The following is a 56712-nucleotide window of genomic DNA, read 5'->3' as shown; positions in this document are numbered from 1 at the left end:
GGTATGCCCCGTGTCTTGCACTCCGTGAGAAGGCTTGCTGCAATGCCGGAGATGCTCCCCATCGGGAGGATGATCGTCTCTTCCTCAATACGCTGGAGAACCTCCCGGCTGGTTGCAACCCCAAAGACCCTCTTTTCAGGTTCGTTCGTGATGATCCCGGCAATCGTGGCGATCTCCCGGACGTTAAACTGGGTGAGCCAGTCCAGGATGCCGTTTGCCACCTCGTAGCAGATCATCGGGTGGATGGGGACATCGGAGATGACTGCGGCGAGACTATCCTTCTCGTAGAGGCGCACGGGCGCATTGATCACGCCTTTTGTCATGAGAGCGACCGGCGGGAAATATTTGCTGGTAATCGTCCCGATCTGCTCGAATTCCATCTGTTCGACGAGGTATTGCAGAGCAATACTTCCGACGAGTCCGCTGCCAGGGAACCCTATCAGCACCGTTTTATCGGCGCCGTTAAGCGCTCTGGCTATAACCTTTATATCATCCATGGGGATCAACCACGTATTCTCGGTTAGTTTAACATAGATGGCTGTCCCTTAAAAATATTATGCAAGAATACCAGATCAAGCGTGGATACACAAAAAATCTTGCAGAATCCATGGTACAGGGTCTCCGCGATCAGTTCGAGACTGAACCCACGACCTCGAGGGACGGCCATTACACCATCGCCTACGGAGCGCTCCTGCGCCTTGAGGTCCGGCTGGGTGCGGGAGGCAAGACGTTGATCGTCGATACCGAGGCGGACAAAGCCGCCACCGACGAGACGATCATCGACACCAACCGCCGGTTCCGGAACTACCTCCAGCAGGTGACCGGGTATACGGCAAAAGAGCGGGCGAAGAAGGCCCAGCAGGCCCTTAAGGGAAGCACATAATCGGGTCGTCCTCCGGGGGTATTCCTTCCGTTTTGCGGACCCGGTGGATGGATGCGCGAACGATCTATGGGCGGACGCATAGGTGAGGCACGAAGCAGATATCTTCTGCTGCTTCAGGCCGGATCTCCTATTTTCTACCTTTTTTCTTAGGTTTCGGCACCGGAAGTGCGGCACAGGTTATCCGTGTGAGTTCTTTCAAGAATTCCGTATCGTCCAGATCGTCGATCAGGAAGTACGGTCTCGCGCCTTCGTAAGGCAGTGCGGTCTCGCCGTCCGGCATGAACTCCTTTCCCGGTTCGGTGATCTTCACGAAGAACTGGTTGTCGCAGACACAGGCGAAGAACGTTCCGTCGCAGTATATCCCGTATTCGCCGAACATCTTCCTGTACGTGATATCCCCCGCCCCGGCGAGTTGTTCGGCTACAAACTCAACGAATTCCTGGCTCGACGCCATACATACGCCTCCTTACTCTCTACGCCACGCTTCGCAGAGGGTTTTCAGCGGTCAACCGTCGCCCCGGAACGGCCTGCTGATTGCCGTGCACCCATTGCAACCCGTCTGTTGGGGGGCGGCAGCATACCCACGGTCATCCGGTTGAGGAGGGCCCCGGCTGAAAAAGGGGGGTATCCTACTCGATCACAATCGCCGGTTTGAAGGGCAGGGCCGCCGTCGCCTTCGGGTGGGTGCTCTCCCCGGCGTTCTGGACCGTCACCGGCACGCCGAACTCGCGCTCCAGGAACTGCCGCGCGCCCTCAAGGACCGCCTGCTCGTCGAGCGACGATTCCTGCAGTTGCTTCACGAGGTCGGGCGGCAGTTTCAGCACAAGTTTCGTGATCTGCTTTGCAGCATCCGTCGCCTCGCGGCCGCGCTTCCGCATCTCCTCGTTCTGCATGATCTCCCGCACCACCCTCGTCTTGTCGGCCGAGGCGGCGATGATCCGGAACGCCTCGTGCTTCCAGGCCGGGGCGACGAAGAGGCTGATGGATTTCGGCTCTATCGGGATGAGTTTTCGGATAGACTCGATGTCCTCGACCGTCCGCGCCAGGAACTCCTCGGCGAGTTCGACCTCCTGGCTGACCCGGGCCTCGTCCACCTCCGGCCAGGGGGCGAAGGAGACCAGACCCTTCCCGCCGATCTCGGCCCAGAGCGCCTCGCAGGTGAAGGGGATGAAGGGGGCAAGCAGCCGCACCCAGGTACGGCAGAGGTCCTGCATCACGGCCCCGCCGCTCACGTCCCCGGGCAGGCGGCGGCGGTACCACTTCAGATCGGCCTCCACGCCGAAGAACGCCTCCTGCAACGCCTGCCGGGTCTGGAACGAATCGAGCGCTCTCGTGGTATTCTCGATGCGACGCTGGAGCCTGCTTTCGAGCCAGACATCGATGGATGAGGCGCCGTCCGCCTGCTTTGCCTCCGCGACGGTGTTCCAGAACCGCTCGATCTGCTTTTTAGTCGACGAAACAAGTTCATTGCGCCAGTCGAAGTCCTGCCAGGGCTCCGCACTCCCGACAAGGAACATCCGGACGGTATCGGCACCGAACTCCTCCAGAGCATCTTCGAGCAGGAAGACGTTCCCCTTGCTCGACGACATCTTCGCCCCGTTCAAGAGGCCCATGCCGAAGACCACCATGCCCTTCGGCTGCAGGTCCTGCGGGAAGATGGCACGGTGGTGATAGAGTTGGAACGTGAGGTGGTTTGATATGAGGTCTTTTGCCGAAAACCGGTAGTCGTAGGGATACCAGTAGAGGAACTCGCTCCGGATACGGTCGAGGGTCTCCCGGTCGATGGTATCGGGATTCCCCTCGCCTTTGAAGATGTACTCGAAGACCTCCGGCGTCAGTTTCTCCGGAGGAATGGCCTTCAGATGGTGGGCAATCGTATAGTAGGCCATGTAGATCGTCGAGTCGGAGAGCGGCTCGATGATCCAGGTTGGGTCCCAGGGGAGCTTCGTGCCGAGCCCCACCCGCCGGGTGCAGGCCCAGTCCTTCAGCCAGTCGACCGTTCGGTTGAACTCGGCCCGGACCTCGGCCGGGACAAGCGTCATCCGCTCAAGCTGGGTCTTCACCTGCTCCTTCCAGCACGGATCGCTGTACTCCAGGAACCACTGGTCGTGGAGGATCTTCACAAAGACCCTGCTGCCGCACCGGCAGATCACCTGGCGGTTGTCGAACTCGTACATCGGGATGGAGCCGTAACGCTCCATCATCAGGGCTGCAACGTCGTCCCGGGCTTCTTTCACCGGCTTTCCGCCGTATTTCTCGAAGACCTTCCCGCGAGAGAACTCGGCGCTGTAGATCTCCTGGGTGAGCGCTTCCATCCCGGGGTCGTTCTGGTCGCGGATGCCTGCCCGCTCGACCGCGTCCTTTGCCGGGATCTCCCCGTAACCGTCGACGGAGATAAGCGGGACCGGCCGGATGGCCGTATACTTCCCCTGCTGCTGCAGGTCGCGGAGGGCGATGTAATCAAACGGTGCGTGAGCGGGAACGCTCATGACGATTCCGGTCCCCATGTCCGGGTCGACAAACGTTGCCGGAAGGATGGGAATCTCGCCGCAGAGCGGGTGAGAGACCGCCCGGTCGATGAGCTCGGTCCCGGGGACCTCCTCCGTCGTCAGGACCTCGTGGTCCTGCAGGGCGAGCTTCCCTGCCGCCTCCTTGCTTACGATCCACTCCTCTCCGTCGATCATCGCCCGCACGTAGGTGACGGTCGGGTTCACCCAGAGATTCGTTACGCCGTAGACGGTCTCGGGACGGAGCGTTGCGCACGGAATTCTGGCATTCCCCAGGTGGAAGACCACCAGGGTGAACCTGATGATCTCGGCCTTCTCGCCTTCGAGCAGGTCGTGGTCCCCGACCGGGTTCTCGCACTGGGGACAGTACTTGACCGGGTGAGCCCCCTTGACGACGTGCCCCTCCTCCTGCAGGTGCGCGTATTGCCACTCAATGAACTTGCTGTACTGGGGATCGACGGTGATGAACCGCCGGCGCCAGTCGATCGAGAGACCGCACTTCTGCATCACGCGCCGGTATTCCTCCGAGAAGTACCGGACGATCTCCATCGGGTTGATGAACCGGTCCAGGATATCCTGCGGCACCCGGTAAAGGTCGCGGTACAGCCCGATCGTCTTTTTGTCGCCGTTTGAGATCCTCTTGGAGATCCCGATGACCGGGGTTCCGGTGACGTGGAACGCCATCGGGAAGAGGACCTGTTTTCCTCTCATCCGTTGGTATCGGGCGACGACGTCCGGAACGATGTAAGTCCGCCCGTGCCCGACATGCATCGCCCCGCTCGGATACGGGAATGCCACGGTCTGGTAATACTTCTCCTTCCCTTCTGCCGGGTCCGCCTCGAACGCGTGCTCCCACCGGGCGCCCCACTCCCGCTCGTTGCTTCGCATATCCAGCCCGCTCACTCTATGCCTCCAGATTTTGTTTCCGTCATCATCCCTCGCCTCATACCGGCCGTAGCCGGATCGTCTCGCCCTCGTTGTAGCGTTTGATCATCTCCTGGGCAATCGTGCTGCTCTTGGCAAGGAGGATATCCCCCTCTTCGTTCACCGTGGCCGTGAAGAGGTACTCCTTTCCCGCAAAGACATCGACGATCTTTCCTTTGTTCTCCGGGGAAACGATGGTTAATTGCTTCCGATCGAGGCGGATCTTGATACCGCCGGCAAGCTGCATCTCCTCCTCGACGGGTCTTCTCGTCTCGAGTTCGCTCCTCGGCCTGATGTCGATCCCGATACCCAGTTTGTTCACGATCGCCGAGACGTTCTTTCCGCCTTTACCGATCGCCGCAGGAACGTCTTTGTCCTCAATGTAGACGACGGCCTTGTTGTCGCTGATGATGCGGACCTCGACCGGGCCGGTCGTGTACCGCCCGATCTCCCGCTGGACTTCTTTCTCGGCAACCTTCCAGGAGACGTTCTCCTCAGGCTCCGCCGCCATTGCAACGGCCGGCGTCTCCGTAGCGGCGCGCGGTTCGGTAACGTCCTTCTGGACGAGCGGTATCACCAGGAGTTCGCCCTCATGGCGGAAGATCTCGATCTCGGGCACCTGTTGCGTGTGCTCGCGGACAACGACGACCGGCCGGATGTATGCATCGCCGCTCATGCCTTCGGGCGCTTTGATCGTCAGTTCGAGGTCGTAGATCTTCGTGATCATGCCCTGGGCGACACTGATGATGGTGTCGATGATCTGCGGCAGGACGCTGTAGCCCACGCGGTCGCAGAATCGCCGGAGGCAGTCGTGCACCTCCATGGCATGCACCACCCCGACCATACCCATTCCGGCAAGGCGCATATCGGCGTAGACGCCGAAGTCCTCACCCTTCCGGATCTCGTCGAAGATGACGTAGTCGGGCCGGACAAGCAGGAGGGCCTCGGCGGTGTTTGCCATGCTACCCTCGAGCGCCGTGTACTGGGTGATGTGGTCGGGAACCTGCAGGTCTCGCGGTGCCTCCATCGTCTTGACGATGAATTCGTGGTCGGCGAGGAACGTTGCAAGGCTCTGGGCGAGCGTCGTCTTTCCCGCCCCGGGGGGTCCCGCTATCAGGACGCCGCGGCGGCTTCCGAGGACCCGCTTCTTGATCTCCGGCGCCATGTCGTAATCGTCGAGCGAGAGGTCCACGAGCGGCCGCACCACCGTGATCTCCATCCCGTCCGAGAACGGCCGCCGGGCGATCGATATCCGGAGCGAACCGATCTGGAGGACCGTGATCCCCCGCTTCTCGAGTTCGATAAAGCCGTCGGGGTCGCGTTTTGCCCTCTCAAGGAGTTCCTGGGCCATGGACTTGAGTTCGTACTCGGTCATCGGTGTATCCCGGAGGGTGACCAGACGGGTATCGCGGAATTTCCCGATCTTTGCCATCGGCGGGACCCGCTCTTTGAGGGTGATCGCGGTCGTCTCCTCGTCAAGGAACTGATCGATCGTGAGCGGTGAAAAATCGCCTATCTGCGGTCGAAGATAGGTAACATCGAGCCCTTTCGCCTTTGCCACCTCGGCCTGCACAAGGTCGCTCGTGACGAACCGGGCGTCATGGTCGATGGCGACGTTCCTGATCAGGGCGTCGATCTCGCCCCCGCTGGAGAGTTTCACCTGGTCGAGGCTCGGGCGGTCTCCGGAAAACTGGAGTTCGATGACGTTATCCTCCGACATCCGAAAGAGTTCCTGGAGTTCCGTCAGACCGGAAAACCCTATCTCACGTCCCTGGTTCGCCTGCGCTTCCAGTTCGGCGACCACGGCTTCCGGTATGATTATTGTTGCGCCCTTATATTCTCCGGTTTTTATCAGCGAAGTTATGCGTCCGTCTATCACGACGCTGGTATCGGGTACAATTTTCATTAAAAATCACCATAGTAATGAGGTCATTCACCCTTATTAGCGTATACCTTCTCCGGATCAACGACGATTCCGGCGATCTCCTCCCCTTCGATCGTGCGGTAAAAACACGAGGCGTGGCCGGTATGGCAGGCAACGCCTTCCTGCTTCACCTCATAAAGGACCGCATCCGCGTCGCAGTCGACAAGCACCCGGCAGACTCGCTGGAAGTGCCCGCTCTCTTCTCCTTTCTTCCAGAGTTTCCGCCTGCTTCTGCTGTAATAATGTGCATATCCGGTGGTCCGGGTGAGGTCCAGTGCCTCGGCGTTTGCGTAGGCGAGCATCAGGACCTCACGTGTTCGCTTCTCCTGTACGATGACAGGCACCAATCCGTTCTCGAATTGTATCTTCATATTGGTTCACATTCCTGCCAGAGTCTTCATGATGATAAAGAGGATATCTCCCATGAATAGCGCAATCAGGAATCCTGCCGTGATCGGTATGATGAAGGGAATGCCGTAGGATATCCAGACTCTGCCGGCCTTCCGGTAGAGGGCAAGTTCCTCTCGGTAGTCTTCGGGGTGCAGCCTGAGGTCTTTCGTGTACAGCCGCCGTTCTCCCCGCAAAATACGCCCTAACGACTCGGTAAATCCGACGAACCGCCTCATCAGCCTGCCGTCCCGTTCCTCGATATCTTCCATGACAAAGCCGAATTCATTCTGGATTTTTTTCCCGTCGACGGGAAAGCCGAGGAAGAGACAGGGTAGCGGGGCCCGGTTACCCTGGAGCAGGTTCTTTGCGAGTATTGCAATCGGGGTCGCGATGTTGATGAGCACGGCGTTCGTGAGCACGGTGAACGGGAAGAACCCGAGGGGCGGGGAACCGAAGTATGGCTCAATCGGGAAGAACGGGATGCATGCGGTGATGATGATGAGGGCGTACGCATCAGCTCCCCCGAAGAGGTTTACGGCCTGGAAGAGGTAAAAAAATCCACAAAAAACCGCAACCAGAATGAGGTAGCCTGCTGCGATGCGCCAGTCTGCGAGGATGGTCAGTCCGTATACCCAGACGGCCGCCGGGATCGCGACCGCGAGCGCGGGGCGCCAGGTTCGATGGGGCACCCGCCGCTCCTTTGCGTCCAGAATCGACGCATATATGAGTGTGATACCTATCACAACAGCCGCAATCAGGAGCGGGACACCTATCGCCGGTGGAAGAATCATGGGCACGTACTTTATTCACCTTTTATCTCTTAGTTCTGGCGATCTCTCTTTGAGAATTTTCCGGGAGTACAAAACCCTTCTCGGCTTGTTCTGTGCCTCATGAGGGAGCAGGCGCCACGATCTGCCGGCGGAGGTCTCAGCAGTTCGCTCATTTTAGTTCCCACAGAGTCCCCTCAACTCCCCGGCCGTCACCAGAGAGGTGACAGTCGAGCACGAGATGTCGCGGCCCGGGTTTCGTCCCCTGTGTTCCCATGCAGTGGACCGGGGAGGGCACCCGTACGCCCTTCCCGGAAGCCCCCATTCGAAGACCTCCGGTCTTCTCAAACTCCTGCCCTTCGGCCAGTTGTTCCCCGCCTCCGAGCTACGATCCTCCAGAACCAGTATTTCGCTCATGTCAGCGTCCGGCAGCGATACATTCTCCCGCGACAGCACCTGAAATCCGGCAGTTCGACCTATGGAGGTTTCCTCAGAACGTTACTTTAGCGAAGTTCCGGGCCTCTTCATGTTTCTTCTACTTCCGGGAGCTCACTGTCGATAATCGGTCTCCTGGAGGTCAGGAATACGCCGCTTTCAACAGTATCTTTGTCTGAATTGAGATCGATTAACACAAGATATTAATAATAGTATACTGATGTGGTATATTGTGATTGGGGGCGAAAAACCCCCTCTCCAGCATAAAAAAATACCATACCTGAAGATGTGCATGGAAATAAACGACCTTATGGACGAGATCCTTCTACAGTCGGCGTATGAAGGGCGTTTTACTCTTGATGAGTTATTGCATCACAGTAGTGTTCATCCCCCGACCGGAATTGCGGTCTCGAAAGAAAAGACGCATGCGTTTTTCCTGCTTCTTCTTGGGGGCGAACCGGATGGCGCCATATTTGTCGATGAGAGGGGTACGCTCTTTGGCGACGCGGCGGCCCTGCACCTCTCCGGGAATGAAGAGTTCGAACTCTTCCAGGTGATGCCGCAGATCGTCGATGCGCTGGTATCCCGTTGCAGAGTCTTCGAGAAGAGCCACCTGAAGAAGAACGGCCGCCTCGACATTCCGACCATCGGTGCTCCTACCCGACAGCGGATAGGGGTGCTCTGCCTGACCGTGCGCGATAACTCGGGGACACCCCTTGCCGGAGCCCAGGTCTCGATCAGAAAAGGAAAGGTTGTCATGACGAGCGATGTGACCGATTCCGGGGGCAAAGTCTGTTTTCGGCTGCTTAACGGGCGTTATATGTGCGTGGTCTCTGATCGAACAGGAGAGCGGACACGGTGCATCATTGAATTCCATGAACCTCAGGTAGAATCGTGCGTTGATATTGGGGGCATAGAGGATGAGAGCGAATGAGGATGAAGAACGTGAATTGATAACAGCAGTCAGGAATCTTCTCGCGCAATCCGGGAAACCGGTGACCGGCAATGAGGACACTGTGACGGGGATTGACAGCGGAAAACTCGCGACGGGGGCGGACGAATCTGTACCGCCGTCTCCACCCAACGGGGAGACGGCACAGGAGGAGGCGGTTCCGGTGAGTGCCGGATCTGCTCCCGGCGAAACGGAGGAGCGACCGACCCCTTCCTCCGGGGGCTGGCGTACGGGCGGCGGCGAAAATCTGGTCCGATCGCTCCTGGAGAGAATTGAGCGGCAAAAGTCGGGTGTTGCAAAAGAGGCCGCAGTTTCTCCGTCCCGGGCGGCAGGAGATGCCGGGACCCGGGCGGGAGCGCCGCTCTCTTCCGCCGGGCGCAATGCTCGCTCCGGCATATTCGACCGAATGAGGGGGCTTAAGGATGCCGATGCGCCCGACCCCTCCGACAGGGAGGACTCCGGTGCGGCGACCGTCGATGAGCCCGGACCTGACGAAGACCTTTCTATCGGGGTGGTGTCGGTCGACGACCTCGGGAACCTGGCAGACCTGATCCTTCCGAAGAGTGCCACGTTTACGGTCGAGGAACTGAACCTCACTCGCAACGAGCACCATTTTGATTTCGTCGATAACGCCCGGGTCGTATCGGAGTTCGACGACCTCTTCTCCCGAGCCCTTTCCACCGCCACGCTTGCTGCGGCTGCGGCACAGGCGGCTCCGGCCGACGAGGCTCCGCAGTCCCGACTCGGGTTCCTCACGAAACTCCATCTTCCGAAGGCCACGGAGACGATCGAGGAATACGACCCGGCGCTCCACGGTCCGCTCGTCGATCTCGCGATGCGACCTTCGCCGGGACTGGAGGAGATTGAACTCTACCCGGTGAACGAGCCGTATGCCTATGTCCGGGTAACCTACGACGGCACGACGCGCGAATACACCTACAGTGTCATCGAGCCGGTGCTCACGCCCGGTGAACTGGAACTCTTCGAGGAGATCAAGGAACGCCTCTTTGAAACGCTCGACGTCACCACCCGGAATCTCACTCGCGACGAAGCCCTGAAGGCGCTTCGTGATGCAGCGAACGCAATCATTGCCGATTACGGGATCCACATCACGCCGCCCGGGCGGGAGAAGGTGCTCTACCATGTGGAGAAGGAGTTCCTCGGCGACGGGCTTATCGACCCGATCATGCACGACAAGTATATCGAGGATATCTCCTGCGACGGTGTGAACAGCCCGATCTTCGTCTATCACACGACCTATGAATCGATGAAGACGAGTCTCATTTACCAGAGTGCAACGGACCTCGATTCGTTCGTCACGAAACTCGCGCAGCGGGCCGGGAAATATATCTCAATCGCCGAGCCGATGCTGGACGCAACGATGAGCGACGGGTCGCGTATCCAGATGACGCTCGGGTCCGAGGTGACCGCTCACGGCTCGACGTTCACGATCCGGAAGTTCCGGGAAGAACCGATCACGCCGACGGACCTTATCGAATGGCACACCTTCTCGCCGCTCGGGATCGCGTTCATCTGGCTCGCGGTCGAGAACGCCAAGTCCTGCATATTTGCCGGCGGTACGGCGTCGGGGAAGACGACGACCCTGAACGCCATATCACTCTTCATCCCCCCGCTCGCAAAGATCGTCACGCTCGAGGATACCCGTGAGTTAAAACTCCCCCACCCGAACTGGATCCCGAGCATCACGCGAGACTCGTTCTCGCAGGACGGGCGGGGCGAGATCGACATGTACGAACTTCTGCGTGCCGCCCTCCGGCAGCGCCCCGAGTACATCCTGGTCGGCGAGGTTCGCGGCCGTGAAGCCCTGACCCTCTTCCAGGCGATGAGCACCGGGCACGTCACCTATGCGACGATGCACGCCGACTCAGTGGCAAGCGCCGTTCACCGTCTGGAGAACCCGCCGATCGACGTGCCGAGGAACATGCTCTCTGCGCTTTCTCTGATGTCCATCCAGGTGCAGGCCCGGATAGGCGGCCAGCGGATCCGGCGCAACAAGCAGCTCATTGAGATCCTGGATATCGATCCCCGGACGAACGAGTTGATCACGAACGAGGTCTTCCGGTGGTACCCGGCGACCGATGAGATCCGGTACTCCGGCAAGTCCTACATTCTTGAGCAGATCATGGAGGACCGTGGATGGAGTGAGGAACGGATGCAGGAAGAACTGAAACGACGGCAGGAGGTGCTTGAATGGATGCGCATCAAGAAGATCCGCTACTTCCGCGACGTCAGCAAGATCCTGGTCTCCTACTTCCGGGACCCTGAGGCGGTCGTCGAGCGTGTGCGTGCCGACCTCTACGGTGAGGGGGGAGCGGCATGAACAGTTATGAGCGGTTCTGTTTCAACCTGATCGGCCGTAACTTAAAGAAGAAGCGGGGAGACTTCGTCCAGCTCAGGAACGACCTGACGGGGGCCCGGATGAATACGCCGTTTGAGGCCTACCTTGCGACCGCTTATGTATCCTCAATCGTCGTTGGGCTGGTCGCCGCCGCGTTCATCGGGCTCCTGACCTATCTCCTGCGGGTCCCCGAGATGATCACCTACAAAGGCGCGGTCCCCGCGTTCCTTTACGCGTTAAACGACTATAAACTCTTGCTCGGCACCATCGTCATCACGATCCTCTCTCTCCTGATCTTCGGGGGCATAACTTACCTGATCTTCCTCCTCTATCCCGGCATCCAGGCCGGGGAGCGCCGCCGGAATATCGAGGCGACCCTCCCGTACGCCGTCAACTACGTCACCGCCATGTCTTCGGCGGGGATCACCCCGGACGAAGTCTTCCGGCTGCTTGGCCAGAGCAAGATCTACGGCGAGAGTGCCGTCGAGGCACGTTACGTCTCCCGTGAGACCGACTTCTTCGGGAAGGACCTCCTTGACGCCCTGCGGGTCGTCTCGCAGGCGACGCCGAGCGACCGGATGCGTGAGTTCATGCAGGGCGCCGTTGCAAGCATCTCCAGCGGGAGCAACCTTACGGAGTATTTCCGCTCCAAGGCTCACCAGTATGCGCTCGAGAACAACCAGCAGCAGAAGTCGTTCCTTGAGACGCTCGGGCTGATCGCGGAGTCTTACGTTACGGCAATGGTCGCAGGCATGCTCTTTTTAATCATCCTGCAGTCGATCATGACGCTCATCTCCGGTGATTCGAGCCCGCTCTTCCTCTATATTATCATCTACCTGCTCGTGCCGTTCGGGAGCGTCATGTTCGTCCTCCTGATCAGCTCCATGACCCCGGAGGTGTGATTATGGGATTTAAAGACATTTTAAACGATTTCCTGAACCGATCCCCGGATAAGACTCCGCGTCCGGATAGTGCGGCTGCAGAGAGCGTTCCGACGCCCGACACATTCGATGAGCAGGACCAGGAGATCTTCTCGAAAATTGAGAGCCGGCGGAAGTACCAGGAAGGGTTTTACCGGTTCGTCAAGCACCCGCTCCGGGCGATGATCGAGGAGCCCGCCACCGTCCTCTTCGTCTCCATCCCGATAGCGCTCCTTTTCCTCATCGGCGGGTCCTTGAGCCTGATCCTCTCCTATGGCGTCGGCGTCCTCTTCACGACGACGATGATCGACGACATCTTTGTCTTCTCGCTCCTTATCGCCATCGTGCCACTTGCAATCCTCGACCTCAAAGAGGGGTTGCGGGTGGATAGTATCGAGGCGTCCCTCCCGAACTTCTTCCGGGACGTAGCCGGAATGAACGACTCGGGCATGACGCTTCCGCACGCCATCCATATCGTCTCGGAGGGCGAGTACGGGGCGCTGACTCCGCACGTCCGCAAACTCGATACCGAGATATCCTGGGGTGTCCCGTTCGTGGAGGCCATCCGCCGGTTCGGGAAGGCCGTGAACACCCATCTTGCCGAGCGGAGCGTCGACCTGATCGCCCACGCAAGTTCCGCCGGCGGCGATGTGAGCGAGGTATTGCGGGCGGCGGCCCACGACGCTTACGAGTTCTTCAACCTGAAGACCGAGCGGAAGAACGGTATGAGGATCTATGTGGTCATCGTCATCATGTCGTTCTTCGTCTTCCTCTTTGTCATAGGGGTGCTCTCGAGCACCTTCCTCACCACGATGGCGGAGGCGGGAGAAGCGGTCGCGGCGTCGGGGTCGAGTCAAAAGTTCATCGGTACCGTGGACCTCTTCCTCTACAACCGGCTCTTCTGCCACTCGGGAATGATCCAGGGATTCTTCTCGGGGCTTGCGGCGGGGGTTATGGGCGAAGGCCGGGTGCTTGCAGGGCTGAAATACGCCGCCGTCATGGTGCTGGTCGCCTGGGTTGCGTTCAGGTTCTTCATCTGAATAATCCGGACGAGTTTCTTTTTTTTGAGATGCCCCAATCCTGTCGACCGGAGCCCGGGGCGCACCGGTGCATGCCGCCGTCCTCCCGCATGAATGTCTCCGAGCCTCAGAAATGCGGAGTTCCGCCCTCCCGGCGGCTATGGAGATCGGCACAGTTATAGGACGGCCACGCGAACCTGAACTCAGGATATTCATTTTTTTCGGAGAGTTCCATGACCAATAGTCAATCTCCCGCGACATGCCTCGCCGCCCCGAACCCCAACCGTATCCCGGGCGGAGGAGCATGACCGTCGGCCCGGAACTGATCGCCGTCGTCGTCTTCATCGTAACCTACGCGCTCATCGTCGACGAGCGGATACACCGTGCGGCGGCGGCGATGCTCGGCGCCGCGGTCATTGTTTTTCTCCACATCGTCCCGTGGGAGAAGATCCCCGAGTACGTCGACCTCGGCACCATCTTCCTCCTGATGGGGATGATGATCATCGTCAACATATCTCGCGAAAGCGGCCTCTTTGAGTATATCGCCATAAAAACGGCGAAACTTGCAAAAGGGAGCCCGATGCGGGTGCTGCTGCTCTTCTCAATAGTAACCGGCCTCACCAGCGCGTTCCTCGACAACGTCACCACGGTCCTCCTCATCACCCCGATGCTGCTCTACGTCGCGAGCGTCATGAACGTCTCTCCCGTCCCCTACCTCATCGCCGAGATCTTCGCCTCCAACATCGGCGGGGCGGCGACGCTCATCGGCGACCCGCCGAACATCATGATCGGCTCGGCCGCCGGCCTGACATTCAACGAGTTCATCGTCAACATGGCGCCGATCATGGCGGTCGACCTCATCGTCGTTCTGGGGATGCTCGCCCTCATCTACAGAGAGGATCTCCATCTCTCACCCGGCGAACGGGCGGGGATCGAGAAGACGTTTGCGGACCTGAAGGAGCGGGAGGCGATCCGCGACCGGCCGCTCTTCGGAAAGTCGGTCGCCGTCATCCTGCTCGTCATCGGGATGTTCTTCTTTCAGACCGGCTCGGCCTGGAACCCGCCCTCGTCGCCCTGATCGGCGCCGCGATCCTCCTCGTCTGGAGCAGGCAGTCCCCGGAGGCGATCTTTGAAAAGATCGAGTGGCCGGCCCTCTTCTTCTTCGGCGGGCTCTTCGTCGTCGTCGGCGCCCTCGTCGAGACCGGCGTCATCGCAAGCATCGCCGGGCTTGTGGTCGAGAACGTCCATTCGGAGGGTGAGGCCATGCTGATCATCATCTGGTTCTCGGCACTCGCCTCCGCGATCGTGGACAACATTCCCCTGACCGCCACCCTGATCCCGCTGATCCAGGACATGGGCGTGTCGATGGATACCTACCCGCTCTGGTGGGCGCTCTCGCTCGGCGCCTGCCTCGGCGGCAACGGCACGGCCATCGGTGCGTCGGCAAATGTCGTCGTGCTCGGGATTGCCGAACGGAACGGTCACGTCGTCTCGTTCGTCGAGTTCCTGAAGGTGGGTATGCTCGTGCTCTTCGTCACGGTCGGGATCGGAACGGCGATGCTCTGGCTCAGGTTCGCCGTCTGAGCAGCGTCTACCAGGTCGGCGGGGGCTGCCCGGGTTCCCGGGCGGCCTCGACCTCCTCAATCCGGCCGACCACCCACTTATACGCGGTCGCGGCCGCCTCCCGGGTTGAAGCGCTCGGGTCCTCTCTTCTCATCCGGTCGAGCGGCTCTCGCGCCTTCGGGTCGGCGATCATCCCGAGGGAGAGGGCCGCCTGAGTCCTGACAAACTCGTCGGCATCTCCGAGGGCCCGGATCAGCCCGTCGACGTCACGGTTGTTGCGCAGGGTATCGATATCGTCGAGTGTCGTCATACACACGCGAGATGCACGTCCCGGTGGTATATACCCTTTTCGGATGGGCAGCCGGGCATCGGTCGAGCAGGCACCTCTTCAAGGATACGCCCAAAACAGTACTTTGAATCAACCGGCGCTCGATCTCTTCGAAAAATTCGTTCGCCCTATCGGGCACAAAAAAGTCAGACGCCTTCCGCTTCCCTTTTCGCCGCGATCCTCGCCGCGACCTGAGCCTGTGCAATCGAGGCCGCACGTCGGATACCCACGTCCGGGTCCGTGAACTTCAGCCGCTCCAGCGGTTCGAGCGCACGTTCGTCCCCGGCGAGGCCGAGGGCTTCAGCCGCCGCCAGCCGCACGGTATCCGCCGGGTCTAAAAGCGCCCGGATCAGTCCGTCGATATTCCGTGCCCTTCGCATCATGTCGATATCGTTCTCTCGCATACAAAACCTTCCGTATTGATCGATAATACATTTATATTGTGTTTGTTATATAATCAACGTTTGAGGCGGAGATTCCGCCGCATATAAAAAAAAGGCTAATAGGTTGCAAGGTAGCGGTCGAGTTCCCAGGGGTGGACCGCCGTCCGGTAGGCGTCCCACTCGGCGTTCGTGGCGTTTGTGAGCGCCTCGACAACATGGGGACCGAGCGCCCGGCAGATGAGGTCGTCGGCGATCAGGGCCTGGTGGGCCTCATAGAGGTCTCCGGGCAGCGTCTCGATCCCGGCGCGGTCTCGCTCGACGGAGGTCATGTGATAGATGTTATTGCCGGCGCCGACCGGCGGCTCGATCTCCTCCCGGACGCCCTCCATCCCGGCGGTGAGCATCGCGGCGAAGGCGAGGTAGGGGTTGCAGGTCGGGTCGGGGCTGCGGAACTCGACGCGGGTGCTGTTGCCGCGGGGAGCCGGAACACGGATGAGGGTTGACCGGTTGCTCGCGCTCCAGCTGATGTAGCAGGGCGCTTCATATCCGGGAACGAGCCTTTTATAGGAGTTGATCGTCGGGTTCGCGACGCGGGTGATGGCCTTTGCGTGCCTGAGCAGCCCGCCGATGAAGTGCATGCAGGTCTTCGAGAGCTGGAGCGGCGCATCGGGGTCGTAGAAGGCGTTCGCCCCGTCTTTTGCAAGCGAACAGTTGGTGTGCATCCCGCTCCCGTTGATCCCGTAGATCGGTTTTGCCATGAAGGACGCATGCAGACCGCGCATCAGCGCCATCGTCTTCACCGCGAATTTGAAGGTAATGACGTTATCCGCCGTATGGAGAGCGTCGCTGTACTTGAAGTCGATCTCGTGCTGACTCTCGGCGACTTCATGGTGCGAAGCCTCGATCTCGAATCCCATCTCAGTGAGGGCGAGAACGGCCTCACGCCGGAGATCTTCCGCAAGGTCGGTCGGGGCAAGGTCGAAGTAGCCGCCGCCGTCCTGGAACTGCGTGGTCGGTCTGCCGTCGAGCACCTTAAAGAGGAAGAACTCGAGTTCCGGCCCGGTGTTGAAGACATACCCGTCCTTTGCCGCGTCCTCCATCGCCCTCTGGAGCACGTAGCGCGGGTCGCCCTCAAAGGAGTGCCCGTCCGGCTTGCAGACATCACAGATAAACCGGGCAACCCTGTTTTCCCGGGGCCGCCAGGGCAGGAGGGTGTAGGTCGAGAGGTCGGGTTTGAGCACCATGTCGGACTCTTCTATCCGGACGAAACCCTCGATCGACGACCCGTCGAACCCGATACCGCCGGTCAGCGCCTTTTCGGCCTGCTTCACCGGGATAGCAACGTTCTTCGGCAGCCCCAGGAGGTCGGTGAACTGCAACCGGAGAAATTTGACGTTATCCTGCTCGATACGCTCAAGCATTGCTGAGATGGTCTCGGGGGACATATGGAAGGAAGATTCCTTCCAATAGTATTTATATCTAGCGAGATCATATCTACCTGAGCGTTCCCCAACCACCCCGGACCCCGGGAGACGTGAAGGGGGGCGGATCGACCGTGATGGCAATGTGTGGCATAATTGGCGTAATGGACAGAAAACGCCGGACCATGGACGGTTCCGGCATCCGACAGGCCCTCTCCATGATGAACGAGCGCGGCAGCGGCGAGGGGGCAGGGTACGTCGCTTACGGCGTCTACCCCGACTACCGGGACTGCTACGCCCTCCATGTCTTCTTCGACAACATCCGCGAGAGTAAACCGCTCCTCGATGCGACGCTCGCGCAGTGGGGGACGATCGAGCATGACGAGGCGATCCCGACCTACGACCAGCAAAACCTCCGGGTGCCCTGCACCCCTTGGCGCTACTTCTTCAAGCCGGACGCATCCCTCGCGGTGCCGGGGAGCGCGACGCCGGAGGAGGACGTCGCCAGCGCCCTCGTGATGCAGGTCAACGCCGCCCACCGGGGTGCTCTCATATTCTCGTCCGGAAAAGACCTCGGCGTCTTCAAGGCCGGCGGGTGGCCGGAGGACGTGGCGGACTTCTACCGGATCGAGGACTACGAAGGGTATCTCTGGCTTGCGCACAACCGTTACCCGACCAACACCCCGGGCTGGTGGGGCGGCGCGCACCCCTTCAACCTCCTTGACTGGAGCGTCGTGCACAACGGCGAGATCACCTCCTACGGGACCAACCGGCGCTACATCGAGAGTTTCGGCTACACCTGCACGATGTTCACCGACACCGAGGTCGTCGCCTACTTAATCGACCTCCTGGTACGGCGGCACGGGCTCGACGTCGACCTTGCGGTCCGGGCGCTCGCCCCTCCATTCTGGGAGGATATCGACCGGATGCCCGAAGCCGAGCGGGAGTGGAACAGCGCCCTCCGGCTTACGTACGCCCCCGCAATGATGAACGGGCCGTTCGCCATCGTGGCTGCAAACGCCGATACGATGGTCGGGTTCACCGACCGGAGCAAACTCCGGCCGATGATCGTCGGTGAGTGCGGAGACCGCCTCTATATTTCAAGCGAGGAGGCGGCGATCCGGGCCATGGAGCCGAAAATCGAGTCGATCACGATGCCGGCCGCAGGAGAGCCGGTGATCGGGAGGGTTGCCCCGTGATCGGGAGCCTGCCTTCCCGGTACCGGATCGAGGTCGACCCCGTCCGGTGCATGGAGTGCGGACGGTGCATCGAAAACTGTTCCTACGGTGTTTTTTCCCGGGACGGCGACCGGATATGCATCAATTCCCGGAACTGCACCGCCTGCCACCGCTGCATCGCCTGCTGCCCCCGGGACGCCATCATGCTCGAGGAGCACCCCTGCGACTACCGGAGCCATCCCCTCTGGACCCGGGAGGCCCGGGAAGCGATCTACAACCAGGCCAGGACGGGGAAGATCATCCTTGCCGGGATGGGAAACGCGCTCAACTACCCGGTCATCTTCGACCGTCTGGTGCTGGACGCCTGTCAGGTCACGAACCCGAGCCTCGACCCGCTCCGCGAACCGATAGAACTCCGCACCCATATCGGGAAGAAACCGGCGCGACTGGACCTCCGGCGGCGGGAGACGGGCGACATCGAACTCCGGACACGGCTCACCCCGAACCTCCGGGTCGAGACCCCGATCATGATCGGGCATATGAGTTATGGTGCAATCAGCCTCAACGCCCAGGTGGCAATAGCCCGGGCGGCAAAAGAAGTCGGGACGTTCATGGGCACCGGAGAGGGCGGCCTCCACTCCGCTCTCTACCCCTACCAGGATCGGATGATCGTCCAGGTCGCCTCCGGGCGGTTCGGCGTGAACATCGACTACCTGGAACGCGGCGCCGCCGTCGAGATCAAGATCGGTCAGGGAGCAAAGCCGGGAATCGGCGGGCACCTTCCCGGGGAGAAGGTCTGCGACGAGATCTCCCGGACGCGGATGATCCCGACGGGGAGCGATGCGATCAGCCCTGCACCGCACCACGACATCTACAGCATCGAAGACCTCGCCCAACTCGTCCGCGGCATAAAAGAAGCGACAGAGTGGAAGAAACCGGTCTTCGTCAAGATCGCCGCCGTCCATAATGCGGCCGCGATAGCCGCCGGCGTCGCCCGGTCTCCCGCCGACGCCATCGTCGTCGATGGGTTCCGGGGCGGGACGGGCGCGGCGCCGCAGGTCTTCCGCGACCACGTCGGCATCCCGATCGAGGCGGCGGTCGCGAGCGTGGATAGAAAACTCCGTGACCAGGGGATCCGAAACGAAATCTCGGTCATTGCAAGCGGCGGCATCAGAGGAAGCGCCGACGTCGCGAAGGCGATTGCCCTTGGAGCGGACGCGGTCTACATCGGCACCGCGGCGCTCGTGGCGATGGGATGCCGGGTCTGCGGGAACTGTTACCGCGGTCTCTGTCCCTGGGGCATCGCCACCCAGCGCCAGGATCTCGTCGAACGCTTAAACCCCGACACGGCGTCGAAGCAGGTGGCGAACCTGATCCATGCCTGGACGCTCGAACTTGCCGAACTCCTGGGCGCGGCCGGGATCAACAGCATCGAGAGCCTGCGGGGCAACCGCGACCGGCTCCGGGGCTATATGCTCGACGAGAGCCTGATGCAGGTTCTCGACGTCAGGTCGGTGGGGGCATGAGAACCCTCCCCGGCTCTCACGACGTCGCAACCTCGACACACTCTCTTCTCGTCCCGATCCGGGCGAACGCCCCGCACATCCCCGGGACGTAGGCGAGGGCTTTCCCGGAATCCACCATAATCGAGTGAAACTCGTCCATCCGCGGCGAGACGACCATGCAGGTGTCCGGGATCACCCGGGCGCCGCTCCTCTCGATGGCGGCGACGAGGTCGGGGTTACCCTGTGCGACCCCCCGGGCGGCGAAGACGTAGAATGGCTTTGTCGTTGTCTTTCCTTTGAGGAGGTCCGCGAGGTCGCGAAGCTCGGCGGCGGAGCAGTGCGGGCACCCGACCGCGACCGCCTCGACCTCGGTCTCCGCAAAGAGGTCTTCGACCTCGCTTTCGGTCACCGTCACCCGGTCGAGGCCGTCGGTTGCAAACGAAAAGATCCGGGCCTCAGGGGTGATCTTATCGACGTGGAAGAGGGCGACCGCACCCGTCGCCGCCATTGCGGCGCCGAGGGCCTTCAACTGGTCGCGACCCGGCCGGATACCGGAAAAGATCGGGACCCGGTTCCCCACCTTCTTCCCGGCGATGTAGCCGACGGCGCCCCAGTGGTCGGCCCGCGGACCCGTGCCGCCCTCAACCTCGACGACGACCTGCGGCCGCCGGTTCTCGACGATGTGCAACCCGTAATAGGGGGTCTTCCCGATAATCGCCGCCGCAAGGGCACTCGGCCCGCCTTCCCGGTTGGTCCGGGCGCCGAGGACCGAGTTGGCGTAGGCCACCGCCGACGACTCCGACCAGGCCAGGTGCTCCCCGTACTCCGTGATGCGAAGGTAGTAGGGCGTGCAGGTGCACTCGATCTTTATGCCGAGCCGCCGGTAAGCCCGGACGACCTCCTCCTGGTTGCGGGCGAACTCTTCGGCGATCCCGAACTCCTGCCACCCCTCCTGCGGCATCCCGATGGGGTTTAAGACCGTCGGAACCGCAACCCGGGCGTTGAGGCTCTGCAGCCAGGCAAGCCCCCACTTCCCGATGGTCTTGTAGGACGCGCCGCTCACCTGGGCGCTCGCAATCGGGATGAGCTTCTCGGCCCCGTAGACTCCCCCGAGCGCGACCAGGATCTCCATCATTTTCTGGCGTGTTTCGCCGAATTCCCCGGCAAGCACCCTTTCATCATCGTTATCGAGGTACATAGACTACGGCCACCCCGCCCTCTTAAATTCGTCCTCTCTCCCCATAACCATCGTGGCATCGACCCCGACCTTCACGTTCGTCCCGTCGGCAAGGCGCGTCGGGTCGAGCGACGAGCCCCGCACCCCGGTGACGACCATGATATCGGTATCTCCCCGCACCCTTGTAGCGATCGCGTACTCGACATCGTAGGGGTCGCGGATATCGATGTCCTCGTCCACCACCACGACGTGCTTTAAGGACGTATGGGCGGCGAACGCCGCCATGATGGCGTTTTTCGCGTCTCCCTGCGTATTTTTCCGGATCTGCACCACCGCATGGAGGTAGCCGGCGCCGCCTTTCGTGAGGAGGACGTCACGCACCGTCGTCACCTCGCTGACCGCGCGATAGATCTTCGGTTCATACGGCGCTCCCATCAGGAGTTTGTGCTCGTCGCCTGCGGGGAGGATGCCGTGGTAGATGGGGTCCTCCTTGCAGTACATCCGGGTGAACTCGATCACCGGCTGAAGGCGCACGGGGTCGTAGGTGCCGGTGATATCGACGAACGGCCCTTCCGGGGCCGTCTCCGCCCCGATGAAACCTTCGAGCACGATCTCGGCGTCGGGAACGCGGACGCCGTTCCCGCACTCGCGGACGGCGAGTTCCCCGCCCATCAACTCCGCGGCATAGGCGAATTCCTTTCCTTCCGGTACACGGGTGCAGGCGGCAAACGTCACGAGCGGGTGGGTGCCGACGGTGACCGCGACCGGGAGCCTCTCCCCCCGGGCAAGAGCCGCCGAAAGCAGGGTGTGGGTGTGCCTCCCCTCCACCAGGCGGGCGGCCACCCTTCGGTCGTCGAGGACCATCAGCCGGTGGATGGAGGCGTTCTCCACACCGTCAAAGCGCGAGAAGACGATCCCGGACGTGAAGTAGCGCCCGGCGTCCCCGGGGAAGTGTTTCATGACCGGAAGGCGGGAGAGGTCGGCGGGGGTGCCGCCCTCGCATCGTCCGGCGTCCGTCACGCGGCCGCTGTAGGTCGCGGCCGCAAGGTGTTTGACGAGGCCGCGTTCATCCACGCCGAGCGCCGCTGCAAGCGACCGGCGGTCGGAAAGAAGGTTCATCACCGCCCGGTGACCGTCGAGGTCGTGGAAGAAGAGGATCTTATCGGTCCTGCTCGCCATACGGGGAGCCTCGTAGACGGTCGAGCAGGGCCGCTCGATATCCTCGACCCTGCCCTGCCTGCGCATCATTGCTATGAAATCACGCATCTGTTATCCACTCCATCGGGTCCCGAGACGGTGCTCGACACCAAGGTGGTCGAGCACCCGGGCCACCACCATATCGACGAGGTCGTCGATGGTCTTCGGGTGCTGGTAGAAGGGGGGGCTTGCGACCATCACGGTCGCGCCGGCCTCGTCGGCGGCAAGCATATTCTTTAAATGGACCCGGGAGAGCGGCATCTCCCGGAGGAGGAGGAGGAGGGGCCGCCTTTCCTTGAGGCAGACATCCGCCGCCCGGGCGATCAGGTTGTCCGCGAGGCCGTTGCTGACCGCGGCAAGCGTCTTCATGCTGCAGGGGACGATCGCCATCCCGTCGTAACGAAACGAGCCGCTCGCGATATCGGCCGCGAAGTCGCTGTTATCGGCGTAGATGGCGTCGAACCCGGAGAGGTCCACGCGCTCGATCGCGGCTATCTGCCGGGCGACGTCGGAGACGACGATATGCACCGTTGCGCGGTCGCAGAGCACCTCGAGCAGGCGATGGGCGTAGATGACCCCGCTTGCCCCCGTGACCCCGACGACGAATTCTTTCTTCATGTGCTCCTCATGCGTTATGCAACTACAAGTTTATCCTGCTTTGTCGCCCGCTTCACCCGGAGCACCTCCATCGCCGCCTGCTCCACCGCGTGGCGGTGCTCCTCCGTCGTGTAGACGCCAAGACGCCATTGCTGCCGCCGGGTATCGTTTAAGGTGTTGATGAGGGGGGAGACTTCCTCGATATCCACCATGGCGTGGCTGTTCCTGACCCGGACCTCCATCGAGAGAGGGCCCGGGAGGCGGGGGATGTCCACAAGCACCTCGTCCTCCGGGACCCCCGCGGTCCCGGCGATTGCCCGGGCAAGGTCCCGTTCCCGGGCCGCCCCGAGGTTCTGCTGGAGGGCAGCGGCGTTCACCCGGTCTTCGCCGACGTAGAGCGCCCGCTTATAGAGGTCACGGGCGTAGACCCGGCAGGCAAGGTCGCGGGTGATCGCATGCGGGGAGTGCTTCAGCCGCTCCATGCAGGCGGCATCGTCCATCCGCACGAGTTCGCAGGCGTCGACACCCGGAACGTTCTGCACCTCCTCGCGGAGGGCATGGACGAACATGCTCGTCGCGATCCGGCTGACGTGGTGGAAGTAGACCGCCGGGCGCATGAGGGTCCGGGCGATGAGGAGCGACTCGGCGGCGTTGATCCCGCCTTCAGAGAGGCCAATGCCGGATTCGGCTAAAACGGTGCACCGGATCAGCCGGTGAGCGTCGACCGTCCCGTAGGGCACGCCGGTATAGTGAGCGTCCCGCATCAGGTAATCCATCCGGTCGACGTCCAGGCTCCCGTGGATGATGCTCGCGAGGCGGTGCTCCCCCGAGACGACGGCACATACCTCGGCGGGGTCGATCCCCTCCGCTTCGAGGACCCCGGCGATCGTCCCCTCCCTGACGAGGCGGTCGATCTGGTGGTGGCTCCTCCCGGTAAACTCCTCCATCACCGGTTCGGTGACGTGGGAGAAGGGGCCGTGGCCGATGTCGTGGAGGAGGGCGGCCGTGGTGACGAGCCGCGTCTCGCCGTCGTCAAGCCCGAGGTTCCCGCACATGAGACCCGCAAGGTGCATCGTCCCGAGCGAGTGCTCGAACCGGGTGTGGTTTGCGCCGGGGTAGACGAGGTTTGCAAACCCGAGCTGGGTGACGTGACGGAGACGCTGGACCGGCATCGAGTCCAGCAGACGGAGTGTCAGCGCATCGGCCTCGACGTAGCCGTGAACCGGGTCCTTGATGATCTTCATCAGTTCCGTTAAGAATCTTGGGAGATAAACGATAAAGGTATTCAGCCATGATCACCTTCCTTTCGGCCGGGCCCGGAGTGCCTGCACTCATACAGGGCGTCCGGCAGATCCTCTACGACAGCGAGATCGCCGTGGTCGCGAGCACCGCCGGGGACTGCTGGGTCTCGGGGGGCCACTGTGCGTCCGAGATCGATACCGCCGTCTTCCTCTTTGCGGGCATCCTCGATACCGGCCGATGGTGGGGAATAAAAGGGGATACCTGCATCACCCACGGTTACCTCCCGAGGGTTGCGGGCGGCGAACCCTTCCCGGTCGGTGACCGCGCCCGCGCCGTCCAGATCGCCCGTGCGGGGCTTCTCAACGAGGGCAGGACCCTGACGGAGGCGGTGCAGGCGCAGTGCCGTGCGCTCAACATCGGGGCGACCGTCCTCCCGACAACCGACACGGAGGCCCCCCTGTTCGTCGATACCGGCACCGAACGTCTGCCGCTCCTCACCTACCGGATGACCGCCGGGGCCGATACCGAGGTGCGGGAGCTCGTCCGCACCGCACCCGGGTCACCCGCGGTCACGGACGAGGTGCGTGCGGTGATCGAGGCAAGCGACGCCGTGGTGATCGGCCCTGCGAACCCGGCGGCGAGCGTTCTCCCCCTCCTCGACTGCACCGGGATGCGTCGCCTTCTCCGCGACCGGTTCGTCATCGCGGTCTCGCCGTTCCAGGGGGGTGTTGCGCCGGACCCAAAGGACACCGCGCTCATGTACGCCGTCGGCGAGACGCCGACCTCTCCCGGGGTTTTCCGGCTTTACCAGGATGTTGTCGACGTTTTTGTCCAGGACCTCCACGACCCCGACGAGGTCGCCGGCTCGCTCCGCCTGGAGACCCATCTTCTGCACGAGCGCCAGGCGGAGTCGCTCGCCTGGGACATCATGGCGGTCATTCGGCACGCGGTTTCGTGAAACGAGGGATATTCATCGCCCATTGCGATTGGAAACGCTCATATACGGATAGGCCCGATACGCTATTTGTTCAATGATAACCTTCCTCTCGGGCGGGACCGGGACCCCGAAGCTCCTCCGAGGCATGCTGGAGCTGCTGGAGGAGCGGGAGATTGCAGTCATCGTCAACACAGCCGAGGATATGTGGCTCTCCGGCAATCACCTCTCGCCTGATACCGATACGGTCATGTACCTCTTTGCGGGCATCCTCGATACCGGCCAGTGGTGGGGAATCCGCAACGACACCTCCATCACGCACGGCCTCCTCGCGAGACTCGGCATCGAGGAGTTCATCGCCGTCGGGGACCAGGACCGGGCGGTGCACATCGCGAGAGGAGAGATGCTCAGAAGCGGCATGCGCCTCACCGAGGCGACCTCGGTGCTCTGCCGGAAATTCGGCGTTCGGGCCACCGTCCTTCCGATGACCGACTCCGCCGTGACGACCTACGTCCACACGCCCCGGGGCGAGATGCATTTCCAGGAGTACTGGGTGAAACACCGGGGGAACGTAACGATCGACGGCGTGGTCCGCCGGTTCCGTCAGCCGCCGGTTGCGACAGAGGAGGCTATCCGGGCAATCGAGGCGAGCGATGCCGTGGTGATCGGCCCGAGCAACCCGGTAACGAGCATATCGCCCATTCTCGAGTGTGCGGGGGTGCGGGAGGCACTCCGCCGTCACCGGTGCGTCGTCGCAATCAGCCCCTTCATCGGGGACGCGCCGATCAGCGGCCCGGCGGCGGCCCTGATGCAGGCTTTTGGAAAGGAGCCCTCATCGGCCGGGACCTACGGACTGTATGAGGACCTCATCGACGTCTTCATCCAGGACATCCGGGACCCCGTCCGGATAAAGGGAGCGCTCCGGCGGGATACCCTCATGGCCTACCAGGGAAAGAGCCTGGACCTTGCAAAAAGCATCATGACGCTGGTCTACCGGTGCTGAAAAACCCACATCTACTTCTTCTGCTTCTCCCGGTAGTCCTGTATCGCCGCGTGGAGTGCGTCCGCTGCGAGATTGGAGCAGTGCATTTTCCGGGGCGGCAGCCCCTCAAGTTCGGTCGCCACATCGTCGCGGGTGATCTGCATCGCTTCGTCGAGCGTCTTTCCCCTGGCGAGGTCGGTAACCATGCTGCTCGTGGCTATGGCCGACCCGCACCCGAACGTCCGGAACTTGATATCCTCAATGACATCATCCTTGACTTTGATGAAGATCTCCATGATGTCCCCGCAGACCGGGTTGCCGACCTTGCCGTAACCGTCCGCGTTCTCGATCACCCCGACGTTGTGCGGGTTCATGAAGTGCTCCATCACCTTCTGGCTGTATCCGATCTGGTCTGCCAAATTCTTCACCCCTATAGCGGAGTAATGGCCCGCAGGCGTTTAACTGTTTCTCTGACGGCGTCTACAACCCGGGGCGCCTCGTCCGCGCGGTTCTCGCGCCCGAGCGTTGCGACCATCGACCCGTGCGCCTCCTCGTGGGCGAGCCCGATGGCAAGGAGGACGTGGGAGGCTTCGAGCGTCCGTGAGGTGCACGCCGACCCGGTGGCGACGGCGATCCCGAGCATGTTCATGGCAAGCTGGATGCTCTCCCCCTCGATCCGGGAGAAGCGAAAACTCGCGTGGTGCGGGAGCCGCTCCGTTGGGTGGCCGGTCAGGTAGGCCTCCTCGATATCCGTGATCCCGGCGATAAGCCGGTCCCGGATCGCGGCAAGGCGCCTGCTCTCCTCCAGCATCTCTTTTGCCGCAAGCCGGGCCGCCTCTCCCATACAGGCGATCCCGAAGACGTCCTCGGTCCCGGGCCGGAGACCGCGTTCCTGCCCGCCCCCGACAAGGACCGGCTGGACCCGGACGCCGGGGCGGATGTAGAGCGCTCCCATCCCCTGAGGTCCCCCGAGCTGGTTCGAGGAGAGGGTGGCGAGGTCGATGCCGGCGCGCTCCACGTTTATCGGTACCCGTCCGGCGGCGTCGGTGGCGTCCACGTGGAGAAAACCGCCGCGCGCGTGGACGATCTCCGCCACCTCGCGGATCGGTTCGATCGTCCCGATCTCGTTGTTTGCGTAGTGGACCGACGTGACGACGGTCTCCGGCGTGACCGCCTCTTCGAGGGCGCCGAGGTCGATCGTGCCGTAACGGTCGACCGGGACCTCTGTAACGGCAAAACCCTTCTTCAGAAGAACTTTTGCCGGGTTCAGGACCGAGATGTGCTCGATGGTGCTCGTAACGACCCGCTTGCCCCGTTTCATGTTCCGGAGCGCGGTCCCCCTGACGGCGATGTTGTTCGATTCGGTCGCCCCGCTGGTGAAGATGACCGAAGCCGGGTCGCTCGCGCCGATGAGCGCTGCCACCTCCTCCCGCGCGCGGGAAACAGCCTCCTCTGCCGCAAGCCCTTCCCGATAGATCGTGGAGGGGTTGCCGGCGAAACCGGCAAGAAACCGGTTCCCGAACCGGAGGACCTCAGGGTGGATCGGCATCGCCGCTGCGTGGTCGAGATAGATCCGCTCCTCCATACCCGGCCGCTCCTAGAACGTTATGACCGCATCGGCGTCGAGTGCGAGGTCGTTTAAAGTGAGTGCACCCACGACCCGGCCTTCCTCGATGAAGTCGCCCCGCGCCATACCGAAGAGCTGGGTGCTCTGCTCGCAGATGTAGATTGTCGCCCCCGCGGAGATCGCCTGGTCGCGGATCTCCGAGAGTTTCGGGAAACTTCCAACCTTGATCTTCTCCGCTGCGCCTTTCTTGACGACCGTCACCCCTTTGATCATGAAGAAGATGTCGGCGTCGATGTCTGTCGCGCGCGCCGTCATCGCGAGCATGAACGGGGCATACAATCGCTCCGGGGTGTCGGTGCCGCTGGTCTGGATGTAAAGTATCCGCGCCATGCCGGTTTACACTCCTTTTCGGGCGGATAACGGTGCCTTCTCCTCGTTCACGGGCTCCTGGTTCCCGCCCTCCCGGGTCGGGAGGTTGTCCGCATAGCCGCCGGTGTTCATCACGTCGCCTCTGTCGTCACCGTCGCTCCTTTGCGCACGAGGAGGGTCGTCACGCCCGATGCGAAGTGTTCTTCCTCGAGCGCGTGCCCGCTCTGACCGGCCCAGGACCTGACCTCCTCGACAAGGTCCGGCTTGTCGGTCGTCACCTGCAGGACCTGTCCCGCGTTGAGCGTCTCCATCCCCGCCTCGATCGAGAGCAGGGGCGATTGGCAGATACCAATGCAACTGACCGTCTTATCCGCATACACCATTTTCCTCACCTACTTCATCTTCCTGATGCAGAACCTCATGACCCTGTCATTCTTCTCGAACTTCACGATCTTGTGCCCTACGCGGCCTGCCCAGCGCCGGATATCCTCTTCCGCGGCAGGGTCATCCGCCTCGACCTGGAGCGTCTCCCCGACGTCGAGGTTCTCGATTGCTTCCCGGGTCATCATGATCGGCATGGGGCAGTAGAGCCCGATAGCGTCCACGACCGCCGTGGGTTTATTCTCCGGTCCCATATCCTTACCTTCCGTTGCGGGAGAGCATGAGAGAATCCCGGGTGCCGCGACGCGTCAGCGACAACCCCGGCTGCACCGGATGCAGCACCATCACTTATAAGCGTTCCTCCGGGTGCGTCCGGAACGCGGGAGAGACGCAGATGCCGTTCCCCGGCAGACTTGAGGAATGTTTTTCGATATGGGCGGTTCCCGTAACGATTTCGGTTCAAGCGGTCTCCAGAGAGAGATCGACCGGCATTGAGAGCGGTTGCGGCCACCCCGGGCATACCCGGATAAGTCGTATTTCCCGGCAGTTTCCGGGTTTATCCGCATATTACTGCACTGATGTCAAAAAGAGACGAAAATGAGCGTAATTTTCCATTCGTGGCGGATATAACCGAAAATATTAAAAATCTCTAGCGATAAGAAGATCTTCAATGTTCGTTCCGACCAAGTGTTTCTTTACAAAGGGTGTGGGCATCCACAAAGACAAACTGGCGTCATTTGAACTGGCTCTCAGGCAGGCGGGCATCGAGAAGTACAACCTCGTCTACGTTTCAAGCATCTTCCCCCCGAACTGCCGGCTGGTCTCGAAGGAGGAGGGGCTGCAGCACCTCTCTCCGGGGACCATCGTCTACGTCGTCATGGCCCGGAACGAGACCAACGAACCAAGCAGGCTCATCTCCGCCGCCATCGGACATGCGATGCCGAAAGAGAGCAACGCCTACGGCTACCTCTCCGAGCACCACGCTTTCGGAGAGACCGCAGAGGTCTCGGGAGAATACGCGGAAGACCTTGCGGCAACCATGCTTGCGACAACGCTCGGGATCGAGTTCGACCCCGACAAAGCGTGGCAGGAACGCGAACAGATCTACAAGGCAAGCGGGCGGATTATCAACACAACCCACACCTGTCAGTCGGCAAAAGGAGATATGAACGGGCGCTGGACGACGGTCCTCTCCGCCGCGGTCTTCCTCTGATTATCTCAGTCCCGGAGTATTCCGCGAAGCGTTCTCCCGGCGGGGGAGCGCAAGACAAAATACCTTCCGGGGCCCACACTATATCCAGGTTTTTCATATGCGTCTACCAATACGGGCCGTAACCCCACAGACTGAATCTGCCGAGGTCATCGGCTGGGTGCACGAGGTCCGCGATCTCGGAGGACTTACGTTTTTCCTGATCCGCGACCGGACCGGCATCGTCCAGGTGACCGTCCCGAAGAAGAAGGTCACGGCGGAGATCCTTGAAGCAGCCCGGAACGTCTCGCGAGAGTCCGTGGTCAGGGTCCGGGGCAGGGTCAAAGCAATCGAGAAGGCCCCCGGCGGGCGCGAGATCGTCCCCGAGGAGTTCGAGGTCATCAGCCCCGCGGAGAGCCCGCTCCCGCTCGACGTCGCCGAGAAAGTGCCGGCCGAACTCGACACCCGGCTTGACTCCCGGTTCCTGGACGCGAGGAAGCCGCGTGTCCGCGCCATCTTCTTCATCCGCTCGGCGGTGACCTGCGCCGCGACCGCGTTCCTCGCCTCCCGGGGCTGCATCAATATTACAACCCCGAAGATCGTCGCCGCCGCCACCGAGGGCGGCACCGAACTCTTCCCTATCGCCTACTTTGAGAAGGAGGCATTCCTGAACCAGAGCCCCCAGCTTTATAAACAGATGATGATGGCCGCCGGGTTCGAGGCGGTCTTCGAGCTCGGCCCCATCTTTCGCGCCGAGGAGCATAACACCGTCCGGCACCTCAACGAGGCCACGTCGCTTGACGTGGAGGTCTCGTTTGCGGACCATAACGATGCCATGGAACTCCTCGAAGACCTGATCGTCCACGTCTACGACTACGTCGCAGAGAACTGCGGCGAGCAACTTGCGGAACTCGGGGTTGACCTCACGGTTCCTGAGAAACCGTTCCCCCGGATACCCTATGCGGAAGCGATCGAGACCGCGAACCGCACCATCGAGGAGAAGCTCGCCTTCGGCGACGACCTCTCCCCGGCGGCCGAGCGGGCGATCGGAGATTCGGTCGGAACGCATTACTTCATTGTCGACTGGCCCACCGACATCAGACCCTACTACGCGATGCCTTACCCGGACAGACCCGAGTTCTGCAAGGCGTTCGACCTCATGCACCCCCGTATGGAACTCTCCTCCGGCGCCCAGCGTATCCACCAGTACGACCTCCTGGTAGAACGTATCCGCGCAAAGGGCCTCTCTCCCGAGAGCTTTGAGTTCTACTTAAACACGTTCCGTTACGGCATGCCCCCGCACGCCGGATGGGGGCTCGGCATCGAGCGCCTGGTGATGACGATGCTCGATCTCCAAAACATCCGTGAAGCGGCGCTCTTTCCACGCGACCGGCACAGACTGACCCCATGACCCTGACAAGCGTGCGCCTCCCGACCACGGTGGTCGGGAGTTACCCGGTGGTGAAAGGCTCGGGGATTTTAGCCCTCATGGACCCGCTCAAGCATGCGGTGGAGGTAGCGGTCGCCGGCCAGATCGACGCCGGGATCGATATCATCTCCGACGGTCAGGTCCGGGGCGACATGATTCGTGCCTTCACCTCCCACCTCCCCGGCATCCGCGGGTCTTCGGTAATCGGGAAGGTCCAGCCGGCCCGACAGCCCATCACGCTCGCCGATACGAAGTACGCCCTCTCCCGGCACCCGAAGGTGAAGGGGATCCTCACCGGCCCGAGCACGCTCGCGCACGGTCTTTCGATCGAGACGCCGTTCTACCGGAACCGGGACGAACTGGTCCTCGACCTCGCGCAGGCGCTCGCCGTCGAGGCGGGCTACCTTCAGGACGCCGGGATCACGCTCCTCCAGGTAGATGAGCCCATCTTCTCAACGGGTGCCGCAAACATCGCCGTCGGCCGCGAGGCGGTGAACGCGATCACCGCCAGGCTCCGGGTGCCCGTCTGCCTCCACGTCTGCGGAAATCTCGGGACAGTCATCGACGACATCCTCCGGGCGAACGTCACCGTCTTCGACTTTGAGTTCGCAAACAACCCCGGAAACCTGGAAGTGATCTCAAAAAAGGACTTGCGCGGCCGAATGATCGGCTACGGGTGCGTGGACTCGACCGACCCCGGTGTCGAGAGCGTTGAGACCATACGCAAGCGGATCGAGACCGGAATCGATGTCTTTTCGCCGGAAGCAATGCTCATCGACCCCGACTGCGGCCTTCGGATGCAGACACGGGACGCGGCGTTCGGGAAACTGAAGAATATGGTTGTTGCGACGGGGTTAGTCCGGGCCGAGTATACGGACTGAGCGGGTAGTCCGGTATGCTGTCTCACAAGAGGCTGCGAAGGGGGGTTGTCGCTTTTCTTACCGAATGGCGCTCAAACCCTCCTGATTTTTCCATGTAGTGAACTACCCCGCGCCTTTTGGGCGCGGCTTCCTGCTTCATTCCTCCTCCATTGAGGCAGGTCCACAGGCTCAACGGCGCGTTCCGCGCCTGATATCAGGTTGCTTGGTTCTCGCAACACAGATAGAACATTATTGGATGGATTGATAGAAGAATGTACCGTATCGAAATTGATTACAGGAAGGGCGTTCCGCTTCACGGAAGATGCTCCGCATCTTCCTGACAGGCACAACCCTTTGGGTTGTGCCGTGCCATCCTCACCCTGAAGGGTGGGGTCTTCACGCTTCACCCCCCTTCACCCCCGCAAGATAAACGGTCATGATTGCGGGGAAGCCCGGTACACTGGACCGTGGCGGCTATCGCCTTTAGGGGATCTCCCCGCACACGGCACGGCACTCCTCACGACCCCACTCGAAGATCTTCGGTCTTCTCAAGCTCCGGTTCTAGCGAACCATCGCACCCCGCCCGGCCTCCTCATTCGTACCTTTGGGGCGGGGGCAGTGCGTGGCGACAGTCATGAGGAATCTGTGCCCGGGCGTGGCCCCGGAACCCAAGAACGATGCTCCCCAATTTATCATATTGGTAATTGGGAATCGGACCACTATTGACTGCTACCCCAATCTTTCGCGTGAGAGAGCAATCCCGCATACCAGGATTGCAAAGTAAGGTGAAATGATCCACTCGCGGGTCCTGAACTTCGAAAGTGCAAAAGTTCGGCGTCCGAATAAGCCGGAGTGCGACGCCCCGAACCGTGAAGGTGCCTCCTGCAAAAGAGTATTCCGGCCTTAAACCACCCTGCTCGTCGTCGAGAGTTCAAGGCCCTTCGCGGTGATGTGATAGGGGATGACTCGTTGCGGCACGTCCGCACCTTTGAGTTTCTCGATGGCAAGCGTCCGCTCGAACTCGTTGCCGTTGACCTGACTCCTGAGGGAGATGAAGATATCGACGGCGCGCATTATCCGTGCTTCCTCAAAGGGGCCGTGGAAACCGGTGTAGAGGAGGTAGACGATGTTTGCCCCCCCTTCGATGAGTGCACGGGTATCTTCGACGACGAGCCCGACGGCGGCGTCGATTCCCCGGGCGGCGATCAGCGTTGAGAGGGAGTCCACGACGATCCTCTCTCCCCGCATGGCCCCGGCCAGCGTCGCGGCGTCCATGCCGCGTGCGTCGGTCATACCTTCCCCGGGCACGGCATCATACATCAGGTAAGCGCCTGTTCTCTTCCCGGATTCCCAGAACTGCTGCGCCAGGAGTTCAAGGCCGCTCAAAGGTGATCCGGAGATGACGATGCTGGTGCCCGGAGCGAATCCCCCGTCGAGTGCAAGGTCCAGGCCCGCGATTCCTGTCGAACGTCTGGAAGTGTCTGCCACGTCTATCTCTCGGTGAAGTTTCTAGCGGTACCTATTCGCTGTCTTTCCTTAAATCACCCCCGAAGTGCGATCCTTCACGCCGCCGACGTCCCGGCGTCGCAGTAGAGTTCCCGAAGGCGCTTCCGGAGGAGTTTCCATCCGTTCACCCGGGGAACCTCGTCGGCAAGGATGACCTGACGGGGAACCTTGTAGCCGGCGAGGCGCTCGCGGGCGAAGGCGATGATCCCGTCGGGGGTGATCTTCTCCCCGTCGGCGGGGACCACCACGGCAACCGGCACCTCGCCCCGGTGCTCGTCGGGACACCCGAAGACCGCCGCGTCACGAACGCCCGGGTGCTGAACGAGCACGTCCTCGACCTCGGTCGGGTAGATCTTCCAGCCAGACATGACGATCATGTCCTTCTTCCGGTCGGTGATGTAGAGCATTCCGCCCCTGTCCTGGTGGCCGATGTCGCCGGTCAGGAACCAGCCGTCGGGGAGGAAAGCAGCGCGGGTCTCCTCCGGCATCTGCCAGTAGCCGAGCGCCACCGCGGGCCCCCGAAGGGCGATCTCGCCGTCCTCGCCGAGCGGAAGCTCCCGGCCGGAGTCGTTCGCATCGACGATCTTCACCTCCGAGAACCCGACCGGCGTGCCGACGCTCTTAAACTCATCTGCGGTCGCGTAGTGTTCGGGGCGGATGGCGGTTCCCGTCCCGACGACGATCGTCTCGGAGAGGCCGTAGGCGTTGACGATGGGAATCCCGAACCGTTCGTGGAAGGGTTTCCAGATGCCGGGCATCAGAGGGCCGCCGCCGCTGATCAGCACCCGGGCGGTGGCGAGCGCCGTCTCGGTCCCCGGCGGGGTCTGGAGAAGAGAATGGATCACCGGCGGCATGCTTGCGACGACCGTGGCCCGATACTCACGGGCAAGGTCAAGGTAGCGGGCGAGATCGAACCGCTCCATGACGACGTAGGTCCCGCCGGCCCTGAGGGTGGCGATGCCCCAGCTCACCCCGACGTGCCCCATTGGGTAGATCCCGAGGAAGATGTCGTCGTCGGTGATCCGGAGAACGTCCCGTTCGGCGTCCATGGCCGCGATCCAGTTCCCGTGAGTGAGCATGGCGCCTTTCGGTTTGCCGGTGGTGCCGGAGGTATACTGGATCTGACAGAGGTCGTCGAACCGGCAGTTGGCGGCACGGAGGTCCGCCGGTGCACGGAGGAGATCGGTCCACGGGGTGGCGCCGTCGGTCTTTCCGCCGACGGCAACGACATGTCGGAGCGTCGGCGCCCTGTCCCGGATGCGGCCGACGAGAGCGGCTCCTTCAACGTCGGTGATGACGGCGACGGCCCCTGCATTGCGGACGGCGTAGAGAACCTCGCTCTCCCGATAGACCCGGTTCGTCGGGACCGCAACGGCGCCGATACGCCAGAGGGCGAGGTAACCGACGAGGTACTCCACCGAACTGTCCAGGTAGATGCAGACCCGCTCCCCGTGCCCGATCCCGAGGCCGCGAAGACCGCAACCGACGCGGGCGACGCGGTCCCGAAGGTCGGCATAGGTATAGGATTCTCCCCGGGAGGGGACAACGAGAGCGATTTTCCCGGGGTTGCAGGCATTTGCATCGAGGAATGTGGTACAGTTCGGCATTGGTGGGCTCCATAATACAAGGGTGAACTTCGATGTATATACTTGTCCATGGACCCGTAAATAGGTTGCGTCGGAGAGAGTTCCCGGTTCCTTGAATCGGGGTCCTCCTTCGGGCCATATTTTAGGAAATCACATTAAATTCGAAGATTTTTCGAGTGAGGTTCATTACTCCCGTATTTGTTAACAGTATACTGTAGGGAGTCATCTCCTTACAGAGCTGGAAACGAAAAGGTGAACCGATGACAGCGGCGCAAGAACTTGCGACTCATGTGAGAGCAGAACTGGAGCACGTGCATGCCGATCTGGAGCACGTGGGACGAGATCTCGAAGAACTCAATGCACATATCAAGATGCTTGATGGACATCTTCACCATCTCCTCGATGAGACGGAGGAAGGAGTTATCATCGAGTAAGCATCTTCAAAATCTCTTCGGACAGATGGATCGTAACTTTCTCTCCCGTGCTTTTGAGGCAGGAGTCATTGAGAATGTTGACGCTCCCTCCTTCTCTCAACGTCCAACAGAGTTCCTCATGGTGAAACAGGGCAGGACTATTCCTGCCCTGCTGGCAGAAACTCCCCTACACGAGATCTGCAGTTTATCCTCCCGTTCCTTCCCGAAAGACCGTTTAAGAGTTGTTTCTCATTTTTTCCGAATATCGGTCCCCATTACCTTCCGGAACCCGTGCGGGGCCCGTATCCGACATTTTTCGGGCATCGCGCCGTCCGAAGAAAATACCTATTCCGCGATCAAATCCGGATCTCTTTCGGGCCGGGAATATATCGACCAAATGAGAGAAGAGACTCATATGAATCGATTAAATTCAGCGGAACACACGGCGACAGCCCTGCCCGATGATGTCGGGCCGAGGAGCCGGTACGGCAGCGTCGGCATTCGCGCGTCCGGGAGTCCCGACGTCGGGAACCGATCCGGGGCGGTCGTGGAGGTGAAGACCGGCAGGGTCGACCGCAACGGCTGCGGGATCGAGGTCGTCGATCTTCCCGGGACCTACAGCCTGACTGTATATTTTGCGGACGAGATCGCCGCATGGGATTTCATCCTCGACGAGAAGCCCGACATCGTCGTCCAGGTCGTGGACGCGGCGAACCTGGAGCAAAGCCTCTACCTGACGACACAACTTGCCGAACGCGGGGTCCCGGTTGTTATCGTCCTGAACAGGCCCGATACGGCCGAAATGTGGGAGGACCCCATCAACCGGGAGGGGCTCCCGACGCTCCTTGATGCTCTGGTCGCGTGCATGGCCGGAACACAGGGTGACGAACCCGACGACCGTTTCGATGCGGTGAGCGAAGGCGTGGAGACCTCGCCTCATCACGGACGAATCGAAGACTACGGCGAAGGGGAAGAGGCGACAATTGCATCGCTGGTCGATGCTCTCGCGACCGCCGGGGCCCTCCCCGGACGGTATCCCCTCTGCCGGCTTGCGGTCGAACTTCTGGAGGGAGGCGATAACAGCCCGTCGGAGGTCCGGGAGAGCCCGGTCTTTGCCCGTGTACAGATCCTCCTTTCTTCCCTCAATCAGGATGATTACGAGGTTTTAATGACGGAGGGGCATTATGAGGGGGTTGCAGCCGTTTTACTGCAGGCCCGCGGCGCCAATGCCGGCGTTCCGGGCGCGGCCGACGGTGTAGACGATGAACACCCCCGACGCTTCGGATGTTCCGGCCGCTGTAGCGAGACCGAGAAGCATGGAATCGTGGAGTATGCCCTGACGGAGAGAGGAAAACAGTTTGCAGAAAGGCTTGCGAGGATAAAGGAACTCCACAGAGGTCCGGTGTCGGGCTTAATCGGTGCGAACGGGTTTGAGGGGTAGGCCGGGCCCATCTTCCACATCCCGGGCGGAGAGCAAACGATCCTCCCTTCGTACGGCAGAGCCTTGCAGACTGCCGAAGAACCGCTCCGCCGGGACGATTGCAGATCGTCCTCCAGTTCCGGGAAGCGTGCAGGTCCTGCCAGGGGCACACCGACGGAGAAGAGCCGTTTTGATCGGTCAAAGCACGCAATAGGGGGTGTTTTTCCGATGTTCCCCGGCAATTATCCGCCGGCGGCGCCGGGGCGCGGATGTCATTCGCGCCGTTTCTCTTTGATAACCGCGTTTTCCTTCCGTCACCACGGGGAACGAACATCAGCCGATATTTGGTTCCATAGGATACCCGAAAAAAGTTCGGCACCTGCGGCAAGATCCGGAATAATTTCGGCTTCGGATTATATTGACCAAAGAAAAGAAAAATTATCCATGGTAACACCAGATTCAGCGGGTCGCACGGCGATAACCACGCTTGATTGTGTCGGTCTGAAAGGTCGATGCCAGGTGGTCGGCATCCGTGCTTCCGGGGCGCTCCGAAAGCGCGTGCTTGCCATGGGCATGGTGCCGGGGGCGGTAGTGGAGGTACTCAGGTCCGCTCCCCTCGGCGACCCCACAGAATACCGGGTGAAAGGATACTGCCTCTCGCTGCGGCGTGCCGAGGCAAGTCTCATCGAAGTCGTCCTGGATGGAGGGGGGAAATGATGGGAGATCTCCGTCCGCTTTCTTTCCTTTCCGCCGGAACCGAGGCGACGATAGCCGAGGTACGGGCAGGCAAAGGGATGCGGTCCCGCCTCTCCGGGATGGGCTTCTGCCCCGAGACCCGGGTGACGGTCCAGTGCGCGGATCGGGGCTCGCTCATCGTCTCGGTCGGCGACGCCCGCTACGCCCTCTCGCGGGGCGTAGCGATGAAGGTACTTGTCAAAAATACACCGGAGGAGTCATGACCAGGGAGATCAGGATTGCGCTCACCGGCAACCCCAACGTCGGAAAGACAACGCTCTTTAACGAGCTCACCGGCTCGCGACAGCACGTCGGGAACTGGCCCGGGGTGACGGTGGAGAAGAAGACCGGCCGGATCAGCCGCAACGGCTACGAGATAGAGGTCGTCGATCTTCCGGGCACCTACAGTCTGACCGCATATTCTGCAGACGAGATCGTCGCGAGGAACTTCCTCCTCGATGAGAAACCGGATGCTGTCATCCAGGTCGTGGACGCAACGAACCTGGAGCGGAACCTCTACCTGACGACACAACTCACCGAACTCGGGGTTCCGGTCGTCATCGCCCTGAACATGGCCGATATGGCCGAAGCGCAGGGCGACACCATCGACCGGACAAGGCTTTCGGAGTTCCTTGAGGTCCCGGTCGTGCGCACGGTCGGGACCCGGGGCGAGGGGCTCGACGACCTCATCGAAGCCGCGATCCGGGAGGCAAAGACCTCCCCGCACCATGAACATACCATCGGCTACGGCGGAGACGTTGAAGCGAAGATCGCAGCACTTGTGGATGCCCTTTCGGCCGACAAGAGCCTTGCCAAGCGCTATCCTCTCCGCTGGCTCGCCGTGAAACTTCTCGAAGGCGATGAGAACGTCCTCGCGAGGGTCAGGGAGGGTCCGGCATCCGCCCGCGTGCAGAGCATCCTCTCCTCCATTGACTCCGATGAATACGAGGCCGTGATGGCGGACAAGCGCTACGAGGCGATCGCTGCCATCCTGCCGCAGGTTCACCGCACCGACATCAAGGGTGCGACGTTTTCGGACATGGTCGACCGTGTCGTCACCAACCGCTATCTCGGTATCCCTATCTTTCTTGCGCTGATGTGGGGAGCGTTCGAGCTGACGTTTACGGTCGCAGCCCCCTTTGCCACCGCAATAGAGGTGCTCTTTGCATGGCTTGCCGAGGTCTCGGTCACCTCGCTCGAGCCCGCATGGCTCGGGTCGCTCATCGGCGACGGTATCATCGGCGGTGTCGGCGCCGTTCTCGTCTTCCTGCCGAACATCTTCATACTCTTCCTGATCCTTGCGCTCCTTGAGGATTCGGGCTACCTGGCGCGTGCCGCGTTCATCATGGATCGACCATTATACGCCATCGGGCTGCCCGGGAAAGCGTTCATCCCGATGCTGATCGGGTTCGGGTGCAACGTCCCCGCGATCATGGCGACGCGGTCGATAGAGAGCGAGAAAGACCGGCTGCTCACGATTCTCGTAAATCCGTTCATGTCCTGCAGCGCACGGTTACCCGTGTACGTCCTCTTCGCCGGTGCGTTCTTCGGAGCCCAGGCGGGAGGGGTGATGTTCTTCCTCTACGTCCTCGGGATCGTCGTCGCCATCGCATCGGCAAAACTCTTCAGGAGCACCATTCTTCCGGGAGAGGTTTCGCCCTTCGTCATGGAGATGCCGCCCTACCGGATTCCGACGGCAATGACGAGCCTCATACACATGTGGGGCCGGGGATCGATGTATCTCCGGAAAGCCGGAACGATCATCCTTCTCGGCGCTATGGTCGTCTGGGCCCTGGCGTCCTTCCCGTACGGCGTCGAGTACGGGAGTGCGGAGAGTTTTGCAGGGATGCTCGGGCACCTGATAGAGCCGCTGGTGGCTCCGCTCGGGTTCGACTGGAAGGTCGCAGTCGCGCTGATCTTCGGGTTCCTCGCGAAAGAAGTCGTCGTCGGGTCGCTCGGCGTCCTCTACGGGACCGGGGAAGAGACGCTCTCCGAGGCGCTCCTTGTGGACCCGGGCCTTTCCTCGGCGACAGCCCTTGCCCTGATGGTCTTCGTGCTGCTCTACATGCCGTGCGTCGCAGCGCTCGGCGTCATCAAGAAGGAGACCGGGTCGTGGAAGTGGACGGGCTTCGTGGTCGCTTACGGTATCGTCGTTGCCTGGGTCCTGGCGTTCGTCGTCGGACATCTCGCCCCGTTCATCATCGGGGGTGCGTAAACAATGAGTAATGGAATAAAAGTTCTCTTTGGAGCAGTGCTCGGACTGCTCTACGTGGTCTTCGGGCTGCTCCAATTTGTCCAGGCCGTCTTCGAGGCCGTCTCCGGCGTCCCGATGGCGGGTCTGGCGGCCCTCCTCGTTCCCGGGAATGTCTTCAGCGAGTTCGTGCTGATTGTGGTCGGAGCCGTTCTTCTGACCGGGGCTAAAAAACTCTCCGGCGGTGCAGAGGAAGGGATGCCCTTCATATACGTCGGCATCCTTCTTTCGGTCGGGTTCGGACTGGTCGCCCTCTGCTCGATGGGGGCGGGAGCCCTCGAAGCAGCTGCCTTCCCCGAGGAAGGAGCCGAACCCTGGTCGGTCGTGGACACGATCACGCCGATCCTCTACCTGGCGGTAATAGGAGTTCTCGGCTTCCTTGCGTGGGGTAAGGAACTCTTCAGGGGGATTCGAGCAGCATGATGCGCACGATAGCGAAACGGTTCTCCGAGGGGGGATTCACGCTCCCGGAGCTTGCACGCGAGTTGAACATGTCGCAGGAGACCCTGACCGAGAGGCTGCATGCGATGGAGCGTCTCGGTTTCATCACGCGCGAAGGATGCAGTGAACCCGCACAAACGGAGGGTTCTTCCTGCCATTGTCCCGGGTGCTCCTGCTGCGGTGCGGCCGGGAGCGGCGGGGTTGTAGGCTACACCCTGACGGAGAAAGGGAAGCGACTTAGCGGAAAAAAGGAGATAGAAAATCTTTGATTCCAAGGCCGGGGCTCTGCGGGCGGAAGCCCGCCGGAATCTCCCGGCCGGCCTCCCCGGGGTCGCAACGTCAACGGGAGGTCTTTTTTCGGGTCTGTGAGGATGGAACACCCTCCCCCCGGTTTTTATGAAAATTCTTTGATAAACGGATATTTTGAAACAAACGGTCCGGAAAAACCGGAGCGTGAACTCTATGAAACAGGCTTTTAAAGAAAAAACAGGAATCATGCGCCTGCTGGAGATTGCGGGGGAGAAGAAAGGGCTCCTGATCTGTTCGGGCATCCTTTCCATGCTCAGCGCCGTCTTCATGCTGGTTCCTTACGTCTCGGTCTATTACATCCTTGCCGAGCTTTTGCGTCATGCAGCAGACCTTTCTTCCGTCGACGGCCCGGCCATGATTCGCTGGGGGTGGATTGCCCTATGGGGCCTTGTCGCCGGCCTGATCACCATGTATCTTGGAGGCATGGCTTCCCACATCGCCGCTTTCCGCATCCTGTACGGTCTCCGGGTGCAGCTTACCGAGCACATCGGCAGGCTCCCCCTGGGCTACCTGACAAGGACCTCGATCGGGGCGGTGAAGAAGACGCTTGAGCAGAACGTGGAGAAGATCGAGCAGTTCGTCGCCCACCAGATCCCCGACATGTGCAATGCGCTCGCCACTGTGGTGGTGATGTTTGCCGCCCTCATCTATCTGAACTTCTGGATGGCTCTGGTCTGCCTGACCGCGATCGCTCTGGGGTTCGGGATCCAGGCATCCATGTGGGTGGGAGAGGACGCGAAGAAATGGGTGAAGCTCTACTACGACGCGCTGGAGGAGATCAACGCGTCCGCCGTGCAGTACGTCCGGGGGATGCCGGCGGTCAAGGTATTCGGGCAGACGGTGCACTCGTTCCGCCGTTTCTACGACGATATGGTCCGCTACCGCGATTTCTGTGTCAGGTTCTCGGACAGTTTCCAGAACGGGTTTGCCTTCTTTAAGACCATACTGGCCTCGCTCCTGAGTTTCATCCTCCCGGTGGGGGTCCTTCTCCTGAGCCGGGACCCGGCCGGCATGGCGTTCGCCCTGGTCCTGCTCTTCTTCGTCATTCTGGGCCCTGGAACGGCGGCTCCGCTCTACAAGTTCCTCTACCTCTCCTCAAGCCTGCGGGATATCTCCGAAGGGGTGGACCGTATCGATGCGGTCTTCGCCGAACCCACGGTTCCCGAGCCGGAGCAACCCAGAAAGCCGGAGACCTACTCGGTGGAGTTCGACGGGGTATCCTTCTCCTACGACGCACCGGGGGCGTCCACCCGGGTCGAGGCGCTCTCCGGGATCAGTTTCACGGCAGAGCAGGGGAAGGTAACGGCCCTCGTCGGACCGTCAGGGTCCGGGAAGACCACGGTCGCCAACCTGATCCCGCGGTTCTGGGATGTGGGAGAAGGGGCGGTCCGGATAGGAGGCGTCGACGTGCGCCGGATGCGGACGGAGGACCTCATGGATACGGTTTCTTTTGTGTTTCAGGATACGTTTTTGTTCTTTGATACGCTGTACGAGAACATCCGGGTCGGAAAACCGGGGGCAAGCCGGGAGGAGGTCTATGCTGCGGCAAGAGCCGCCCAGTGCCACGACTTCATCGAGCGGCTGCCGAAAGGCTACGATACGCTGATCGGGGAAGGAGGCGTCTACCTCTCCGGAGGGGAGGAGCAGCGCGTCTCCGTGGCGAGGGCGATCCTGAAGGGCGCTCCCATCCTGGTCCTAGACGAAGCGACGGCCTTTGCCGACCCCGAGAACGAGTATAAGATGCAGATGGCTCTCAGGGAACTCGTGAAGGAGAAGACCGTCATCGTCATCGCCCACCGGCTCTCTTCCATCCGGGGGGCCGACCAGATCCTCGTGCTGGAGGAAGGACATATCGCGGAGCGGGGGACGCATGAGGAACTGCTCCGCGAAGGGGGCGTGTACCGGAGGATGTGGGACGCGTACACGGATGCGGCTAGCTGGGTCATCGAGAAAGGAGGTGTCGCCTGATGGGCATTCTCACCGACATCACGGCAGGAGACCCCAGAAAGCTGGTAAAACCTGTCTTCTTCACGGTGCTCTCCGATCTCCTCAACATCGTCCCCGTCGTCCTCGTGATCGTAGCTGTCGGCCTGATCTTCGAGCCGTTCATTCATCCGGGCGCCCCGATGAACATCGCCGGCCTCTGGTGGGTCAACGCCGCACTGCTGCTCTTTATGGTCGTCATCTTCCTCGGGGAGGTCGGAGCGTATCGAGCCTCCTACCGGGGGGCCTACGCGGTTGCGGCGGACGGCAGGGCGGCCCTCGCCGAGCACCTGAGGCGGCTGCCGCTCGGATACCTTACCCGCCGGGACCCCGGCGACCTGGCCAACATGATCATGGGGGACTTCACCCAGATCGAGCACTCGCTCTCTCATATCCTGCCTCAACTCTTCGGGGCCCTGATCCTGCCCATCGTTGCCCTGATCGGGCTGGCGTTCCTGGACTGGCGCATGGCCGCGGCCATGTTCATTGCGCTGCCGGTGGCCGTCCTGATCGTGCTCGCCTCGTCCGGGGTGCAGCGGTCGCTGGGCTCCAGGCACATCCGGGCCAAGATCAATGCAGCCAGCCGGCTGCAGGAGTACCTGAACGGCATCCGGGTGATCAAGGCTTACAACCTCTCGGGAAGCCGGTTCGTCCGCCTGGAGAAGGCTTTTAGGGAGTTGATGCGGGAGAGCATCCGGCTTGAGGGGCTGCTCGGCCCGGTCTTCTTGCTGGCGGTGGCGTCGGTGCGGGCCGGGCTGACGGTGCTGGTGCTCGTCGGCGTCTACCTCCTCCTCGGGGGGACGCTGGACATTCTGACGTTCGTCATCTTCCTGGTCATCGGGGCACGTGTCTTCGACCCCCTGACCACGGCGCTGATCAGCTTCCCCGAGTTCCGGTATCACGCCCTCGCGGGGGAACGCATTCTGACGCTTCAGCGGGAGCCCGTCATGCAGGGGAGTGGGCGTCCTCCCGAGGAGCACGACATCGAGTTTGCATCGGTCACGTTCGGATACGGGTCCGGTGCGGTCCTCCACGACGTCTCGCTGAGGATGCCGGAGGGGTCGCTGACCGCCCTGGTCGGACCTTCGGGGAGCGGAAAGAGCACGGTCCTCAAACTCGTCGCCCGGTTCTACGATCCCCAGTCGGGCCGGGTTCTCTTCGGCAGGGAAGATGTCAGGGGGATGGACCCCGAAGCGCTACTTACGAAGATCTCGATGGTGTTTCAGGACGTCTACCTCTTCAAGGATACCATCGGCAACAACATCCGCTTCGGCCGGGAGGGAGCGACGCAGGCGGAGGTGGAGGATGCCGCCCGGAAAGCCTGCTGCCATGAGTTCATCATGAAGTTGCCGCTCGGCTACGATACACCGGTCGGGGAAGGGGGCACCACGCTCTCCGGAGGCGAGAAACAGCGGATCTCCATCGCCAGGGCCATCTTAAAGGACGCTCCGGTGGTGCTGCTCGACGAGGCGACGGCGTTCCTGGACCCGGAGAACGAGGTCGATGTGCAGAAGGCGATCTCGGCCCTGGTCGCCGGCAGGACGGTCGTGATGATCGCCCACCGCCTCAAAACCGTCCGCAGGGCGGACAACATCATCGTTCTGGATGGCGGACGGGTCGTCGAGCAGGGGAAGCACGACGACCTGCTGGCCCGGGGAGGCCTGTACTCCCGGCTCTGGACGCTGCAGCAGGAGGCGCAGGGGTGGAGCATTGCGGGCTAGGCCGGAGCCGGGAAGGAAACCTGAGACGGCGGAGATCGCCGGGGAAATCGATCGGGATGCCGTGGGGACCTTCATCCCCCCGTCCCGGGGCGGAACGGACGCAGGCCGCCGTATACAATGAGGGCAAATCCCATCCGGCATCAGACCGTACCGGCTTTCAGGGAGAGCAGCCGGAATACCGAATCGAGCCACACCTGCTTCAGCCTCCCGGGATCTTTCTTCAGGTGAAGTTCCGTGATGCGGAGACCGATTCCGAGGGCCAGTATTGCCTGAGCCAATTCTTCGGGAGGGACCCCGGGCGGGACTATTCCCTCTTTTTGCATCCGGGAAATTTTGTCTCCGATGAATGCGATAATTCTGTCCTGGATGGTAATGACTACCTTCTGCAGTTCGGGGTCCTGCGGCGTGATCAGGGAGATCTGAACAACGATGTTTGTATATGATTTCAGATCGCCGAACAGCAGATCCGCAATGCGGGAGAAGGTCTCGGGACCTTCACCCAATTCGCAAAACGCCTTCTCAATCTCCGATCTGATCCGCGTGAAGACCTCGAGCGTCATCTCCCGGAACAGGACCTCTCTGCTCTCAAAATACGCATACAGCGCCCCTTTGGTGACGCCCACCCTCTGCGCGATGTCCTCAAGCGTTACCGCCGTCACCCCTTTCTCGGAGGCCGCCTCAATCGCGGCGTCGATGATCTTCTTCTTTGCATCTCTGCGATATTCCGGATTTATTCGAGGCATACAAACGGGTAACTGTATGATGACTGACTTTATAATACTGGTTCATAAACTTAAAGTCATAACACTAAACATAAGTTTAATAATGTGACCGCGCATACAGAAATTTGAGGACATATGAAGCAAGCACCCGGTAACTGGTCTTTTAAAAAGAGAGTGTTCAAATCGACTGGAAAGAGCCGGCGAGGCCTGATCTTGACAGCAGGGGATCGGCACGCATATGCCGTACTGCTTCTGATAACCGCACTGCTGGCCCTTGGTCTCGTCTCCCCCGCCACGGCCGCGGAACCCACGGTCATCATCACCGACTATGAGGTGAATCCGTCGGTCATCCTCCCGGGCGAGATGGGAACCATCACGATCACGCTGAAGAACACCGCGGAATCGGCGACGCAATCTGCATCGGATACGTTCGATACGGGTACAAAGAGTTATACTACCACGACGAGCACCGACATCAGCGCGAAAGTTGAGAGTGCGACCCTCGTCGGAAAAGGGGTAGAGGTCGTACGTGGGTCCTTCCAGGATATCGGATCGATCGGGCCAGGCCAGAGTCTCTCCCTCACCTTCCTGATCCGGGCTCCGTCCAGCGACGGCATTTACTTCCCGGAAGCCTGGATCAGCGCTTCGGGCGGCACAAACGTGAGGTACCCTATTCCGGTGAACGTCAACAGCGCCATCCCGCTTCCGAAGAATCCCGCCATCGTCGTCGAGAAGTCGGCCCCCAACAACGTGAACCCCGGCGACGACTTCTTCGTGAACCTGACGATCACCAACGCTGGAGAGATCCGGGCAAACAACATCGACCTCTCGTTTCGCCCGAACACCTCCTCGATCGCTCTCAAGAGCCCGAGCACGCACCACCTCGCCAGGCTCGACCCCGGAGAATCGCAGGTTCTCAACCTCTCCTTCGCATCGGACCGGAACGCTCCGCTCGGTCTTGCGGTCGTCTCGATCCCGATCGGCTACGTCCGGGCCGACGGCTCCCGTTTCGAGCAGACTGAGCAGGCGAGCATAAACCTGCAGGGCGAGGCCGAATTGAGCATCTCGGCCATTTCGACGGACCCGGCCCCGATTACGCCCGGCGAGCCTTTCAGCCTGATCGTGAGGATCGAGAACACCGGCACCGACGATGCGACCGCCCTCAAGGCCCGTATCGACGCTTCCCTTTCCGGCTCGAAAGAGGCTTTCGTGGGTAAAATAAAGCCCGGGAGCGATGCACCCGCGGTATTCACCCTGACGGCGGAGGGGATCGGCGATATCCCCGTCACCGTCAATCTGTCGTACGAGGACCGTTACGGTCCGCATACCGAGAGCGAAGAGGTGACCCTCGTGGTGAACCAGCCCTCCGGTTCAGGGACCGTCCTCGCCGCTCTCGGCCTCCTGACACTCGCCGCGGCGCTGACCTACTGGTACCTACGGGTCCATAAGAGGGCGGATCATGCGTAGCGGCGGGTACGGGGTCTCGCTCTACCTTGCCGTCCGGGCGATCCGTCGTGGGAACCGCGGAACGCTCGCCCTCACGATCCTGGTCATCGCCCTCGTCGTGGTTCTGATAAACTTTCTCACCATGATCATCGGTGGGGTCGTGGAGGTGTACGACCGGCAGATGATCGACTTTCAGTACGGCCATCTCACGATCGAGCCGAGGGAGAAGGAACTCTACATCGACGATTCGGACGACCTCGTCGACCGGTTGAAAAGGATCCCGGGCGTTACCGGCGTCTCGTCCCGCGTCAGCGCCGGCGCGACCATCACCAACACCGGGAACGGGAAGTTTCAGTCGAAGTCTCTCGCCGCATTCGACCCCGACGATGAGAAGACGGTGACCCGGTACCACCAGATGATCCTGGAAGGGGAGTTCCTCTCCGAGGGGGACACCGACCAGATCCTGATCGGGAGTCTCCTCGCCGGCAGCGACGACGAAGCGGAGGATAAACTTCCTTCGCTTGGCGGCGTCAGGGTGGGCGATCTTCTGGAGGTGGCCTACGGCAACGGGGTCGTGAAGACCTACCGGGTGAAGGGGATCTTTGAGACCTATGGCCTCCTCATCGACTCGGCCGCGTTCGTCACCCGAGAGGAGATGGATGCCGTCATGCAGACCGACGGCAAAGCGACGGAGATCCTGGTCAAGGGCAGCGATATCGGGAACGCAGGGCAGTTGAAGATCACCTGTATGCAGTTTGGGGTCCAGGAGCGGATCAAGACCTGGAGCGAGAAGGGGAAAGGCGTCCTCGGCGACGCAATCGAGAGCTTCAACCTCCTCAACTCCATCATGACCGTGGTCAGCCTGATCGTGGCGAGCGTGGTCGTCTTCATCGTCACCTTCATCAACATCGTCAACCGCAGGAAGCAGATAGGGATCTTGAAGGCTATCGGCATCCAGCGCCGGATCATCGTCGGAAACTACCTTTTTCAGGTGATGTTTCTCTGCACCTGCGGGGCAGCGGTCGGGGTGCTGATGCTCTTTTGCATCGCTCTGGGTCTCGGCGCACACCCGATCCGGTTCCCGATGGGGTTCGTCAGTCCGACCCTGGATCTTTCCAGGGTGGCGGTGAGCATCGCGTGCCTGTACCTCGTCTCGCTGGTCTCCGGCTATATCCCTGCTCGGTACGTTGCGAAGGAAGAGATCCTTTCCGCCATGAGGGGATAGAATGATCGAGGCGCGTGACCTAAGAAAGATCTATCGGATGGGCAGCGTCGAGGTTGCCGCGCTCAAAGGGGTCTCTCTCGCCATAGACGACGGGGAGTTCGTCGGGATCATGGGGCCGAGCGGGAGCGGGAAGTCCACGCTCCTCCACCAGCTCGGCCTCCTCGACACTCCGACCTCGGGGAGCATCGTCATCTCGGGCACCGACGTATCGAGACTGGACGACGAGGGGCGGACGCTCTTCCGGCTCATGCACCTTGGATACGTGTTCCAGGACTATGCGCTGGTGACCGATCTCGATGTACTGGAGAACGTCGCAATCTCCGCAATTGTGCGGGGGAGACCCGTCGACGAGTGCTATGCCGCGGCGCGGGAAGTCCTCGAACGGGTGGGGCTGGGTAGGAGGCTCCACCACCTGATCGGCGAGCTCTCGGGCGGCGAGCAGCAGCGGGTCTCGATCGCCAGGGCGCTCGTGAACACGCCCGCCATCGTCTTTGCGGACGAACCCTGTGCAAACCTCGACACCGAGAATTCGCGGACCGTCCTGGACCTCTTCCGGAGAATAAACCGCGATCTCGGGCAGACGATCGTGATGGTCTCCCATGAGCCCTGGCACATGGACTACTTTGACCGGATCGTCTTCATGAAGGACGGCCTCCTCGATACGGAACGTATGCGGGAGGAGGGTCTCCGGGCAAAACAAAGGATGATTATTGAAAAGGTGGATTGAGGTATATGGAGAGCGACACGCTGCTCGTACGGCAGGCCGTCGAGAAAGATCTCGACACCGTTCTTTTCCTCTATACGCACCTGCACGAACCGACGCACGATGCCGACGATCATGCGTTGAAGATGGCCGGAGAGGACGTCCAGCTCGCGTACGCGGTCGACTGGATCGAGGCGCAGGCGGAGGAGGGGACCGCGGAGCCGTCTGCCGTCCCGACGCAGAGGGCGGCGCCCGGGGGGTCGGTCGTGCTTGCGGCGCTCGCGGTTTTTGTGGCCTATCTCGGCCGGCGGTGATTGGAGAGGGAGGATTCCCCCGCGTACCCAGTTATCGGTCCGTTCGTGCCAGAACTTTCGTTACGCTCCCTCATATATCTCAGGCTCAAGACCTTCCAGAGGATCTACTGTGATCTCATAATCCTCGCTTGACTTCGGTGTATCCGTCTTCGGCCGCACATGCAATGTCCGGTGAACTTTCGCCGAAGAGTACTGCCCGCTCCTGGAATTGTGTTTCCACCAGAACACTTTGCATACTTCCATGCTACCTTCAGGGCGGGCCGATGAACAGTCATTCTCGAACAGAGTGGTTAGAGACTTACGGATAATTTCTGCATCCTCCGGTGAAAATCCCGTTTTTTCTGCAAGTTGACAGTTGATGCTCCCGTAAAACACGTACACCCCGAAGTCAACGCGGTACTTCATACCCATTGTATCCGACGCCTTCTTCGCACCGGGCACACTGTTAACGCTCTTCGTGATCTGCAGAGCCGTCACATCAACGGCATCCACGCTAAACGCCGGATGGATCGAAACCGGGCCCCGGATACCTATGGAAGCGTCATCGCCTTTAAAGGCGAACAACTGGCCGAAGCTCCGGACATCGAGCCACTCACCGCAAGCAATCTCTTTAGCCTTCTCCACATCTTTCTTCTTGATTGCATCAGCCAACGGTTTACAGGCATCCGCCCGCTCCCTCAAACTCTTGAATCCGTCGTCACTGCGATCGTCGGATTTCACAAAAACCGGCTGCTCCATATCCTGCATTCGGTTCCGGATCTTCCGCTTCAGACATACATCTGAGATCTCACCGCACCCGTCATAGTTTTCGCGCGGCCGATTTCCATTCAGCGGATCACCGTTCGGATTGGCATTCTTCACCGACACAACAACTGCGAAATCTATCTTGTTTTCAAGATTCGTCATAATTATAACCCTCCATCGTCCTTCTTACTCTCTGCCTTCCTCGCTTTCATCATCTTGTATTCCACCTCAAACTGATTCAGCTGACTCTGATACCCAAGAAGATACGTAGGACCAAGCGGCTCGCCGGTAAACCCGCCGGAACTCTGCAATGCATCCATCACAGAATTCATGCCTGCTTCACATCGGTTTCCGAAAAACTCCGGTCCTTTAGTCCTGAACCTGCTTAAATACGGGAGAAGTTTCTGATACAACTGATCCCATGTTTTATCAGGGCGTTTTCTGAATTGCAGCATAAAGCGTTCCGCATTTGTCTGTCGTGCTTCAGTCCCACCTAGATATAGCGAATACTCCTCAATCTTTCTTGCATAGGCCAGCAGCCGGCCGAACAGATAACTGCGGTCAGTATTCAGTGAATCTAATTCCACACTCCATACCTCCCTATACTCTTCCAAACTCGTTCGATCGTTCATACTGTCGTTGTAATACTTCCGGATTAACGCACAGGCGACTCCGAGAGTTCGGTTGAACTCCCACTTCTCCATCGCAAACGGACGTGAGGCGCGCATCGAAGCCGCCTCCACTAGATCCCGTGGCAGGGGCTTCCCGTCAACGATACAGGGAAGCAACCGCTCCACCGTTGCTTTTTTGAGTTTATCGTTCAAACTGGAACCATATGCCGCAACCGCAATGTCGACGGGCGACGGAGCACCACGAAACCGGATCCATCTGTTTTTTCCATCATTGTCCCGATAACTCCGAAAAAGCGGATACCAAATGCATGTCGTGTGCCATCGCATAATCCGTTTCAGAAACTTCGATCCTGTCAGTTCGCGGTAAAAGGTGAGAGATAGGCGTCCCTGAAGTCCGTTTGTGGAATCGAGGCCCATGACCGTCACATTGGAACTGTCATTCAGTTCCGCCGAGTAGCCTGCGATCGCCTTATTCAGGCGGGATGCAAACTCCTCCTTGGTGTCGGGGATTGCATCCAGATCATGCACCAGATCGCCCCAGAGATCGACGCCGTCCCCGCAGACCGGCGGGAGTGGTTCATCCTTTGTGCCCCAGGCAACGATCGCCTGATCCCCATTGCGGTATCCCTGCTTTGCAACCAGCCATTTCAAAGCATTCATCGACTTTTGGGAGGCTTCGTAACTCAACGTCACGGCCTGATCATGCGAGGCGAACCTCCCCCTGAACGTAAACCCTGTGTCATCGTTGGAAGAGATGATCTTCGCCCGGTCACCCGCGTTCCGGATCTTTCCCGCGCTCTTGCGGGAGACCGGAACACCCGTCTTCCCGGTAACGTAGCAGGTACCGGTATTCGGAAACATATGCGTGTAATATGCGATGAACCTCTGCCGGACCTCTTCATTCATCCAGACGCGGGAGTCGGGCATACCGGGAATTTCAACACAAAAGCGGACAAATGCATCGGCCGGACGACTTGGCTGCCGGAACAGTAGCGGCTTCTCTTCATCAGAGCCGGTCCACTTCTCCAAAATTTCGCCGGCCTCGGAAAGGTAGAGCACCTTCTCCGAAACCAGGTCGGCTATCATCGTTCTCTTCAGAACATACGACAACACTGCCCGAATCATCGGATGCGAGTACGGAGAGTCGCACCATCGCCGTAGATTGTTTACATATGCATCGAATCCGCTCTCCTTGCCTGGAACATACGTGGAATAGTCCCCCGCCACGTATTGAAGTTTGTCAAACAGTGGATGCGGCTCAAGCCCGCGTGTTCTGTTGGCTGAATCCTCGGTGCAGGGGATGATCGTAACGGCCTCGTTTTCGTCGTTGTTTCTGTCCAACGCCCGTGCCGACCGGAAATTGCCGTCTGCGTCAAGGACGATCTCGATCTGGGCATACTGCGTTGTGTGTCCGATCGGGAGCAGACTTTTCTCCGTGTCCGCCTTCAACACGCCAGCACTGCAATTGTCGTACGTCTCGCAGAGTCGGGAAACCCAGGTCATTGCATCCCCTCCCCGGCAAGACCAAGATTTTCACCCGGAATGAACGTTTTCGGGCGCTGAGACTTGATCTCGCGGATGACCGGGCACTCCTCCGGGCGGACGAACTCAACGATGCCGTGCCGCATCACCGGGTACCACATGCGGGCGGAGAGTTTTCCATCCCCACTCTCATCCGGATAGGTGAACCCATGAAACATCAGTCCAAACGCAAGTTCGGAGCAGTCGTCATAGGCGCCTTCACCCTCTCCCCATGTACAGGGTTCGACATACCCCTGACACTCGCGCGTTCCGAGAAAGACGTCGCGTCTTCCGCCCCGGGCGATCATCCGCGTTGCCATGGCGTAATGCTTGTTTTCATTCCGGTCGCACGCAAGTTCGGATCGGTGCTGGTTCCACTCAAAGTGGGCCTTCACCTGATACTCCACATTCGCGAGGTAGGTGTAGATAGAGAGATCGTTTCCACCCTGATACTTGATCGGGCGGATACCCTTCGACTGGGTCTGAATCATCTTCATCACCCTGACGGAGTCGATCACCCACATGATGGTAGGTTTCCAGTAGACGCTTTCCAGAATCCCTTTCAGCGCCTGGTACGTGGGAATCTGGTAACTGAACTTTTCGCCGCCGATCCGGGTCAGCGGATCGGTGAACAGAGCGAACTTTCCGAAAACCCGGAATTCTACGCTGTTTGGATACTCCACGTTCTTTTGCCGCCCTCCTCTTTTCTTTAGAATAAAACGGGCTCATTATCTGTTAGCGGGGTGATCCCGTATTCACGAGAGTAGTAAATATCGGCAAGTGCTAGAACGCCGGTATCCCCGATCGGATATATCCCGTTATCGAGTGATTGAACTTCATTTTTAAAAAGGTTTACCGAATATTGTTGCGCCTCCTTCAACAGTTCTACTGTTGCAGGGAGATGAGGCGTTTTCGCCAGTTCCTCGATGATCTCCTTGCCCCTTCCAAACGGCACGAGAACGCTTACCGTATCTTGATCGATAACCGCAAATTGACTCCCGCTTGAGGCAAATGCCTGGCAGAACGGATAACCGGGACGGTGCCCGAAGCGGTTCGCATATGCCGTCACTCCGGTTCTATTCAGAGAAAGGAGATCGAAAAGCGTGACATCGGTTACAAATCCCGAGTTTTTCCGAGAAACGGGATATTGCATCTCCCTTTTTTGTACCTCGTAGTGATAGAGATAATACCTTGCCAGCGCCTTCGGCGAGAGGAGATCATGGTCGAACTGTGCAGGGTTCTCTGCATATTCACGCAGAACCCGTTCTGTGTGCAGCTGACCCTTTCTAATTTCAGGCAAACGAGAAAGGTTTTCCTCGGAACTGTTGACGATGAATACGTCACGGCACGCATCCTCGCCGTGCCGGTTGCACCTGCCGGCCGCCTGGGCGATGCTGTCGAGCCCTGCAAGGGAGCGGATCACACAGTTAAACGAGATGTCGATACCTGCTTCGATGAGTTGAGTGCTGACGCAGATCACGGGTTTTCGAGCTTTGAGATCCTCATTTAACTGTCCAAGTTTTACCCTGCGGTGTGCCGGACAGAGTGCAGTACTCAAGTAGTGGAGGGAGCAGGTAGGATACCGGCGCTTGAGCGCGGCATACAGGTTCCTTGCCGCCTTTTTGGTATTCATAACAACCAGGATACTTGTATTGGCCTGCCGCTTCTCAAGGACAGAATCCGCAAGCGCCGATGCCGAGTAGCCACCGGGAATCCGGGCATCGCAGATGGTTGTTCGCCGGAACTTCCCGAATATCTCTTCATAATCCGGAACAAGATTCTCTGGTGGGGAGCATCTGACGGGCACCCCGACGTTTGAACCGGGCTGAGTTGCGGTACAGAGAATGATTGTTGCGCCGCAGACCTCGGCAAGAAAATTCAGCGCGGCGTTGAACATGTCGAGGCACTTGATCGGGATTGTCTGGACTTCGTCGAGGATGATGATGCTGTTTGCAAGGTTGTGCATCCGCCGGACCGATTGGGTCTTCCCGAGGAACAGCGTGTTCAGGAGCTGCACCGTCGTCGTCAGGATGATCGGCACATCCCACCGTTCGGTGAGCAGACTGTGCCGGTCCCCTTCGTCGGGCTCGGCAAGGCCGGTGTCTTCGGGCTCCTGGATCAGGTTGGAATGGTGTTCGAGGATGACTCGGTCCTTTTTGAGACTTTCGCGGATCACGTCCGCATTCTGGTCGATGATGGTGGTGAACGGGATTGCATAGATGATCCTGTGTTTTTTGTGGAGGATTGCATGTTGGAGAGCGTAACGGAGACTTGCAAGCGTTTTCCCTCCGCCGGTCGGGACACAGAGCCGGTAGATGCCTCCGGGATACGCCGCAGCCTGCCTGCAGGTCTCCGAGATCTCCGCGCGGAGACGATCGATCTCCCGATCTTTTCGCATCTCCGTGCTGAGGTATTGTTCGAGGTTGTCTGCAAGTTCTTGCCAGGTTGTTTCGAGTTCATAGTCTGGATCCCGCGTCGGCAACCCGGCATCAAAACAGTAAGTATCGTATCGATCGGCGTCGATGACGCAACTGAGGAAATACCGGGCAAATAGAGCGAAATAGAGTGGTTTTTCTTGGTTGATGTCCTGTCGCTGGAGGATCGGCTCGATAATCTGCCTTGTCTCCCCAGCAGCTTTGTGGAAGAGAACATCCAAGTCCTCTGCTGTGGTGCACTCGACTCCAAAATTGGTTATGCTCTCGTCGTACCCAATGTCTTTGTCAGGGTACAGACGGGAGTGGAACCGATCCAGTCCGTTGGTGTCGATACAGTCGATGAGACCGCTGTGGTGGGAGCAGACAGCAAGAGAGATCAGCTGAGCCGTACAGACCTGATAGACATCCGCACATTTTCCGTACTTTTCAAAGATGTATCTGGCTCCTGCAGAAGAATGATTGATTTTTCCCCGTAGATGTCTATCGCCTGAGAGGAGATATGCCTGAAATTCCTGTTTTGCTTTTCCTGCATCATGGATCAAACCACAGAGTTCTGCAAGATGAGGGCATCCGATCGCCTCACCATAGGTTTTACAGAGGGTTGAGACGGTTGAACCATGTTCCAGCAGTGTTTGTTCTCTATTGGTTTTAGAATCGTAGTGAGCAAGATGCATGGACGGTCATCTTCGTTGATAGGTTCTTATAATCCGACTTATAATAATGTTTCATCGGATCGCGATCCCCTATGAATCCCGACGACTATCTCATGCTCAGCGGCATCCAGCATTTTGCATTCTGTAGACGCCAGTGGGCGCTTATCCATATCGAGCAGGTGTGGAAGGAGAACGTGCTTACCTTCGGCGGCAGGCAGATGCACAGAAATGCGGATGATCCTTTCTTCACGGAGAGCCGGGGCGATGTGCTGCTCTCTCGGAGCGTGCCTCTGGTCTCCCACACGCTAAGGGTGTATGGGATTGCAGATGTGGTGGAGTATCATCGTTCAGATACAGGGGTTGCGATTGCCGGGCGGGAGGGGAGCTGGACCGTCGTGCCGGTGGAATACAAGGCCGGGAGGCGGAAGCCGGACGACCGCGACGAGGTACAACTGTGTGCTCAGGCAATCTGCCTCGAGGAGATGTACCGAACGAGAATTGAACGCGGGTATCTGTATTACGGCAAAACCAGACGGCGGACGGAGGTCATCCTTGACGATGAACTTCGAAACCGGGTGGCGGAGTTAGTCGCCGGGATGTATGCGCTTTACGATGCGGGCATCACTCCTCCGGCAGAGCTGCTGCCGCACTGCAAAAACTGCTCTCTTGTCGATCTCTGCATGCCGGCCGTCTCATCCCGCAGGCGATCGGTGGATCGCTACCTTACCGTCTGCATTGGAAAGGATGAAACATGAGAAAACTCCTGAATGTTCTGTATGTCACCAACCCTGACTCCTACCTCACAAAAGACGGAGAAAATATTGTTGTTTCTGTTGAACGGAAGGAGGTGGGGCGGATCCCTATTCACAATCTGGAGGAAGTCATCTGTTTTGGGTTTATGGGGGCAAGTCCGGGCGTTATGGAGTTATGTACATCCCGCAACGTGGGCCTTGCATTTGTGTCGCCGTACGGGAAATTCCTCGGACGGGTTTCTGGTCGTGTGTCCGGAAACGTGCTGCTCCGCAAGCGGCAGTATCTTCTTTCGGATGATGAGGTGGCCGCAGCCCGGATTGCGCTGAACTGTGTGCTCGGAAAGATGTTGAACTGCCGGAATGTTCTCCTGCGGTTTGGCCGTGATTATCCTGAAAAGGTATCTCCTGTATTTTCAGAGCGTCTTCAGCGGCTAACGGAGGGTATTCGCCAGCTGAGGGAGTCACCACCTGATACACTGAATGAACTCCGGGGCCGCGAAGGGATTCTGTCGAAGTGTTACTTTGACTGTTTCGACGATCTGATCCTGTCGCAGGACTCTGCTTTTGCGTTCGAGTTCAGGAGCAGGAGGCCTCCGCTGAACCGGGTGAATGCTTTATTGTCGTTTATCTATACTCTGATCGCGGTGGATTGTGCTTCGGCTCTTGAGTCGGTGGGGCTGGATCCGCAGGTGGGGTTTCTGCACCGTGCTCGACCGGGACGAATGAGCCTTGCACTGGACCTGATGGAAGAATTCCGGCCGTATCTCGGAGACCGGTTTGTGTTGAGTTTGATCAATAATCGGGTTATTGCAGCAGATGATTTCCTGGTGAAGGAGAACGGGGCGGCGATCATGACGGACGCAGGGCGGAAGGCTGTTCTTGCGGCATGGCAGCGACGGAAGACGGAAGAGGTTACGCACGGGTACCTGGATGAGCGGATCTCAATCGGCCTTCTGCCGTATGCGCAGGCGATGTTGCTTGCCCGGCACCTGCGGGGAGATATCGATGGGTATCCGCCATTTGTGGTGAGGTGAGCGTGGTGTTTGTTCTGGTGACGTACGACGTGAATACCGAGAGCCCGGAAGGGCGACGCAGATTGCGCACGGTCGCGAGGATCTGCATGAATTACGGGACGCGCGTGCAGAATTCGGTCTTTGAGTGTGTGGTCGATTCTGTTCAACTGATGGAGATGAAGGTTCGGATCGGAGATGTCATCGAGCCTGAGATTGACAGCGTACGGTATTATAATCTGGGGAAGCACGGTCGGGACCATGTGGAGCATGTGGGGGCAAAGCCCGGACTGAATGTTGAGGATGTGTTGATCTTGTAGGATGATCAGATGTCAAGAGAGGGGTGCGAAGGTGAAGTGCCCATGTTCTCCCAGGGAGGTTCGCGATCCAGCAAATATTAACTGTTTGATCATATGGGGCAGTTTTCTCGTACTTCTGAGACGTATTACGGCGTGACACGGGTGATTAGTCGCATGAAGCGCTGTGTCTTTTGTTCAAGGGTGTTTTATGCGGTATCTTTCTTCCGTCTTGGATATGGGGACAATTACTGCAGCGAAAGGCAAAGTAAGATATTTGTTCTCCGATATATAGCATAGAGTCGTGCCTCACGTAGGCACGTGGATTGAAATAGGAACATTCTGCGGGCCTCCCGTTCTCCAGGGTCGTGCCTCACGTAGGCACGTGGATTGAAATATTGCCGCCGAAGGGTCAGGCATCACCGTTCAGTCGTGCCTCACGTAGGCACGTGGATTGAAATCCACTGTCGGAGTTCTACGTCGGCCTCTAGGTGTCGTGCCTCACGTAGGCA

The 56712-nt window shown here is 60.1% G+C and carries 53 protein-coding genes and 1 pseudogene (1 of these 54 cut by a window edge); 29 read left to right on the top strand and 25 right to left on the bottom strand.

Going from position 1 to position 56712, the window contains the following annotated elements:
- A protein-coding gene (locus BRA42_RS02675) for a proteasome assembly chaperone family protein (protein ID WP_292408869.1) crosses the window boundary here: on the bottom strand, positions 1-497 show its 5' portion. 217 nt of this gene lie to the left of the window's left edge; 497 of the gene's 714 nt are visible here — the first part of the coding sequence; its start codon is at positions 495-497; its stop codon lies off the left edge, out of view.
- 59 nt (positions 498-556) lie between these two features.
- Between BRA42_RS02675 and BRA42_RS02670 the strand changes: the two genes are divergently transcribed.
- Positions 557-883 carry a DUF5611 family protein gene (locus BRA42_RS02670; RefSeq protein WP_292408867.1) on the top strand — a complete coding sequence of 109 codons (327 nt, stop codon included), beginning with the start codon at positions 557-559 and terminating at the stop codon, positions 881-883.
- A 127-nt stretch (positions 884-1010) separates the two neighbouring features.
- On the opposite strand, the gene BRA42_RS02665 is transcribed toward BRA42_RS02670, so the two are convergent.
- The 5 genes from BRA42_RS02665 to BRA42_RS02645 form a co-directional block, all read right to left on the bottom strand.
- Complete coding sequence (locus BRA42_RS02665; protein WP_292408865.1) at positions 1011-1337, bottom strand: TfoX/Sxy family protein; 327 nt, start codon at positions 1335-1337, stop codon at positions 1011-1013.
- A gap of 175 nt (positions 1338-1512) precedes the next feature.
- Positions 1513-4293 (bottom strand): leucine--tRNA ligase, encoded by a 2781-nt coding sequence (gene leuS, locus BRA42_RS02660; RefSeq protein WP_394339241.1) that lies wholly within the window; start codon positions 4291-4293, stop codon positions 1513-1515.
- Between the two features lie 40 nt (positions 4294-4333).
- Positions 4334-6220 carry a PINc/VapC family ATPase gene (locus tag BRA42_RS02655; RefSeq protein ID WP_292408857.1) on the bottom strand — a complete coding sequence of 629 codons (1887 nt, stop codon included), beginning with the start codon at positions 6218-6220 and terminating at the stop codon, positions 4334-4336.
- Positions 6221-6243: 23 nt separating this feature from the next.
- On the bottom strand, positions 6244-6609 hold the full coding sequence (gene hisI / locus BRA42_RS02650; RefSeq protein ID WP_342770916.1) for a phosphoribosyl-AMP cyclohydrolase: 366 nt from the start codon (positions 6607-6609) through the stop codon (positions 6244-6246).
- A gap of 6 nt (positions 6610-6615) precedes the next feature.
- Entirely contained in the window at positions 6616-7419 is an 804-nt protein-coding gene (locus tag BRA42_RS02645; protein WP_292408853.1) for an A24 family peptidase C-terminal domain-containing protein, read from the bottom strand.
- Between the two features lie 703 nt (positions 7420-8122).
- Here BRA42_RS02645 and BRA42_RS02640 point away from each other — a divergent pair.
- The 5 genes and pseudogenes from BRA42_RS02640 (at position 8123) to BRA42_RS02620 (ending at position 14664) form a co-directional block, all read left to right on the top strand.
- Entirely contained in the window at positions 8123-8764 is a 642-nt protein-coding gene (locus BRA42_RS02640) for a carboxypeptidase-like regulatory domain-containing protein (RefSeq protein ID WP_292408850.1), read from the top strand.
- A complete protein-coding gene (locus BRA42_RS02635) occupies positions 8751-11123 on the top strand; it encodes a type II/IV secretion system ATPase subunit (RefSeq protein WP_292408848.1) in 2373 nt (790 codons plus the stop codon). Before BRA42_RS02640 ends, BRA42_RS02635 begins: the two co-directional genes overlap by 14 nt.
- Complete coding sequence (locus BRA42_RS02630; protein ID WP_292408846.1) at positions 11120-12043, top strand: type II secretion system F family protein; 924 nt, start codon at positions 11120-11122, stop codon at positions 12041-12043. The genes BRA42_RS02635 and BRA42_RS02630 overlap by 4 nt, the downstream gene beginning before the upstream one ends.
- Before the next feature lie 2 nt (positions 12044-12045).
- Positions 12046-13101: a type II secretion system F family protein gene (locus BRA42_RS02625; protein WP_292408844.1), complete on the top strand. Its 1056-nt coding sequence runs from the start codon at positions 12046-12048 to the stop codon at positions 13099-13101.
- A gap of 283 nt (positions 13102-13384) precedes the next feature.
- Positions 13385-14664: pseudogene (locus tag BRA42_RS02620) on the top strand (SLC13 family permease).
- A gap of 7 nt (positions 14665-14671) precedes the next feature.
- Here BRA42_RS02620 and BRA42_RS02615 read toward each other — a convergent pair.
- The 3 genes from BRA42_RS02615 to glnA form a co-directional block, all read right to left on the bottom strand.
- Positions 14672-14953, bottom strand: a complete 282-nt coding sequence (locus BRA42_RS02615; protein ID WP_342770913.1) for a HEAT repeat domain-containing protein — start codon at positions 14951-14953, stop codon at positions 14672-14674.
- Between the two features lie 164 nt (positions 14954-15117).
- Positions 15118-15375, bottom strand: coding sequence for a HEAT repeat domain-containing protein (locus tag BRA42_RS02610; RefSeq protein WP_292408839.1), 258 nt, complete (start codon positions 15373-15375; stop codon positions 15118-15120).
- A 95-nt stretch (positions 15376-15470) separates the two neighbouring features.
- Complete coding sequence (glnA, locus tag BRA42_RS02605; protein WP_292408837.1) at positions 15471-16799, bottom strand: type I glutamate--ammonia ligase; 1329 nt, start codon at positions 16797-16799, stop codon at positions 15471-15473.
- Positions 16800-16918: 119 nt separating this feature from the next.
- Here glnA and BRA42_RS02600 point away from each other — a divergent pair, with 119 nt between their 5' ends.
- Both BRA42_RS02600 and BRA42_RS02595 read left to right on the top strand, forming a co-directional pair.
- Positions 16919-17974 carry a class II glutamine amidotransferase gene (locus tag BRA42_RS02600; RefSeq protein ID WP_292408835.1) on the top strand — a complete coding sequence of 352 codons (1056 nt, stop codon included), beginning with the start codon at positions 16919-16921 and terminating at the stop codon, positions 17972-17974.
- A 50-nt stretch (positions 17975-18024) separates the two neighbouring features.
- A complete protein-coding gene (locus BRA42_RS02595) occupies positions 18025-19479 on the top strand; it encodes a glutamate synthase-related protein (RefSeq protein ID WP_292408980.1) in 1455 nt (484 codons plus the stop codon).
- A gap of 16 nt (positions 19480-19495) precedes the next feature.
- Here the strand turns inward: BRA42_RS02595 and BRA42_RS02590 are convergent, their stop codons facing one another.
- The 4 genes from BRA42_RS02590 to BRA42_RS02575 are packed head-to-tail and all read right to left on the bottom strand — an operon-like array spanning position 19496 to position 23673.
- Positions 19496-20656, bottom strand: a complete 1161-nt coding sequence (locus tag BRA42_RS02590) for an aconitase X catalytic domain-containing protein (RefSeq protein WP_292408832.1) — start codon at positions 20654-20656, stop codon at positions 19496-19498.
- Between the two features lie 3 nt (positions 20657-20659).
- Positions 20660-21901, bottom strand: coding sequence for a UbiD family decarboxylase (locus tag BRA42_RS02585; protein WP_292408829.1), 1242 nt, complete (start codon positions 21899-21901; stop codon positions 20660-20662).
- Between the two features lie 3 nt (positions 21902-21904).
- Positions 21905-22450 carry a UbiX family flavin prenyltransferase gene (locus BRA42_RS02580; RefSeq protein WP_292408827.1) on the bottom strand — a complete coding sequence of 182 codons (546 nt, stop codon included), beginning with the start codon at positions 22448-22450 and terminating at the stop codon, positions 21905-21907.
- Positions 22451-22464: 14 nt separating this feature from the next.
- A complete protein-coding gene (locus BRA42_RS02575; RefSeq protein ID WP_292408824.1) occupies positions 22465-23673 on the bottom strand; it encodes an HD domain-containing protein in 1209 nt (402 codons plus the stop codon).
- Between the two features lie 47 nt (positions 23674-23720).
- On the opposite strand from BRA42_RS02575, the gene BRA42_RS02570 reads away from it, so the two are divergent.
- Both BRA42_RS02570 and cofD read left to right on the top strand, forming a co-directional pair.
- Positions 23721-24629, top strand: coding sequence for a 2-phospho-L-lactate transferase CofD family protein (locus BRA42_RS02570; protein ID WP_342771039.1), 909 nt, complete (start codon positions 23721-23723; stop codon positions 24627-24629).
- A 73-nt stretch (positions 24630-24702) separates the two neighbouring features.
- The gene (gene cofD / locus BRA42_RS02565) at positions 24703-25608 is read left to right on the top strand and encodes a 2-phospho-L-lactate transferase (RefSeq protein WP_342770911.1); all 906 of its coding nucleotides are present in this window, start codon (positions 24703-24705) and stop codon (positions 25606-25608) included.
- Positions 25609-25619: 11 nt separating this feature from the next.
- Here cofD and nifU read toward each other — a convergent pair whose 3' ends face one another.
- From nifU to BRA42_RS02540, 5 genes are all read right to left on the bottom strand, one after another.
- Complete coding sequence (gene nifU / locus BRA42_RS02560; protein WP_292408816.1) at positions 25620-26006, bottom strand: Fe-S cluster assembly scaffold protein NifU; 387 nt, start codon at positions 26004-26006, stop codon at positions 25620-25622.
- 11 nt (positions 26007-26017) lie between these two features.
- Positions 26018-27172 carry a cysteine desulfurase family protein gene (locus BRA42_RS02555; RefSeq protein ID WP_342770910.1) on the bottom strand — a complete coding sequence of 385 codons (1155 nt, stop codon included), beginning with the start codon at positions 27170-27172 and terminating at the stop codon, positions 26018-26020.
- Positions 27173-27184: 12 nt separating this feature from the next.
- On the bottom strand, positions 27185-27544 hold the full coding sequence (locus tag BRA42_RS02550; RefSeq protein ID WP_292408810.1) for a DsrE family protein: 360 nt from the start codon (positions 27542-27544) through the stop codon (positions 27185-27187).
- Positions 27545-27654: 110 nt separating this feature from the next.
- Entirely contained in the window at positions 27655-27906 is a 252-nt protein-coding gene (locus tag BRA42_RS02545) for a sulfurtransferase TusA family protein (protein WP_292408806.1), read from the bottom strand.
- A gap of 9 nt (positions 27907-27915) precedes the next feature.
- Entirely contained in the window at positions 27916-28158 is a 243-nt protein-coding gene (locus BRA42_RS02540; RefSeq protein ID WP_292408803.1) for a sulfurtransferase TusA family protein, read from the bottom strand.
- A gap of 416 nt (positions 28159-28574) precedes the next feature.
- Between BRA42_RS02540 and BRA42_RS02535 the strand changes: the two genes are divergently transcribed.
- The 3 genes from BRA42_RS02535 to BRA42_RS02525 all read left to right on the top strand — a co-directional run bounded on the left by BRA42_RS02535 (position 28575) and on the right by BRA42_RS02525 (position 31403).
- Positions 28575-29117, top strand: coding sequence for a pyruvoyl-dependent arginine decarboxylase (locus BRA42_RS02535; RefSeq protein WP_342771038.1), 543 nt, complete (start codon positions 28575-28577; stop codon positions 29115-29117).
- A 97-nt stretch (positions 29118-29214) separates the two neighbouring features.
- Positions 29215-30504 carry an aspartate--tRNA(Asn) ligase gene (aspS, locus tag BRA42_RS02530; protein WP_342770908.1) on the top strand — a complete coding sequence of 430 codons (1290 nt, stop codon included), beginning with the start codon at positions 29215-29217 and terminating at the stop codon, positions 30502-30504.
- Positions 30501-31403 (top strand): methionine synthase, encoded by a 903-nt coding sequence (locus tag BRA42_RS02525; RefSeq protein ID WP_292408794.1) that lies wholly within the window; start codon positions 30501-30503, stop codon positions 31401-31403. The genes aspS and BRA42_RS02525 overlap by 4 nt, the downstream gene beginning before the upstream one ends.
- Positions 31404-32285: 882 nt before the next feature.
- Here BRA42_RS02525 and BRA42_RS02520 read toward each other — a convergent pair.
- Together BRA42_RS02520 and BRA42_RS02515 are read right to left on the bottom strand one after the other, a co-directional pair.
- Positions 32286-32870 carry an RAD55 family ATPase gene (locus BRA42_RS02520; RefSeq protein ID WP_292408791.1) on the bottom strand — a complete coding sequence of 195 codons (585 nt, stop codon included), beginning with the start codon at positions 32868-32870 and terminating at the stop codon, positions 32286-32288.
- A 74-nt stretch (positions 32871-32944) separates the two neighbouring features.
- Positions 32945-34495 (bottom strand): class I adenylate-forming enzyme family protein, encoded by a 1551-nt coding sequence (locus tag BRA42_RS02515; RefSeq protein WP_292408788.1) that lies wholly within the window; start codon positions 34493-34495, stop codon positions 32945-32947.
- Between the two features lie 239 nt (positions 34496-34734).
- Between BRA42_RS02515 and BRA42_RS02510 the strand changes: the two genes are divergently transcribed.
- The 9 genes from BRA42_RS02510 to BRA42_RS02470 all read left to right on the top strand — a co-directional run bounded on the left by BRA42_RS02510 (position 34735) and on the right by BRA42_RS02470 (position 43747).
- Positions 34735-34908 (top strand): hypothetical protein, encoded by a 174-nt coding sequence (locus BRA42_RS02510; protein WP_292408785.1) that lies wholly within the window; start codon positions 34735-34737, stop codon positions 34906-34908.
- A gap of 394 nt (positions 34909-35302) precedes the next feature.
- Positions 35303-36328, top strand: coding sequence for a FeoB small GTPase domain-containing protein (locus BRA42_RS02505; protein ID WP_292408782.1), 1026 nt, complete (start codon positions 35303-35305; stop codon positions 36326-36328).
- 423 nt (positions 36329-36751) lie between these two features.
- Positions 36752-37024 carry a FeoA family protein gene (locus BRA42_RS02500; protein WP_292408779.1) on the top strand — a complete coding sequence of 91 codons (273 nt, stop codon included), beginning with the start codon at positions 36752-36754 and terminating at the stop codon, positions 37022-37024.
- Positions 37021-37266: a FeoA family protein gene (locus BRA42_RS02495; RefSeq protein WP_292408775.1), complete on the top strand. Its 246-nt coding sequence runs from the start codon at positions 37021-37023 to the stop codon at positions 37264-37266. Before BRA42_RS02500 ends, BRA42_RS02495 begins: the two co-directional genes overlap by 4 nt.
- Positions 37263-39257 (top strand): ferrous iron transport protein B, encoded by a 1995-nt coding sequence (feoB, locus tag BRA42_RS02490; RefSeq protein WP_292408773.1) that lies wholly within the window; start codon positions 37263-37265, stop codon positions 39255-39257. Before BRA42_RS02495 ends, feoB begins: the two co-directional genes overlap by 4 nt.
- 3 nt (positions 39258-39260) lie before the next feature.
- Positions 39261-39716, top strand: a complete 456-nt coding sequence (locus BRA42_RS02485) for a hypothetical protein (protein WP_342770906.1) — start codon at positions 39261-39263, stop codon at positions 39714-39716.
- Positions 39713-40003: a winged helix-turn-helix transcriptional regulator gene (locus BRA42_RS02480; protein WP_292408768.1), complete on the top strand. Its 291-nt coding sequence runs from the start codon at positions 39713-39715 to the stop codon at positions 40001-40003. The genes BRA42_RS02485 and BRA42_RS02480 overlap by 4 nt, the downstream gene beginning before the upstream one ends.
- A 193-nt stretch (positions 40004-40196) precedes the next feature.
- Positions 40197-42011 (top strand): ABC transporter ATP-binding protein, encoded by a 1815-nt coding sequence (locus BRA42_RS02475; protein WP_342770920.1) that lies wholly within the window; start codon positions 40197-40199, stop codon positions 42009-42011.
- The gene (locus tag BRA42_RS02470; protein ID WP_342770905.1) at positions 42011-43747 is read left to right on the top strand and encodes an ABC transporter ATP-binding protein; all 1737 of its coding nucleotides are present in this window, start codon (positions 42011-42013) and stop codon (positions 43745-43747) included. Before BRA42_RS02475 ends, BRA42_RS02470 begins: the two co-directional genes overlap by 1 nt.
- A 140-nt stretch (positions 43748-43887) precedes the next feature.
- On the opposite strand, the gene BRA42_RS02465 is transcribed toward BRA42_RS02470, so the two are convergent.
- A complete protein-coding gene (locus BRA42_RS02465; protein ID WP_292408763.1) occupies positions 43888-44490 on the bottom strand; it encodes a TetR/AcrR family transcriptional regulator in 603 nt (200 codons plus the stop codon).
- Positions 44491-44682: 192 nt separating this feature from the next.
- Here BRA42_RS02465 and BRA42_RS02460 point away from each other — a divergent pair, with 192 nt between their 5' ends.
- From BRA42_RS02460 to BRA42_RS02445, 4 genes are read left to right on the top strand one after another with little or no spacing between them, the layout of a single operon-like run.
- Positions 44683-45936 carry a COG1361 S-layer family protein gene (locus BRA42_RS02460; protein ID WP_292408758.1) on the top strand — a complete coding sequence of 418 codons (1254 nt, stop codon included), beginning with the start codon at positions 44683-44685 and terminating at the stop codon, positions 45934-45936.
- Entirely contained in the window at positions 45929-47140 is a 1212-nt protein-coding gene (locus BRA42_RS02455) for an ABC transporter permease (RefSeq protein WP_342770904.1), read from the top strand. The genes BRA42_RS02460 and BRA42_RS02455 overlap by 8 nt, the downstream gene beginning before the upstream one ends.
- A gap of 1 nt (position 47141) precedes the next feature.
- Complete coding sequence (locus BRA42_RS02450; RefSeq protein ID WP_342770903.1) at positions 47142-47867, top strand: ABC transporter ATP-binding protein; 726 nt, start codon at positions 47142-47144, stop codon at positions 47865-47867.
- Between the two features lie 5 nt (positions 47868-47872).
- Positions 47873-48157 carry a hypothetical protein gene (locus BRA42_RS02445; protein ID WP_292408750.1) on the top strand — a complete coding sequence of 95 codons (285 nt, stop codon included), beginning with the start codon at positions 47873-47875 and terminating at the stop codon, positions 48155-48157.
- A gap of 60 nt (positions 48158-48217) precedes the next feature.
- Here BRA42_RS02445 and cas7c read toward each other — a convergent pair whose 3' ends face one another.
- The 4 genes from cas7c to cas3 are packed head-to-tail and all read right to left on the bottom strand — an operon-like array spanning position 48218 to position 54163.
- Positions 48218-49063 carry a type I-C CRISPR-associated protein Cas7/Csd2 gene (gene cas7c, locus BRA42_RS02440; RefSeq protein WP_292408748.1) on the bottom strand — a complete coding sequence of 282 codons (846 nt, stop codon included), beginning with the start codon at positions 49061-49063 and terminating at the stop codon, positions 48218-48220.
- Between the two features lie 2 nt (positions 49064-49065).
- Positions 49066-51036, bottom strand: a complete 1971-nt coding sequence (gene cas8c, locus BRA42_RS02435) for a type I-C CRISPR-associated protein Cas8c/Csd1 (protein ID WP_292408745.1) — start codon at positions 51034-51036, stop codon at positions 49066-49068.
- Entirely contained in the window at positions 51033-51737 is a 705-nt protein-coding gene (gene cas5c, locus BRA42_RS02430) for a type I-C CRISPR-associated protein Cas5c (protein WP_292408742.1), read from the bottom strand. The genes cas8c and cas5c overlap by 4 nt, the downstream gene beginning before the upstream one ends.
- Positions 51738-51763: 26 nt before the next feature.
- Positions 51764-54163 (bottom strand): CRISPR-associated helicase Cas3', encoded by a 2400-nt coding sequence (gene cas3, locus BRA42_RS02425; protein ID WP_342770902.1) that lies wholly within the window; start codon positions 54161-54163, stop codon positions 51764-51766.
- Positions 54164-54234: 71 nt separating this feature from the next.
- Between cas3 and cas4 the strand changes: the two genes are divergently transcribed.
- The 3 genes from cas4 to cas2 are packed head-to-tail and all read left to right on the top strand — an operon-like array spanning position 54235 to position 56224.
- The gene (gene cas4 / locus BRA42_RS02415) at positions 54235-54897 is read left to right on the top strand and encodes a CRISPR-associated protein Cas4 (RefSeq protein ID WP_292408736.1); all 663 of its coding nucleotides are present in this window, start codon (positions 54235-54237) and stop codon (positions 54895-54897) included.
- The gene (gene cas1c / locus BRA42_RS02410) at positions 54894-55928 is read left to right on the top strand and encodes a type I-C CRISPR-associated endonuclease Cas1c (RefSeq protein ID WP_292408734.1); all 1035 of its coding nucleotides are present in this window, start codon (positions 54894-54896) and stop codon (positions 55926-55928) included. Before cas4 ends, cas1c begins: the two co-directional genes overlap by 4 nt.
- A 2-nt stretch (positions 55929-55930) precedes the next feature.
- On the top strand, positions 55931-56224 hold the full coding sequence (cas2, locus tag BRA42_RS02405) for a CRISPR-associated endonuclease Cas2 (protein ID WP_292408732.1): 294 nt from the start codon (positions 55931-55933) through the stop codon (positions 56222-56224).
- Positions 56225-56712 lie beyond the last annotated feature (488 nt).

Origin of the sequence: Methanoculleus sp. UBA374 (genome assembly GCA_002508705.1) — an archaeon.
Taxonomy (GTDB): Archaea; Halobacteriota; Methanomicrobia; order Methanomicrobiales; family Methanoculleaceae; genus Methanoculleus; species Methanoculleus palmolei.
This window is presented reverse-complemented; position numbering and strand designations above follow the sequence as displayed.

Coding starts and splice junctions, on each gene's coding strand:
- BRA42_RS02505 (WP_292408782.1), top strand. CDS start 35,303: ATGAATCGATTAAATTCAGCGGAACACACGGCGACAGCCCTGCCCGAT.
- BRA42_RS02450 (WP_342770903.1), top strand. CDS start 47,142: ATGATCGAGGCGCGTGACCTAAGAAAGATCTATCGGATGGGCAGCGTC.
- BRA42_RS02455 (WP_342770904.1), top strand. CDS start 45,929: ATGCGTAGCGGCGGGTACGGGGTCTCGCTCTACCTTGCCGTCCGGGCG.
- BRA42_RS02635 (WP_292408848.1), top strand. CDS start 8,751: ATGAGAGCGAATGAGGATGAAGAACGTGAATTGATAACAGCAGTCAGG.
- BRA42_RS02535 (WP_342771038.1), top strand. CDS start 28,575: ATGTTCGTTCCGACCAAGTGTTTCTTTACAAAGGGTGTGGGCATCCAC.
- BRA42_RS02545 (WP_292408806.1), bottom strand. CDS start 27,906: ATGGTGTATGCGGATAAGACGGTCAGTTGCATTGGTATCTGCCAATCG.
- BRA42_RS02645 (WP_292408853.1), bottom strand. CDS start 7,419: ATGATTCTTCCACCGGCGATAGGTGTCCCGCTCCTGATTGCGGCTGTT.
- BRA42_RS02630 (WP_292408846.1), top strand. CDS start 11,120: ATGAACAGTTATGAGCGGTTCTGTTTCAACCTGATCGGCCGTAACTTA.
- cas1c (WP_292408734.1), top strand. CDS start 54,894: ATGAGAAAACTCCTGAATGTTCTGTATGTCACCAACCCTGACTCCTAC.
- BRA42_RS02515 (WP_292408788.1), bottom strand. CDS start 34,495: ATGCCGAACTGTACCACATTCCTCGATGCAAATGCCTGCAACCCCGGG.
- cas8c (WP_292408745.1), bottom strand. CDS start 51,036: ATGACCTGGGTTTCCCGACTCTGCGAGACGTACGACAATTGCAGTGCT.
- BRA42_RS02550 (WP_292408810.1), bottom strand. CDS start 27,544: ATGGCGCGGATACTTTACATCCAGACCAGCGGCACCGACACCCCGGAG.
- cas4 (WP_292408736.1), top strand. CDS start 54,235: ATGAATCCCGACGACTATCTCATGCTCAGCGGCATCCAGCATTTTGCA.
- BRA42_RS02570 (WP_342771039.1), top strand. CDS start 23,721: ATGATCACCTTCCTTTCGGCCGGGCCCGGAGTGCCTGCACTCATACAG.
- BRA42_RS02485 (WP_342770906.1), top strand. CDS start 39,261: ATGAGTAATGGAATAAAAGTTCTCTTTGGAGCAGTGCTCGGACTGCTC.
- BRA42_RS02475 (WP_342770920.1), top strand. CDS start 40,197: ATGAAACAGGCTTTTAAAGAAAAAACAGGAATCATGCGCCTGCTGGAG.
- BRA42_RS02590 (WP_292408832.1), bottom strand. CDS start 20,656: ATGTACCTCGATAACGATGATGAAAGGGTGCTTGCCGGGGAATTCGGC.
- aspS (WP_342770908.1), top strand. CDS start 29,215: ATGCGTCTACCAATACGGGCCGTAACCCCACAGACTGAATCTGCCGAG.
- BRA42_RS02480 (WP_292408768.1), top strand. CDS start 39,713: ATGATGCGCACGATAGCGAAACGGTTCTCCGAGGGGGGATTCACGCTC.
- BRA42_RS02610 (WP_292408839.1), bottom strand. CDS start 15,375: ATGCGAGAGAACGATATCGACATGATGCGAAGGGCACGGAATATCGAC.
- hisI (WP_342770916.1), bottom strand. CDS start 6,609: ATGAAGATACAATTCGAGAACGGATTGGTGCCTGTCATCGTACAGGAG.
- BRA42_RS02655 (WP_292408857.1), bottom strand. CDS start 6,220: ATGAAAATTGTACCCGATACCAGCGTCGTGATAGACGGACGCATAACT.
- BRA42_RS02510 (WP_292408785.1), top strand. CDS start 34,735: ATGACAGCGGCGCAAGAACTTGCGACTCATGTGAGAGCAGAACTGGAG.
- BRA42_RS02465 (WP_292408763.1), bottom strand. CDS start 44,490: ATGCCTCGAATAAATCCGGAATATCGCAGAGATGCAAAGAAGAAGATC.
- BRA42_RS02540 (WP_292408803.1), bottom strand. CDS start 28,158: ATGGGACCGGAGAATAAACCCACGGCGGTCGTGGACGCTATCGGGCTC.
- BRA42_RS02585 (WP_292408829.1), bottom strand. CDS start 21,901: ATGCGTGATTTCATAGCAATGATGCGCAGGCAGGGCAGGGTCGAGGAT.
- BRA42_RS02575 (WP_292408824.1), bottom strand. CDS start 23,673: ATGAAGATCATCAAGGACCCGGTTCACGGCTACGTCGAGGCCGATGCG.
- BRA42_RS02665 (WP_292408865.1), bottom strand. CDS start 1,337: ATGGCGTCGAGCCAGGAATTCGTTGAGTTTGTAGCCGAACAACTCGCC.
- BRA42_RS02495 (WP_292408775.1), top strand. CDS start 37,021: ATGATGGGAGATCTCCGTCCGCTTTCTTTCCTTTCCGCCGGAACCGAG.
- BRA42_RS02640 (WP_292408850.1), top strand. CDS start 8,123: ATGGAAATAAACGACCTTATGGACGAGATCCTTCTACAGTCGGCGTAT.
- glnA (WP_292408837.1), bottom strand. CDS start 16,799: ATGTCCCCCGAGACCATCTCAGCAATGCTTGAGCGTATCGAGCAGGAT.
- feoB (WP_292408773.1), top strand. CDS start 37,263: ATGACCAGGGAGATCAGGATTGCGCTCACCGGCAACCCCAACGTCGGA.
- cas3 (WP_342770902.1), bottom strand. CDS start 54,163: ATGCATCTTGCTCACTACGATTCTAAAACCAATAGAGAACAAACACTG.
- BRA42_RS02445 (WP_292408750.1), top strand. CDS start 47,873: ATGGAGAGCGACACGCTGCTCGTACGGCAGGCCGTCGAGAAAGATCTC.
- cas7c (WP_292408748.1), bottom strand. CDS start 49,063: ATGACGAATCTTGAAAACAAGATAGATTTCGCAGTTGTTGTGTCGGTG.
- BRA42_RS02580 (WP_292408827.1), bottom strand. CDS start 22,450: ATGAAGAAAGAATTCGTCGTCGGGGTCACGGGGGCAAGCGGGGTCATC.
- BRA42_RS02470 (WP_342770905.1), top strand. CDS start 42,011: ATGGGCATTCTCACCGACATCACGGCAGGAGACCCCAGAAAGCTGGTA.
- BRA42_RS02615 (WP_342770913.1), bottom strand. CDS start 14,953: ATGACGACACTCGACGATATCGATACCCTGCGCAACAACCGTGACGTC.
- BRA42_RS02500 (WP_292408779.1), top strand. CDS start 36,752: ATGGTAACACCAGATTCAGCGGGTCGCACGGCGATAACCACGCTTGAT.
- BRA42_RS02670 (WP_292408867.1), top strand. CDS start 557: ATGCAAGAATACCAGATCAAGCGTGGATACACAAAAAATCTTGCAGAA.
- BRA42_RS02600 (WP_292408835.1), top strand. CDS start 16,919: ATGTGTGGCATAATTGGCGTAATGGACAGAAAACGCCGGACCATGGAC.
- cofD (WP_342770911.1), top strand. CDS start 24,703: ATGATAACCTTCCTCTCGGGCGGGACCGGGACCCCGAAGCTCCTCCGA.
- BRA42_RS02595 (WP_292408980.1), top strand. CDS start 18,025: ATGGAGTGCGGACGGTGCATCGAAAACTGTTCCTACGGTGTTTTTTCC.
- BRA42_RS02625 (WP_292408844.1), top strand. CDS start 12,046: ATGGGATTTAAAGACATTTTAAACGATTTCCTGAACCGATCCCCGGAT.
- BRA42_RS02525 (WP_292408794.1), top strand. CDS start 30,501: ATGACCCTGACAAGCGTGCGCCTCCCGACCACGGTGGTCGGGAGTTAC.
- BRA42_RS02555 (WP_342770910.1), bottom strand. CDS start 27,172: ATGGAGGAGCGGATCTATCTCGACCACGCAGCGGCGATGCCGATCCAC.